Raw genomic sequence first — 57,525 nt, forward strand, 5'->3', positions numbered from 1 at the left:
TGCATGGGAAGGCGTGCCGCCGACGCCGCACGCAGCGGCGCGGCCGCCGGACGGCCCCCGTCGGGCGCGGCCGCCGCGCGCGGCGCACCCCCGGCCGGGGCGAACGCGAACAGCCGCAGCAGCGTCATCGTCAGCCCGGCGTACTCGTCGGGCGCCAGCGCGAGCTCGTTGCGGCCGTGGATCGCGAGGCTGTAGAGCAGCTGCGTCTCGTCGGGCGGCAGCACGGCGGCCAGCGTGCGCGCCGCGGCGGTGTCGGGGTCGCTCGCGTCGAGCGCGTCGGGCACCGCCTGCACGACGGCCATCTGCTGCAACAGCATCGCCATCTGCTCGAGCGTCGCCGACGCCGACAGGCCGTGCTCGCGCAGCGCGTCGACCTCGGCGAGCACCGCCGCGCCGTCGCGGCGCGCGAGCGCCTCGACGAGCCGCTCGGCGTGGCCGCGGTCGACGCTGCCGAGCATCGCGCGTACGTTCGCCTCGGTCACGGTGCCGCCGCCGTAGGCGATCGCCTGGTCGGTGAGCGACAGCGCATCGCGCATCGAACCACGCGCGGCGCGCGCGAGCAGGCGCAGCGCCGCCGGCTCGGCCGCGACGTGCTCGGCGTCGAGCACGCGCGCGAGGTGCTCTTGCACGACCTCGGGCGCGATCGGCCGCAGGTTGAACTGCAGGCAGCGCGACAGCACCGTCGGCAGCATCTTCTCGGGGTCGGTCGTCGCGAGCACGAACTTGAGGTACTCGGGCGGTTCCTCGAGCGTCTTCAGCAGCGCGTTGAACGACTCCTTCGTCAGCTGGTGCGCCTCGTCGATCATGAAGACCTTGAAGCGCCCGACGCTGGGCTTGTACGCCGCGCGCTCGAGCAGGTCGCGGATCTCGTCGATGCCGCGGTTGCTCGCCGCGTCGAGCTCGACGTAGTCCATGTAGCGGTCGGCGTCGATCTCGGTGCACGCCTGGCACACGCCGCACGGGTGCGCCGTGATGCCGCCGCTGCCGTCGGCGCCGGTGCAGTTCAGGCTCTTCGCGAGGATGCGCGACACCGTGGTCTTGCCGATGCCGCGCGTGCCGGTGAACAGGTAGGCGTGGTGCAGACGCTGGCGCTCGAGCGCGTTCGTCAGCGCGCGCACCACCGCCTCCTGCCCCACCATCTGCTCGAACGAGCGCGGCCGGTACTTGCGCGCGAGGACCACGTAGGACATGCGGGTCATTCTACGGGTCGCCCCCTGCCCGACCCGGCGCGGCCGCCGCTGCGGCGACGCCGATAATGCCCGCCATGTCCAGCGCCCCCGCCACCCCCCTGACCTACCACCAGGCCGGCGTCGACTACGACGTGATCGACCCGCTGAAGGTGGCCGCGCAGCGCGCCGCCGCCGCCACCGCGGCGAACCTCGCGCCGCACGGCATGGTCGAGGTCGCCGCGTCGCGCGGCGAGTCGGCCTACATCGTCGACGCCGGGCCGTTCTACCTCGCGAGCATCGTCGAGTGCCTGGGCAGCAAGGCGCTGGTGGCCGACGAGATGGCGCGGCTGACGGGCCGCTCGTACTACGACGGCATCGCGCAGGACACGATCGCGATGGCGGTCAACGACCTGATCACGGTCGGCGCGACGCCGCTCGTCGTGCAGGCCTACTGGGCCGCCGGCGGCAGCGAATGGTTCGGCGACGCGCAGCGCGCGCAGGCGCTCGTCGACGGCTGGAAGCGCGCGTGCGACACCTGCGGCGTCGCGTGGGGCGGCGGCGAGACGCCGGCGCTCGCGGGCATCGTCGAGTCGGGCCGCATCGACCTTGCCGCGTCGTGCACCGGCATCGTGCAGCCGAAGTCGCGGCTGAGCCTGGGCGAGCAACTCGCGCCGGGCGACGCCATCGTGCTGCTGGCCTCCAGCGGTATCCACGCCAACGGCCTGACGCTGGCGCGCAAGCTCGTCGAAAGGCTGCCGCAGGGCTACCTGACGCCGGTCACGTCGACGCTGAACTACGGCGAGGCGCTGCTCGCGCCGACGGTGCTGTATGCGCCGGTCACCGAGGCGCTCGCGAAGGCCGGCGTCGCGGTGCACTACGCGGCCAACGTCACCGGCCACGGCTGGCGCAAGCTGATGCGCCACCCCGCCGCGCTGACCTACCGCCTGCACACCGTGCCCGACGTGCCGCCGGTGCTGCGCTTCGTGCAGCAGCACGCGCAGCTCGACGACCGCGAGGCCTACGGCACGTTCAACATGGGTGCCGGCTTCGCGCTGTACGTCGCCGCCGGCGACGCGGCGCGCGTCGTCGAGGTGTCGCGCGCGCTGGGCATCGAGGCCTGGGTCGCCGGCAGCGTCGAGGCCGGCCCGAAGCAGGTGCTGATCGAACCGCTGGGCGTGCGCTTCGGCGCCGACGAGCTGCAGCTGCGCTGAACACGCCAGTGCGCCAGCGGTGGCGGCGTGCTCGCTGCCAGCATCGCCTCGATCGCACCGTGACAGCGCAGCGCGTTGCGCTCGACGACGCCGCGCAGCCGACCGGACATCGACCGGCGGACCGTCGCTGCGGCGGCCAACACCTCGCCGCACGCCGCGTGCCGGCGTCCTGCCCCTGCGCACCATGCCGCGGCGATGCGCATGAGCCAGCGTGACGGACCGGCGCCGACCCGTCACCTACAATCGCTGCTGACGGGCCTCCTCGCATGGAAGCGCGGCCAACCGGGTCAGGTGGGGAACCAAGCAGCCCTAACCGTTGCGACCAGTGCCGAGGGCAAGGCTCGTCACCCTCCCCCACCCTTCCCATTCGAGTGCCGGCGCGCGGCGTGCGCACGCGGGTTCAGCCGCCCGCCTGCCGGAACGCCATCACCGCCTGGTTGCGCAGCGTGCGCAGCAGGGTGAGTTCCTTCTCGCCGAGCGCGATCCCGCCGGCGGTGGCCTGATCGGCGTAGATCAGGCCGAACGGCGCGTTCTTCAGCGTCAGCGGCAGCAGCAGGAAGCTCGGCGCGCCGACGCGCTCGCGGAACCACGGCGGCAGCCGCGACGCGATGTTCGCGACGTTCGCGTCGGCGATCAGCGTGTCGACGCCCTTCAGGCACACCGCGGTGAACAGGTCCGCCGCCGCGCCGGGCGCGAGCTGCAGCGGCACGCGCAGCGCGGCGCTGACGGCGTCGGCACCGTCGCCGAGGCCGAAGCGGCCGACCAGCGTGTTCGTCTTCGCGTCGCGCAGCGCGAACACGACGCGGCGCACGCGCAGCGCGCGCAGCATCGTCTCGAGCACCATGCGCAGCACTTCGTTGAGGCGGAACTGGTCCGACACCATGTGGTTCGTGATGTCCTGGATGCCCGCGGCGAGCACGTCGGCCGCCGGTTCGCCGAGGTCCAGGTCGAGCGCGGCGGCCGCCGCCGCGGCGGTGGCCTGCAGCTGCAGCGGCGCGAGCGAGTCCTCGGCCGACGGCGCAGGTGGCGCGAGCAGGCGCTGCGCGCGGTCGGTGGGGCCGACGCGGATGGCCATCGCCTCGACCAGCGACGCCAGCCGCTGCTGCGCCTGCTCGGCCGCGCGCCGCAGCTCGCCCGCCTTGAAGCCGAGCACGCGCGCGTAGCGCTGGTCGATGTCGCCGATCTTCGCGTCGGCGTCGTCGCTGTACAGCAGCGCGTCGGCGACTTCGTTGGCGGCCTGGCCGAGCCAGCGCATGCGCTCGGGGCCGCGCTCGGCGGCACGCGCGGGCGTGTCGGCCCCGGCGCGGCGCATCGACTGGCGCAGCGTCTCGGGCAGGCCCCAGCTCTTGGCGACGCCCAGCCCCAGGTCCTCGAAGCTGATGCCCAGCACGCGCACCGCGGCGCTGTCCTGGTCGGGCGGCGCGGCGGCCTCGAGCGTGCCCGCGGGCGGTCGCATCAGCGCGCGGATCTGCTGCGCCTCCTCGCGCAGGTAGAACTCGGTCAGCAGCCGGCCGAGGTTCTGGAACATCGCACTGAGGAAGGCCTCTTCGCCGTCGCGCACCGCGGGCACGAGCTCGCCGGCCAGCGTGCCGGCCATCAGCGCGCGCAGGAACTCCTCCTTCAGCTGCTGCGCGTGCCCCTTGTCGTGCATGTGCTCGAGCAGCACCAGCGCCAGCGCCATGTTGCGCACGCCGGCGAAGCCCACCAGCGCCACCGCGCGCGACACCGTCGTCACCGGCCCGGCGGCGAAGAAGTGCGCCGAGTTGACCATGCGCAGCAGCTTGTTCGTCAGCGCGACGTCCTGCAGGATCTCGCTGGCGAGGTTGTTCAGGTTCTCGTTCTCGGAGCGCGTCAGCCGCTGGATGCGCGCGACCGCATCCGACAGCGCCGGGAAGTCGCTCTTCAGGCGCATGCGGCGCAGCAGGAACTCGAGCGTGCCGCTGGCCTCGGGGTCGACGACGGCCTCGACCTTGGGCTGCAGCCACTGCGCGAGCGCCTGGTGCATCTCGCCGACGTCGGCGAAGCGCTGCGCCGCATCGCGCGCGATCGCGCGGCGCACGATGGCGCGCAGCGCGTCGTCGGGCGGATCGCCCAGGTGCTCGGGCAGCTCGAGCTGTTCCAGCGCGACGCGCTCGATCGCGCGCATCGGGTCGCGCTCGCGCAGCAGCGGCGTGCCCGACAGCATCTCGGCGAGCACGACGCCGGCGCCGAACACGTCCATCGCCGGCGTCGGCGGCTTGCCGCGCGCGGCCTCGGGCGACATGTAGCCCGGTGTGCCGAAGATGCGGCGGTCGTGCGGGTCGGCGATGCGCGCGGCGATGCCGAAGTCCATCACGCGTGCGCGCCCGTCGGCATCGAGCAGGATGTTCGACGGTTTCAGGTCGCGGTGCACGATGCCGCGCGCGTGCGCCGCGCGCAGCGCGTCGAGCACGCCGAGCATCATCGTCACCGCCTCGCGCGGCGCGATCGCCCCGCCGCTGCGCAGCCGCTGCGACAGCGTCGGCCCGGCGACGTACTCGAACACGAGATAGCTCTGGCCGTCGTGCTCGTCGGCCTCGAACACCGGCACGATGTGCGGGTGCGTCAGCTGGCTGACCGCACGCGCCTCGTGCAGCCACTGGCTCACCGCGCCGGCGTCGGCGTCGGGGGCGAGCAGCTTGAGCGCGACCTCACGCTCGAGCCGCGTGTCGCGCCCGAGCCAGACCGACGCCTGCGCGCCCTCGCCGAGCTTGCGCTCGAGCACGAAGCGCCCGAGCACGGTGCGCCCGGGCGACCGTGCCGCCGGCAGCACGGCGCTCATGCCGAGGCCCCGGTGGCCGCCGACCAGGTGGCGGCGCCGTCGTCGTCGCTGCGGGCGTCGTCGTCGAGGTCGTCGTCGACGTCGCTGTCGTACTGCGACGCCTGCAGCGCGGCCTGCAGGTCGCGCAGGTTCAGGCCCAGCACGCGCGCGTAGCGCTGCGCGACGCGCTCGAGCGCGGCGTGCTGCTCGCGCGCCGGCAGCGCGAGCGCATCGATCGCCTCGTGCGCGGCGCTCGCGACGGCGCGCAGCACGTCGTCGTCGTGGTCGGGCTGGCGCACCGGCACCGTCGGCGGCAGGCGCCGCATCATGTGCAGCACCGCGTCGTCCATGCCCCAGTGGCGCGCGACGGCGGCCGCAAGCCCCTCGATGTCGCAGCCCAGCACCGCGTAGGCGGCCTGCTGTTCGTTCATGCCGGGCTCGCCGCGTTCTTCCGGCGACGCGGCCGGCAGCGGCTGCATCAGGCGGCGGATCTGCACGGCCTCGTCGGGGAAGTGGTACTGCACGACGAGCCGTCCGAGGTTCTGCAGCATCGTCACGAGGAACACGACCTCGGCGTCGTAGCCGGCCGGCCGCAGCGCCTGCGCGAGCCGCCCGGCGCGGCGCGTGCGCTCGATCAGTGCCGCGAGCTCGCGCGCGCCGGCCTCCGAAAGCGGCCCGGGCCACGCGCGCAGGCCGTTGGCCGCGCGGCGCACGCCCTCGAGGCCGACCATCGCGATCGCGCGGCGCACCGTCAGCACCGGGCCGTTGCCCGAGACCTGCGTGCCGCGCACCTGCGCCGTGTTGACGACGCGCAGCAGCTCGAACGACAGCGCGAGGTCGCGCAGCACGATCTGCGCGAGCTCGGCGGTGTGCTCGCGGTCGAGCAGCGCCAGACGCGCCGCGCGCGCGGCACCGCCGGGCGTGGCCGGCAGCGCGCCGATCTGGCGCACGCGCTCGACGAGCAGCGCGTGCGCGCCGCCGGCCTGCGCCGTCTCGACCTCGATCCAGCCGCGCAGCGCGCGCGCGAGCGTGCGCGCGTTGAGGTAGCGCTGGCGCGGCTGGCGGTCGGTCGCGCGGTTGACGATCGCGCGCAGCGGCTCGGGCACCGGGCGCGGGATCGAGAACGGCAGCCGCACGATGTCGCGCCCGTGCGGCGGCAGCCGCTCGATCACCGCAGCGACGTCGGGCTCGTCGAGTGCCGGGCGGCCGGCCAGCAGGTGGTGCAGCAGCACGCCGACGGCGAGCACGTCGCGCTGCGCGGCGTCGCGCCGTGCGCGCAGCTCGCCGGTGTCGACCGACAGCGCGCGCGCCGGTGCGCCGTCGGCCTGCGGCCCCGCGGGCGTCGCCGCAGGCGCCACTTCGAGACCGAGCACCCTGACCGTGCCCGACTCGCCGAGCACCAGCATGTGCAGCTGCAGGTCGCCGTGCGCGACGCCAGCCTCGTGCGCGAACGCGAGCCCGTCGAGCGCACCGGCGATCCAGCCCGCGATGTCGAGCGTCGCCTCGGGCTCGGCACCCAGGCGCTCGGCCAGCGTCTGGCCGGCGCGGCGGTCGTAGGCGACATAGGGCCACTGCTCGTGCTCGCCGACCTCGGTCGCCGGCACGAGGTGCGGGTGGTCCAGCCGCGCCGCACGGCGTGCGGCCTGCAGCCACGCGGCGAGGTCGGCGGGCAGCAGCGCCTGGCGCGGCAGCGCGAGCATCGTCTCGATGCCGTTGCGCGGGTCGAACGCGAGCCACAGCATCGAGCGCGCGCTGCGGCCGAGCAGGCGGCGGATTTCGAAGCGCCCGAAGCGGCGCAGCGGCGCCGACGCGGCGCGCGCGGCAGCAGGCGGGGCAGGGTCGGAAACGGCCATCGCAGGCGACAGGGTGACGCGCCCGATTGGACCCGCCGCGCCCGCCCGCCGAAGCGGCGAACAGCCGTGCGAACCCCACCCTGTTCGGTGCCGGCGCGCGGGCGGCCGCGGTTCAGATCTCGAGCACCTCGCCGCGGCCGGTGATGAACGCGGCGCGCACGCGCTCGCCGGGCTGCAGCGCCTGCACCGCGGCGCGGTAGCGCGCGAGCTGCGCGCGCAAGCCCTCGACCTCGGCCGGCGCGTGCGCGAGCTTGTAGTCGAGCACCCACCACTCGGGCGCACCGTCGCCCTCGAGGCACACCAGGCGGTCGATGCGCGCGACGCCTTCGGCGTCGGCCACGGTCACTTCGTTGCCGGCCCAGCGCAGCCCGGGGGCGAAGAAGCGCGCCGCCTGCGCGCTGCCGAGCACGGCCTGCGCGCGCTCGCGCACCTCGTGCGCCAAGGCCGGCGGCAACCCGAAGGCGCGCGCTGCCGCCTCGGCGGCAGCGCCGACGTCGAAGCCGGCTGCACCGGGCGCGGTGGCCCACTCGAGCAGCCGGTGCACCGCCTGGCCCAGCCGCGCCGCGACGTCGTCGGCGGCCGCGGGTGGCGGCTCCGGCGCCGGGGCGAGCACGGGCCGCGGCCGCAGCGAGACCTCGATGTCGCGCGCGGCCGCGGCCGCCGGCGCCGACGCCGCGGCCAGCTCCAGCGGCGCCGCGAGCCCCTGCAGGCGCTGCCACCAGCTGCGCGGCGTGCCGCGGTGCGGTTCGGTGGCGCTGACGACGAGGCGCTCCTGCGCGCGCGTCAGCGCGACGTACAGCATGTTGAGCTCCTCGCGCTCGCGCTGCGCCTGCTCGGCCGCGAGCAGCTCGCGCAGCGACGGCGGGCAGCGCGCCTCGCTGGCGACGAAGGCGACGCGCCGCGGCTGCGCGGCGTCGACGGGCCAGTCGACGAGCAGCGTCGCGGTGGGCGTGCGCTGCGCCTCGGGGTCGCCGTCGACGAGCACGACGACGCGCGCCTCGAGCCCCTTGGCGCCGTGCACCGTCAGCAGCTGCACCGCGTCGGGCTGCGCCTCGGCGGCGACCTTCAGCGCGCGCCGGCGCAGCGCGCGCACGAAGCGGTACGGCGTCGCGTAGCGGCCGCCGTCGAGCTCGAGCGCGAGCGCGAGCAGCGTGCGCACCGCCTGCCGCGCCGCCGGCCAGCGCTCGGCGCCGACGCGCGCGGCCAGCCGCGGCCACAGGTCGCCGTCGGTGACGATGCGCTCGAGCAGATCGTGCGGCGGCAGCACCGCGGCGGCGTCGGCCCACGCCGCGAGCAGCGCGCGCGCACGCGCGAGCGCCGGCGTCGGCGCGCTCAGCGCCATCAGCGCGTCCCACCACGTGCACGGCGCGGCGTCGCGCGCGGCGTGCGCGACGAGCGCGAGCTCGTCGTCGCCGGCATCGAACAGCGGGCTCTTGAGCGCATGCGCGAGCGACAGGTCGTGGCCCGGCGACGCGAGCACGTCCAGCACGGCGACCAAGTCTCGCGCCTCGGGCTGGTCCGCGAGCGCCGACTCCTCGGGCGCGGCGAACGGCACGTGCAGCGCCTGCAGCGCCGCCGCGGTGCGGCGCAGCGCGTCGCGCTTGCGCGCGAGCACCTGGATCTCGCCCGGCGCGACGCCGCCGGCGACGAGCGCCTGCACCGCCAGCGCGACCTGGCGCGCCTCGCGCTCGCGCCGGTGCTCCTCGGCGTCGCGCCGTGGCACGTGCAGCGACGGCCGCCACGCGGTGGCCTCGGCACGCGGCGCGGCGACGCGGCCGGCCGGCGCCGCATCGTCGCGCGCGATGCGCTCGAGACGGTGCAGCGCCACCGCCGCGGGGTCGCCGGCCACGTGCGTCGTGTGTTCGCGAAAGCCCACGTACTCGCCGTCGTCGCGCGCCCGCGTGAACACGGCGTTGACGACGGCGAGCACGGCCGGGTGGTTGCGCCGCGTGTGGTCGCAGGCGAGCACGTCGCCGCCGAGCGCGTCGACGACGAAGTCGCGCGCGGCGGCGAACACGCGCGGCTCGGCGCGACGGAAGCGGTAGATGCTCTGCTTCGGGTCGCCGACGATGAACACCGCGGGCGGTGCAGCACCGCCGCCAGCGCCGGCGTAGCCCTCGAGCCACGAACGCAGTGCGTGCCACTGCAGCGGCGAGGTGTCCTGGAACTCGTCGATCAGCAGGTGGCGTACGCGCGCGTCGAGCCGCTCCTGCACCCAGCCCGACAGCACCGGGTCGGCGAGCAGCTGCCGCGCGACCAGCTCGAGGTCGGCCATGTCGACCAGCCCCTGGCGGCGCTTGAGCGCGGCGTACTCGGCCAGCAGCACGCGCGCCAGGCGCGCCATCGCCTTGTGCTCGACGTGCGCGTCGTGCTGCGCGACGGCCTGCGCGAGCGCCTCGAGATCGTCGATCGCCGCGCGCAGCGCCGCGCCGTCGCCGAGCTGCTTGCGCGGCTCGCCCTTGTCGGTGAACAACGCCCGGCGCAGGCCGTCGTACGTGGCCAGCGCGTCGGGCTGCGCGAGCGCCCGTTCGATCGCCGCGGCGGCGTCGCGCGGCTTGGCCTTGCCCAGTGCTGCGAGCTCGCGTGCGAGCGCGAGCCAGCGCGCGCGCTCGGCCGGCGCTTGCAGCACCTGCGCCGGTTGGACGAGGCCGGCGAAGCGCGGCCACAGGTCGCCAGCCGGCGGCACCGCGTCGTCGAGCGTGCCGGCCTCGTCGGCGAGCTCGATTTCGATGCGCCGCTGCCATGCCGCTTCGAGCCAGTCGCGCACGGCGCCGCGGCCGCGGCGCGCGACGAGGTCGCGGTAGTCGTGGTGCAGCGCCGCGTCGGCGATCACACGCGCGTGGAAGCGCGCGAACAGCTCGCCGCGCAGGTCGTCGAGCTCCTCGACGAGCGCCATCTGCGGCGCGAAGCCGAGCTCGCGCAGCAGGTCCAGCGGTGCGGCGCGCAGCAGCTGCGCGAACCAGGCGTGGAAGGTGCGCACGTCGACGTCGCGCCCGCCGGCGAGCACGCGGTCGAGCAGTGTCGCGGCCTGCGGTGCCGCGGCGCGCGCCGCCGCGGGCGCCAAGCCGCGCTCGACGAGCATCTGCACGCGCGCGTCGTCGCCGGCGTCGGCCAGCTCGCGCAGCACGCCGTGCAGCCGCTCGCGCATCTCGCCGGCGGCCTTGCGCGTGAACGTGATCGCGAGGATCGCGTGCGGCGGTGTGCCGTCGAGCAGCGCGCGCACGATGCGCGCGACCAGCATCCAGGTCTTGCCGGCGCCGGCGCAGGCCTCGACGACGACGCTGCGCCGCGGGTCGCAGGCCACGGCGTAGAACGTCTCGCGCGTGGCCGGCGCGCCGTTGCAGTGGTACGACGGTGCAGTCATGCAGCGCCCGCCGCGTCGCCGTCGTCGGCGCTCCAGTGGTCGCGCCGGCACAGCCCGCGCGCCTCGCAATGCGTGCACACCGCGCCCTCGCCGAGCGCCGGCAAGCCGGCACCGGCGGCGATCTCGCGCAGGTCGGCGGCCAGGCCGTCGATGAACCCTTGCGCCGTGGCGGCGACGTCGGGGTGCACGATCTCGACGGGCGCCTCGCGGTCGTCGAGCGCGAGGTACATCGCGTGCACCGCGCGCCCGGGCGGGCGCTCACCGAGCAGCGCGGCATAGGTCGCGAGCTGCGTGTCCTCGAGCGGCTCGCGCACGGCGGCGCGCAGTGCGACGGGCGAGCCCGTCTTGTAGTCGATCAGCGCGACGGCGCCGCCGGGCCCGTCGTCGATGCGGTCGATGCGCCCGCCCAGGCGCAGCGGCAGCCGCTCGTCGGCCGCACGCTCGCGCTCGACCTCGCCGGCCTGCCAGCGCCAGCCGTCGGCGTCGCGCCGGTGCAACCACTGCACGTAGCGCGGCGCGATCGCGTCGAACGCGGCGCGGTACGGCAGCAGCCGCGCGGCGTCGAGGCCGAGCTCGCCGCCGGCGGCGTCGGCGGCCGACGCGAGCGCCGCGAGGTCGGCGGCGCTGTCGCGCGGTGCGCCGCGCTGCTGGTGGAACCGCAGCAAGACGGCGTGCAGCCAGGTGCCGTAGTCGCGCTTGTCGACTTCGGCGTCGAGCTCGTCGGCCTCGCGCAGGCCCAGCCCGACACGGGCGTGGAAGCGGTACGGGCAGTCGCGCAGCGCCTGCACCGCCGTCGCACTCAACCGCGACGGCAGCGGCCCCGGCCAGCGCGGCGCCGGGCGTGCCGGCGGCTGCGGCCGCACCGTCCTGTGCGCCAACCGCGCCGGCTGCTCCGGCGGCGCGGCGGTGCCGGCGTGCCGGCGCGCGCGCCACGCACGCTCGACGAGCGGGCTGGGCCCCAGCGGCTCGCCGGCGTCGCTGCGCCGGCGCAGCAGCACGACGCGCGGCGCGCGCAGCAGCTGCGCGAACGCGACGGCCTCGCGCTCGCGCAGCTGCGCGCCGGTCTCGAGGCCGAGTTCGGCCGCGACGGCATCGCTCCACAGCGCGTCGGGTGCGACCGCGGCGCCGAGCCGCGAGCCGTCGCAGCCGGGGCAGACGACGGCGCCGAACGGCCGCCACAGCGCGCGCGCCAGCGGCGTGATGACGACGTGCGGCTGCGCGGGCGCGGGCGGACGGAACGTCGCGGCGTCGAGCGCCGCGTCGACCCACGCGACGAAGCCGGCGCGGTCGAGCCGCGTCTCGCGGACCACCGCGCGCCACGCGGCATCGGCGTCGCCGTCGTCGAGCCGCAGCGTCGCGGCGACCTGCTGCGCCGCGGGGTCGGCCGCCGGCGCGCCGAGCACGGTCGCGAGCGCGCGCAGCCAGTCGCGAAGCGGCTGGCGCCCGGGCACCGACAGCGGCGCCAGCCGATCGCGCTGCGCGCCCCAGGCCGCGGCGAGGCCGGCGTCGAGTGCGCGGCCGCTGCGCCATGCCGACTCGATCGCCGTGACGGTGGACGCCGGCAACGCCGCGTCGGCCTTCAGCGCGTCGAGCCACGCGTCGGCATCGGCGCCGGGTGCGGCCGCGCGCAGCAGCGCCATCACGCGCGCGGCAGCGCGCGTCGTCGACAGCCGCCAGCCTGTCTCGTCGTGCACGCGCAGGCCCGGCACGCGCTCGAGCATCGCGTGCACGCGCCGCACGAGCGCGCGGTCGAGCGCGACGAGCAGCACCGGCGTGGCCGCGTCCTGCACCGCCTGCAGCACTTCGGCGGCGGCCGCCTCGGCCTCGTCTTCGAAGCCGTCGCACACCAGCCGCCGAGGCGGCGGCAGCGACGCCGCGCGCGCGAAGCCGCTGGCGGCGTCGGCGACCAGGCGCACGTCGACGACGGGGGCGCCGGCGTGTGCGGCCAGCGACGACACCAGCGCATCGCCGCCGACGCCGGCCACCGTGACCCACGCCGCAGGACGCGCGGCCCACAGGCGGTCGGTGGGCTGCACGTCGTCGAGCGCGGCCCACTCGACGGCCACGCGCGCGAGCAGGCGCTCGGTGCGCCCCGGCCCCTCGATCGGCGCGAGCAGCGCGCGTGCGCGCTGCCACCACGCATGGCGCTGGCCGGGCGGCTGCGCCGCCACGGCGTGCATCAGCGCGTGCGCGGCGTCGACGACGGCGTCGACGGCGTGGTCGAAGCCGCGCGGGTCGCGCCGCGCCCACGCGGCGCTGCCGTCGCGTGCGCGCAGCAGCGCCGCGGCGACGAGGCGGTCGACCACGCGGTCGCCACTGGGCGCCTCGGGGACCCGCGCCGGCGGCGGCCCGAGGGCGTCGGCCAGCGTGTGCGTCGTCTCGACGCGCGGCTGCCAGCCACCCAGCGCGGCGAATGCGCTGCGCGCGACGGGCAGCAGCTCGGCGAACGGCAGCAGCACGACGGCATCGGCGGGCGACACCGCCGCGTCGTCGAGCGCGCGGCGCATGCGCCGCGCCCACGCGCGCCAGGCTTCGGCGTCGACGGTGCCGTCGAGGAGATCGATCGCAGGCAAGGCAGGCGGGCCGCGGACACGCCGCACGGCGGCCACGGGGCACGGGGCTTTATGTCAGAATGATTGTGCCTTGGCGCACCTGAGCGGCTGCCCGTGGCGGCGCCTGTCAACCGGGCGCGCGCTGCGGCACCGATGTGCGAAGTGCCTGCGAGGACCGACGATGAGCAGTGACCTAATCACCCACGTATCCGACGCGTCGTTCGAAGCCGACGTGCTGAAGTCCGACCGCCCGGTGCTGGTCGACTATTGGGCCGAGTGGTGCGGCCCGTGCAAGATGATCGCGCCGATCCTCGACGAGGTCTCGAAGGACTACGACGGCCGGCTGCGCGTCGCGAAGATGAACGTCGACGAGAACCGCGAGGTGCCGGCCAAGTTCGGCATCCGCGGCATCCCGACGCTGATGCTGTTCAAGAACGGTCAGCTCGCGGCGACCAAGGTCGGTGCGATGTCGAAGGCGCAGTTGACGGCCTTCATCGACGGCCACCTATAATTCTCCAATCGTCGGCGGCCGCTGCCCGAGGCGGCGCGCGGCCGGCGACGCCACGCTTCGGATCCCACGCACCGGCATCAGCGGCCGGACGCTGCGGGACTCGACGAAGCACCTCACCCTCAACGCCTTGCCGATGGCCCTGCGGGCCGGCCGTGGTCCCGACGGGCCGCGGCGGGGTCGGCCTGCGAATGGCCCGCCCTCTTCCCCACGAAGGGAATGCCTCCATGCATCTGTCCGAACTGAAGACCATGCACGTGTCGAAGCTCATCGAGATGGGCGAGGCACTGGAGATCGAGAACGTCGCGCGCCTGCGCAAGCAGGAGCTGATGTTCGCGATCATGAAGAAGCGCGCGAAGGCGGGCGAGCAGGTCTTCGGCGACGGCGTGCTCGAGGTGCTGCCCGACGGCTTCGGCTTCCTGCGCTCGATCGACACCAGCTACATGGCGTCGACCGACGACATCTACCTGTCGCCCTCGCAGATCCGCCGCTTCAACCTGCACACCGGCGACATGATCGAAGGCGAGGTGCGGGTGCCGAAGGACGGCGAGCGCTACTTCGCGCTCGTCAAGGTCGACCGCGTCAACGGCCTGACCCCGGAGGAGAACAAGCACAAGATCATGTTCGAGAACTTGACGCCGCTGTTCCCGAAGGAACAGTTCAAGCTCGAACGCGACAACCTCAAGACCGACGAGAACATCACCAGCCGCATCATCGACCTGATCGCGCCGATCGGCAAAGGCCAGCGCGCGCTGCTCGTCGCGCAGCCCAAGACGGGCAAGACGATGATGATGCAGCACATCGCGCACGCGCTGATGGCGAACTACCCGCAGGTGCACCTGATCGTGCTGCTCGTCGACGAGCGGCCCGAGGAAGTCACCGAGATGCAGCGCACCGTGCGCGGCGAGGTCATCAGCTCGACCTTCGACGAGCCGGCGGCGCGTCACGTGCAGGTCGCCGAGATGGTGATCGAGCGCGCCAAGCGGCTCGTCGAGCTGAAGAAGGACGTCGTGATCCTGCTCGACTCGATCACGCGCCTGGCGCGCGCCTACAACAACGTGCTGCCGTCGTCGGGCAAGGTGCTCACCGGCGGCGTCGACGCCAACGCGCTGCAGCGCCCGAAGCGCTTCTTCGGTGCGGCTCGCAACGTCGAGGAAGGCGGCAGCCTGACGATCATCGGCACTGCGCTGATCGACACCGGCAGCCGCATGGACGAGGTGATCTACGAGGAGTTCAAGGGCACCGGCAACTGCGAGATCCACCTCGACCGCCGCATGGCCGAGAAGCGCGTCTACCCGTCGATCCTGATCAACAAGTCGGGCACGCGCCGCGAGGAGCTGCTGCTCAAGCCGGAGATCCTGCAGAAGACGTGGATCCTGCGCAAGCTCCTGTACAACATGGACGAGATCGAGGCGATGGAGTTCGTGCTCGACAAGATGAAGCAGAGCAAGAGCAACCTCGACTTCTTCGACATGATGCGAAGGGGCGGGTGAGGATCCTATAATTCGCGATTTTCCGCACGCGGCAAGTGCGTCGAATGGGTCGACGTGGCTGCCACACACGACGCGACGAGGCTCCCGATGAAAGAAGGCATCCACCCGAACTACCGCGAGGTCTGTTTCCTCGACCTGTCCAACGGCTTCAAGTTCGTCACGCGCTCGTGCGCGCCGACGAAGGAGACGATCACGATGGACGACGGGCGCGAGCTGCCGCTGATCAAGCTCGAGACGACGAGCGAGTCGCACCCCTTCTACACCGGCACGCAGAAGAGCGTCGACAACCTCGGCGGGCGGGTCGAGAAGTTCCGCAACAAGTTCGCGCACCTCAAGAAGTGAGACGCGCCCGGCGCGTTTCGCGCGGCGACGGGGCAGCCTCGGCTGCCCCTTGTTCTTTGGGCGCCGCGCCACCGAGACCGGCGCGCGGCGGCATCATCGCCCGGTGAACCGGAACCCGACCCCGGCACTCGTCACGCAGCGCGCCGCGCAGCGGCTGCCGCGCACGGCGCTGCTGCTGTTCTGCGCCGCGTATGTGCTGCCGGGCGTGTTCGGGCGCGACCCGTGGCGGGTGGCCGACATCACGGCGTTCGGCTACATGGCGGCGATGGCCGAAGGTCGCACGTCGTGGCTGGCGCCCATGGTCGGCCAGCTGCCGCTCGAGCAGGCGCTGCTGCCGCACTGGCTCGGCGCCGCGAGCATCGTGCTGCTGTCGCCACTGCTCGGCGCCGAGCTGGCCGCGCGCGTGCCGTTCGCGCTGCTGCTGGCGCTGACGCTGGCGCTGGTGTGGTATGCGACCTTCCACCTCGCGCGCACCGAGGCCGCACAGCCCGTCGCGTTCGCGTTTGGCGGCGAGGCCGACACCGTCGCGTATGCACGCGCGATGGCCGATGGCGCCGTGCTGGCGCTGATCGCCACCCTCGGGCTGCTGCAGCTCGGCCACGAGACGACGCCCGCGCTGGTGCAACTCGCCGGCGTCGCGCTGTTCCAGTGGGCGATGGCGTCGGCGCCGTTTCGGCGGCAGCGCGCGCGCGCGGCCGCGCTGGTCGCGCTGCCGCTGGTGGCCGCGAGCGGCGCGCCCGGCCTCGCGCTGCTGCTGGGTGCCATCGGCATCGTGCTGTCGCGACTGTCGGCGTACGAGCAGGTGCGCCGCCTCGTACCCTGGGTGTTCGCAGCCACCGTCGCCGCCGTCGCGACCGCCACGCTGGCGAAGATCTGGCAGTTCGGTTGGCGGCTGCGTGCCGACCCCGACCAGTGGCTCGGCATCGTGCGGCTGTGGCTGTGGTTTCTGTGGCCGGCGTCGCTGCTGGCGCTGTGGACGGTGTGGCGCTGGCGGCACCACCTGTTCAACCGCCACATCGCGGTGCCGCTGACCGTCACCACGGCGGCGCTGGCCGTCAGCACCGGACTCGGCGGCGCCGACGAGGTGCTGATGCTGGGGCTGCCCGGCCTCGCGGTGCTCGCGGCGTTCGCGCTGCCGACGCTCCAGCGCGGCGCGGCAGCCGCCATCGACTGGTTCTCGGTGTTCTTCTTCTCGGCGTGCGCGATCGCGGTGTGGGGCATCTACACGTCGCTGCACCTGGGCGTGCCCGGCGCACCGGCACGCAACGTCGCGCGGCTGGCCACCGGCTACGAACCGAGCTTCTCGGCGGTCGCGCTCGCCGTCGCGTTGGCCGGCACCGCGGCGTGGGTGTGGCTGGTGCGCTGGCGCACCGCGCGGCACCGGGCGGCGCTGTGGAAGAGCCTCGTGCTGCCCGCCGGCGGCGTGGCGCTGACCTGGCTGCTCGTGATGACGCTGCTGCTGCCGGTGCTCGACTACGTGCGCAGCGACCGCGAATGGGTCGCACGCATCGCGCCGCACGTGCCGCCGGGTTCGTGCATCGCCGCGCCCGACGTCGGCCGCGCAGCGATCGCGGCGCTCGAGCATCACGGCCGCTGGCGCGTGGACGGCCGCCCCGATGCGGCCGAGGCCAGCGGCTGCGACGTGCTGCTGCGCCGCGAGCGCCAGCGCACGCACGTGCGTGCCGGCCCCGGCTGGACCGAGGTCGCGCGCGTGCAGCGTCCCGACGAGCGGCGCGACGCGACGCGCATCTACCGCCGCGACACCGCGCCGGCCGGCGGCGGCTGAGCACGGTCAGCGCGGCGCGTCGGCGACGGCGGCCGCGTTGTGCCGCACGCGCACCCGGGCGGTCGGCACGACGATGCGAAAACGCGAGCCCTTGCCCCGCTCGCTTTCGATGTCGAGTTCGCCGCCGTGGCGCTGCACGACGTGCTTGACGATCGACAGGCCGAGCCCGGTGCCGCCGGTGTCGCGCGAGCGGCTGCCGTCGACGCGGTAGAAGCGCTCGGTCAGCCTCGGGATGTGCTCGCGGTCGATGCCCACGCCGTTGTCGACCACATCGATCTCCCCCGCACCGTCGGCGCGCACGCGCCAGTGCACGTCGATCTGGCCGCCGTCGGGCGTGTAGCGCACCGCGTTGGTCACCAGGTTGCCGACCGCGCTGAGCAGCTCGGTGGCGCTGCCGGCGATCTCGCCGCCCGGCGGCACGTGGAACACGAGCCGGTGGCGACCGGCCGACAGCGCCTCGCCGTCGGCGCGCACCTGCGCCATCAGCGCGTCGACGCTCACCCACTGGTCGGCCGGCGGCCGCGGACTGCCTTCGAGCTGCGCCAGCGTCAGCAGGTCGGTCAGCAGCGTCTGCATGCGCGTGGTCTGCTGCTCCATCAGCCTGAGCACGCGCTGGCGCTCGACCTCGGTCAGCGGCAGCGTGGCCATCGTCTCGACGAAGCCGGCGAGCACCGTCAGCGGCGTGCGCATCTCGTGCGACACGTTGGCGACGAAGTCACGCCGCATCGCGTCGCTGCGCTCGCGCTCGGTGATGTCCTGCGACAGCACGAGCTTGAGCCCATCGCCATAGGGGCGGACTGTCACCGACAGGGTGTGGCGACCCAACGGTCCCGGCACCGTCACAGGGTGATCGAACTGCCCCTGCTGCATATGCGCGACGAAGGCAGGCGCGCGCAACAGATTCGTGACGCGTTGGCCACGGTCGCGCACTGGGTCGAGGCCGAAATGGTCAGCGGCCACCGCGTTGCACCAGTCGATCTGGCCTTCGGCATCGAGCAGCAGCACGCCGTTGGGTGAAGCCTCGATGGCTTGCAGGAATTGCGATAGCCGCTGACGCTCGTCGGACAACGCGCGGTCACGGGCGCGCAAAAGGCGCTCGAAGCGATACGTCAGCTCGCTCCACACTCCGCCTTCTGCAGGGGCACTGCCCTGCCCTGCGCCACGCAGCCAGTCGAGTACACGCCGTGCGCGCAGCGCATCCAGGGTGGTGATTGCTGCCAAGCCCAGCGCCGCACCGATGCCCATACATAGCGCAGGCCAACCCAGCCAATCACCGACTTCGGCACCCACCACCATGCCCGCCCACGTCGCCAGCACCGAGCCGGCCAGCCGCGGCAGCAGCCAAGGCACCGCTCAGGCCCTCAGGCGGCGACGCTGCCCACCTGCTGCGTGAACCGGTAGCCAGCGCCGCGCACCGTCTCGATCAACCCGGCGCACTGCACCGGCTGCAGCGCCTCGCGCAGACGCTTGACGTGCACGTCGACGGTGCGCTCCTCGATGAACACGTGATCGCCCCACACCCGGTCGAGCAGCTGCGCGCGGCTGTGCACGCGTTCGGGGTGCGTCATGAAGAAGTGCAGCAGACGGAACTCGGTCGGCCCGACCTTGACCTCGCGCACGCCGTCAGCCGTCGTGCGCGTCACGCGCCGCGTCGACGGGTCGAGCCTGAGGCCCGCGATCTCGACCGCGGCGTCGAGCGCCTCGGGTGCCTTGCGCCGCAGCACGGCGCGGATGCGCGCGAGCAGTTCCTTGGTCGAGAACGGCTTCGTCAGGTAGTCGTCGGCGCCGGCGTCGAGGCCGCTGATCTTGTCGCCCTCCTCGCTGCGCGCCGTGAGCATGATGATGGGCAGGTCGCGCGTGCGCGGCTGCGACCGCCACTGCTTGGCGAGCGCGAGCCCGGACTGCCCCGGCAGCATCCAGTCGAGCAGCACGAGGTCGGGCAGCACGGCGTCCACCGCCGCCTGCGCCTGGTCGGCCGTCGCGGCGATCGTCACCTCGTAGCCGGCGTGGCGCAGGTTGATCGAGATCAGTTCCGCGATCGCCGACTCGTCCTCGACCACCAGCACCCGGCTCATCGCCCGTTCTCCTTGCCCGCCCGCATCACCGCACGGCCTTCTCGACCTCGGGCACCGTCACGTGGCGCACGTCGGTGCCCTTGACGACGTAGATCACGGCCTCGGCGAGGTTCTTCGCGTGGTCGCCGACGCGCTCGATCGCCTTGGCGACGAAGACGAGGTCGATGCTCGACGAGATCATGCGCGGGTCTTCCATCATGTACGTGATCAGCTTGCGCAGCAGGCCGTCGAACTCCTGGTCGAGCTGGTCGTCGCGCTTGAGCACCTCGAGCGCCTCCGCGGCGTCGAGGCGGGCGAAGGCGTCGAGCGCCCGGCGCAGCTGGGAGCACGCGAGGTCGGCGGTGAACTGGAGGTCGGCCAGCGGCAGGCGCAGGCGGCTCGACACCCCGGTGTTGATCAGGCGCTGCACCGTGCGCGCGATGCGCGCCGCCTCGTCGCCGACGCGCTCGAGGTTGGCCGAGGCCTTCGAGATCGCGAACAGCAGACGCAGATCGATCGCCGCCGGCTGGCGCATCGCGACGATCTGCTGCATCTCGGTGTCGATCTCGACTTCCATCTGGTTGAGCCGGTCCTCCTGGGCCAGGACCTGCGTCGCCGTCTCGCCGCTGAAGTTCGCGAGCGCGTAGACCGCCTGCGCGACCTGCGCCTCGGCGAGACCGCCCATCTGCAGCACACGGCTGTTGACGTCGCGCAGTTCGGCGTCGAACTGCTTCATCGTGTGGGTGTCGATCATGATGCTCGTCGCCTCCAGGTCAGCCGAAGCGGCCGGTGATGTAGTCCTCGGTTTCCTTCTTCGCCGGCTTCATGAACAGGTCGCGCGTCGGGCTGTACTCGACGAGCTTGCCGAGATACATGTACGCCGTGTAGTCCGACACGCGAGCCGCCTGCTGCATGTTGTGGGTCACGATCACGATCGTGAACTTGCTCTTCAGCTCTAACAGCAGTTCCTCGATCTTCGCCGTCGAGATCGGGTCGAGTGCCGAGCACGGCTCGTCGAGCAGCAGCACGTCGGGCTCGAGTGCGACGGCGCGCGCGATCACCAGGCGCTGCTGCTGACCGCCCGACAGGCTCAGGCCGCTGGCGTCGAGGCGGTCCTTGACCTCGTCCCACAGCGCCGCCTGCTTGAGCGAGCGCTCGACCGCCTCGTCGAGCTGCGCGCGGTTCTTCACGCCGAGCAGGCGCAGGCCGTAGGCGACGTTCTCGTAGATCGACTTCGGGAACGGATTGGGCTTCTGGAACACCATCCCCACCCGGCGGCGCAGCTGTGCGACGTTGACGCTGCGGTCGTAGATGTTCTGCTTGTCGAGCAGGATCTGGCCCTCGACGCGGCAGCCGTCGACGAGGTCGTTCATGCGGTTGAAACAGCGCAGCAGCGTCGACTTGCCGCAGCCGCTCGGGCCGATGAAGGCCACGACCTGCCCGCGCGGGATGTCCATCGTGACGTCGAAAAGCGCCTGCTTCGCACCGTAGAACAGGTTGACGTTCTGCACCGCGATCGACACCGGGTGGTCGCTGAGCGGCCGCGCGGCGCCGATCGCGTCGGACACGGCGGTCTCGATCTTCATGCGCGGCATCGCCGCTTCGGACATCGCGTTCATCGGGTTCCCTCCGGAAGGCGGAAGACGGGGATCGGGGTCGGCATCAGACGGTTTCGAGGCCACGGTATTTCTCGCGCAGGCGGTTGCGCAGGCTGATGGCGGCGAGGTTCAGCACCATGATGACGATCACCAGCAGCAGCGCCGTCGCGTAGACGAGCGGCCGAGCCGCCTCGACGTTCGGGCTCTGGAAGCCGACGTCGTAGATGTGGAAGCCCAGGTGCATGAACTTGCGCTCGAGGTGCAGGTACGGGAAGTATCCGTCCAGCGGCAGTGCCGGCGCGAGCTTGACGACACCGACGAGCATCAGCGGCGCCACCTCGCCGGCCGCGCGCGCGACGGCGAGGATCAGCCCCGTCATCATCGCCGGGCTGGCCATCGGCAGCACGGTGCGCCACAGCGTCTCGGCCTTCGTCGCGCCGAGCGCGAGGCTGCCCTCGCGCACCGAGCGCGGCACGCGCGCCAGCCCCTCCTCGGTCGAGACGATGACCACGGGCAGCGTCAGGATCGCCAGCGTCAGCGACGCCCACAGGATGCCGGGGCTGCCGAAGGTCGGTGCCGGCAGCGCCTCGGGGAAGAACAGCTGGTCGATGTTGCCGCCGAGGAAGTAGACGAAGAAGCCGAGGCCGAACACGCCGTAGACGATCGACGGCACCCCGGCGAGGTTGTTGACCGAGATGCGGATGACGCGGATCAGCGGCCCCTGCTTCGCGTACTCGCGCATGTAGATCGCGGCCATGATGCCGAACGGCGTCACGATCACCGACATGATCAGCACCATCAGCACGGTGCCGAAGATCGCGGGGAAGATGCCGCCCTCGGTGTTCGCCTCGCGCGGGTCGTCGACGATGAACTCGACGAGCTTGCGCACGTAGTGGCCGGCCTTCTGCGCCACGTTCATCGCGTTCGCCTGGTAGACGTCGGCCACGAGGGCGAGCTTGACCTCGACCTCCCTGCCATCCATCACCTCGGCCACCAGCGAATCGCGCGCGATGTCGGCGCGCAGCGTCTGAAGCTGCGTCTGCAACGCGGCGAACTGCTCGTCGAGCTTGGCGCGGCGGGCGGCCAGGTCGGCCTTCAGCTCGTCGGTGAGGCGGCCGCGCAGCTCGGCGCGACGCTGCTCGAGACGCAACTGCTCGATGCGGTAGTTGACGTCGCCGATGTCGGACTTCTCGATGCGGTAGATCTCGCGGAACAGCCGCTGCGCGCGTTCGACGCGGTCGACGAGCGCCGGCCAGGCGTCGGCGCCGCTGGCGACGACGTTGCCGTTCTCCTTCACTGCCTTCAGGTGCCCGTAGAAGTTGCCCCACTCGTGGCGCTCGACGGTGATGAGGTCGCGCGGATAGGTGAGCTCGCCGAGCAGCGGCACCGGGAACCAGCGGAAGTCGACCCCCGTGAGGTCACGATTGCCGAGCTTGATCAGGATGCGCTCGGCGAAGGCGTCGGTCGTGTCGAGCTTGAAGCCGGCGTCGGCCAGACGCTTGACCGACACCTCCTCGCGGTCGCGCACCTCGCCGATCAGGCGGATGCGCGTGCCGTCGCGCTCGGTGAACGTCGTCTCGGCGACGGCCTTCGGCCAGAAGTGCGTCAGCCCGCGCGCCGCCGTCATCCACAGCACGCCGAGCACCATCACGATGCACAGCGCGACCGCACCCGCGGTCATCCAGATCCACGGCGTGCCCGACTTGATCCATTCACGCATGTCCGTCCTCCCCTGCCGTCAGATCGTCTGGTATTTCTCGCGCAGGCGCTGCCGCACGAGTTCGGCGATCGTGTTCACGGCGAACGTGAACGCGAACAGGACGAGCGCCGACAGGAACAGCAGCCGGTAGTGCGTCTCGCCGACGCCCGCCTCGGGCATCTCGACGCCGATGTTGGCCGACAGCGTGCGGAAGCCCGTGAACAGGCTGAAGTCCATCACCGCCGTGTTGCCGGTGGCCATCAGCACGATCATCGTCTCGCCGACGGCGCGCCCGAGGCCGATCATCACCGCCGAGAAGATGCCCGGGCTCGCGGTCAGCAGCACGACGCGCGTGAGCGTCTGCCACGGTGTCGCGCCGAGCGCGAGCGAGCCGCCGGTCAGGTGCTTCGGCACGCTGAACACGGCGTCCTCGGCGATCGAGAAGATCGTCGGCGTCACCGCGAAGCCCATCGCGATGCCGACGACGAGCGAGTTGCGCTGTTCGTACTTGATGCCGAGTTCGTTGCTGACCCAGTTCGGCATGTCGCCGCCGAAGAACGCGGCCTCGATCGGGTGGCCGAGCTGCATGATCAGCCAGATGAAGGCGACGATGACGGGGATCAGCAGCGCGGCCTCCCAGCCGGGCGGCACGCGCATGCGCAGCGACTGCGGCGTCAGGTGCCAGGCGTAGGCCGCCGCGATGAACACCGCCGGCAGCAGCAGGATCGCCAGCAGCACACCCGCCATGTTGTTCTCGACGAACGGTGCGAGCCACAGGCCGGCGAGGAAGCCGAGGATGACGGTGGGCAGCGCCTCCATGATCTCGATCGTCGGCTTCACCACCTGGCGCATCGCCGGCGACATGAAGTAGGCCGTGAAGATCGCCCCGAGCAGCGCCAGCGGCACCGCCACCAGCATCGCGTAGGTCGCGGCCTTCACGGTGCCGAAGGTCAGCGGCGCGAGGCTGAACTTGGGCTCGAAATCCGAGTTCGCCGCCGACGACTGCCAGACGTAGTCGGGCGCGTCGTAGGCCTCGTACCAGACCTTCTCCCACATCGCGTGCCACGACACCTCGGGGTAGTGGTTCTCGACCGCAGCGGCGTGCACGCGCCCGCCCGCATCCTGGGCGAGGAAGCCGTTGCCGCGAGGCGGCACACCGAGCACGGTCAACGGCTGCTCGGAGAGCTTGCGCAGGAACAGCAGCCGGTTCGAGGTCGCGAAGTAGCTGCCGAGGTTGCCGGCACTGTCGCCGACGATGAAGCCCTTGCGGAAGAACTCGGGCGCGATCGTCGTGACGGCGGCGGGCATCGGCTTGAACTCGCGGATGCGCTGCAGGGCGAAGCGCGTGCCCTCGACGCGCACCGGGAACCACTGCGCGAGGTGGCCCTGGTCGGTGCCGACGATCAGCGAGTAGCCGCCACTGAGCATCGCGAGCGCCGTCACGCGATGCCCTTCGGGGGCAAGCTGCACCGTCTCGAGAAGGCGCGGCTGCGTCTTGTCGCGGATGTCGAAACGCGCGAGGCCGCGGTCGCCGTGCAGCACGAAGAGTTCGCGCTGCTTCGACTCGACGACCAGCTGCCGGACGTTCGGCGGCACCGACGCCACTTCGCCCTGCTGGATCTCGCTCCTGCTCTCGCCGGTGATCGGGTTGGTCGTCACGTTGACGGCCGAGACGAGCAGGCGACCGTCGTCGGTCAGGCCGACGAGCGTCGAGCCCGAGTCCGATGCCTGGACGGCGAGCTGGACGATGGGATGGCCCCGGGTGTCGATCTGCAGCGGTGCCTCGCCGAGCGGTAACTCGAGCGACGGGGTGATCTGACGCTTGCCGTCGGGGAACGTGACCTCGTAGCCCTGGCGGATGACGATCGCGCGACCGTCGCTCAGGCCGTAACCGAACACGAAGGTGCTGAGGTCGCCCTTGGCGAAGCTCGTCACCGAGGCCCCCGCCGGAATCTCGACCGGCGCCTCCGCGAGCACCCGGCCGGTGGCGAACTCGAAGAACGTGATGCCGCCGTCGGCCGCAATGCGCGCCCCGATCTCGCGCTGCTCCTCGCCCGAGAACGCTCCCGTGGTGCGCTCGGCCGGCCCGGGCACGGCGTACGTCACCGGCGCTTCGACGGTAGGCGGCAGGAACAGCGGGACGACGACGCTCGCCAGGTAGAAGAAGATCGCCGAGATCGCGACGATGACGCCGATGCCGCCGGCGCTCATCAAGTTCTTGAACAGGCGGTCGCGCAACAGCCGGCCACCCATCGCCTGGCTGACCGAGACGGCGGTGGTGCTCTGATTGACGGTGGTCATGCGCTGTTCTCCCTCCCCCTGACGCGACACGAGGGTGACGGCCCGCCGCCGTCACCCTCGCAGGACCCGTGAGGCCCCTTGGTCGCCGCCCTACTTCGCCGCGACGCGCAGCGCCTTGAAGCGCTCGGCGCGCTCCGTCGGCCTGCCCTTCGGATAGCTGTCCTTGTTCATCACGTACACGATCGTCTCGCCCTTCGGACCGGCGCCGACGTCGGTGTAGCTGTACGGCACCTCGCCGAAGGCGACGAAGTCCACCATGTCCTTGCGCTGGCCGAACAGGAAGAAACGACCGTCGCGGAAGACTTCGCCGTAGAACGTGGCGGGCTCGGGCGCGGACGACGCCAGGATCTGCTCGGCGCGGCTAGGCTGGTTGTTCTTCACGTCGTCGGCCGTGATGCCGTAGACGATCGTCTTGCCGCCGGGGCCTGCACCGATGGCGGTGCGGGTCAGCGCCACTTCGCCGTGCTCGAGAAAGTCCGCGTAGTTCTTCAGGTCGCCGAACGCGTGCACCCGTCCCGTCGGCGGCAGCACGACGTAGAGCTCGACGGTGCCGGGCGCCGGCGCGGGAGCGTTGGGCGACGGCGGCGTGCCGGGCTTCGGCGCGGGCGCCGCAGCGACGGCCGCCGCCGCCTCGGGCGCCGGCGACGTGGCGCAACCGGCAACCACCACAGCGGCCACGGCAACGGCCAGGGTGCGGGCGGCGACGTTCATGCTGCTGGTGCTGAGGGTCTTCATGCCCGTGGCCTCAGTTCAGCAGCGCCAGGTAGCGCTGGGCCAGCGAGTTGGGCACCGGCACGAACCCGTCCTTGATGACGACTTCCTGGCCCTGCTTCGACAGCACCATGCGGAAGAACTCCTTCTCCAGCGGCGCCAGCGGCTGGTTCGGCTTCTTGTTCACGTACACGTAGAGCACGCGCGCCAGCGGGTAGGTGCCGTCGATCGCGTGCGTCGCATCCGGCTCGACGAACGGCTCGCCCTTTTTCTTCGACAGCGGCAGCGCGCGCACGCCCGAGGTCTTGTAGCCGATGCCCGAGTAGCCGATCGCGTTGAGCTGCGTGGCCACGCTCTGCACGACCGAGGCCGAACCCGGCTGCTCGGCGACGTTGCGCTTGAAGTCGCCCTTGCACAGCGCGACGTCCTTGAAGAAGCCGTACGTGCCCGACACCGAGTTGCGGCTGTACATCGCGATGTCGCGGTTGGCCCATTCACCGCCCAGACCGAGCTGACCCCACTTGGTGATGTCGGCCGCGCCGCCGCACTTGCGCGTGCTCGACATGATGGCGTCGACTTCCTCGAGGCTCAGCCCCTTGATCGGGTTGTCCTTGTTCACGTAGACGGCCAGCGCGTCGATCGCGACGCCGATCGCGGTCGGCTTGTAGCCGTGCTTCTTCTCGAACGCCTCGACTTCGCGCGCCGTCATCAGGCGGCTCATCGGCCCGAAGTTCGACGCGCCCTCCGTCAGCGCCGGCGGCGCGGTCGACGACCCGGCGCCCTGGATCTGGATGTTGACGTTGGGGTACAGGCGCTTGAATTCCTCGGCCCACAGCGTCATCAGGTTGTTCAGCGTGTCGGAGCCGATGCTGGTGAAGTTGCCCGAAACGCCGGCCGCCTTCTGATACGTCGGCAGCGCGGGATCGACCTGCACGGGCTGCGCCTGCACCGTGGCGGTGAAGAAACCGACGCCGGCCAGCCCGAGCGCGGAAATGAGCTTCTTGAGGGTCATTGCATCCACTCCGTGAGGAAAGTGCGGAAAACGCTCGCTTGACGAGACGGGCGGATGCTAGGCAGAGCTTGTGACGACATTGTGACAACGCGAGCACCCGTTGTCATGGGCGCTGGGGGGTCTCAAAGTCACCACGCGGCGCCGAGCCGGCCCAGGGGCCGGTTTCGTGAATCTTTTATGACAGCTCGATGACTGGCGGAAACGTCCTTTGGCGTGCGCCCCTGCTGCCCGGCTCGTGCGCATCGTTGGTCGCGCGCACACCCTCCCCCGCCGGGGATGACGCCTGCCCTTCGGGGGCACGCTCCGCGCCGCCACGTCGGCGTCGCAGGCGTCCGCGATCGCGTGGGCGCACGGTCCGAACGGGCCAGCGTTCGACTTGCCTGCGGCCGTCGTGTCTCCAGACTGTCATATCTCGGACCTATATTTCTACGCTGATAGAAATATCATCCAGGATGGCGGCGATGCGTGGTCGCCGAAAGGGGGGTCACGACACCATGAGAGTCGGCATCAACGGCATGGGCCGCATCGGCCGCCTGGCGCTGCGCGCCGCCTTCGGCGCCGCCGAGCGCCCCGCCGACGACCCGCGGGCGGGCAACCGCCTCGAGGTCGTCCACCTCAACGAGATCAAGGGCGGCGCCGCCGCGACCGCACACCTGCTCGCGTTCGACAGCGTGCAAGGCCGCTGGCGCGAAGACATTGCCGCCGAGGGCGACGACGCGCTGCGCGTCGGCGCCCGGCGCCTGCGCTTCAGCGCCCACCCGACGCCGGCAGAGATCCCCTGGGGCGACCTCGGCGTCGACCTCGTGCTCGAGTGCACCGGCAAGTTCCTGACGCCCGAGACGCTGCAGGGTCACCTGGACCGCGGCGCGAGGCGCGTCATCGTGGCCGCGCCGGTCAAGGTGGGCGATGTGCTCAACGTCGTCGTCGGCGTCAACGAACACCTCTACGAGCCCTCGCGCCACCGCATCGTGACCGCGGCAAGCTGCACCACCAACTGCCTCGCGCCGGTGGTCAAGGTCGTGCACGAGGCGCTGGGCATCCGCCACGGCCAGATCACGACGATCCACGACCCCACCAACACCAACCTCGTCGTCGACGCGCCGCACAAGGACCTGCGCCGCGCGCGCAGCGCGATGCTGAGCCTGGCACCCACGACCACCGGCAGCGCAACCGCGATCGCGCTGATCTACCCCGAGTTGAAGGGCAAGCTCAACGGCCACGCGGTGCGCGCGCCGGTGCTCAACGCGTCGCTGACCGACTGCGTGTTCGAGCTGCAGCGCACCACCACGGCCGACGAGGTCAACGCTTTGTTCAAAGCGGCTGCCGCAGGCCCGCTGGCCGGCATCCTCGGCTACGAGGAACGGCCGCTCGTCAGCGCCGATTACGCGCGCGACACGCGCAGCAGCATCGTCGACGCGCCGTCGACGATGGTCACCGACGGCACGCTGCTCAAGGTCTACGCTTGGTACGACAACGAGATGGGCTACGCCTGCCGCATGGTCGACCTGGCCTGTCACCTGCGGCAGTACGGAATCTGAGCGGTGACGCAGATCCGTGCAAGGCGGGCCGAGCGCCGGGCCGCCCCAAGCCGGCCCGCATCCCCTTGGGGGATCGGCCGACGTACCCGTCGGACGAGGGGCTGACATGTCGGCCGGCACCCGCAACTACGCCATCGTCACCGCCGCGTACTGGGGCTTCACCCTCAGCGACGGCGCGCTGCGCATGCTGGTGCTGCTGCACTTCTACCAGCTCGGCTACTCGCCGTTCACGCTCGCCTTCCTGTTCCTGCTCTACGAGGCGATGGGCGTGGTCGCCAACCTGATCGGCGGCTGGCTCGCGACGCGCTTCGGCATCGCGCGCATGCTCGCCGTGGGGCTGGCGACGCAGATCACCGGCTTCCTGCTGCTGTCGGCGCTGTCGCCGTCGTGGACCGTGGCGCTGTCGGTGGCCTGGGTCGTGGTCGCGCAGGGCATCTGCGGCGTCGCGAAGGACCTGACGAAGACGGCGAGCAAGTCGGCGATCAAGCTGACGGCGGGCGAAGCCTCCGGACGGCTTTTCAAGTGGGTCGCGTTCTTCACCGGCAGCAAGAACGCGATGAAGGGTGTGGGCTTCTTCCTCGGCGGCGTGCTGCTGCAGACGCTCGGCTTCCAGGCGTCGCTGTGGACGATGGCGGCGCTGCTCGCGCTCGTCCTCGCCGGCGTCGTCGCCTTCGTGCCGCCGCTGATGGGCAAGAGCAAGGCGTCGAAGTCGGCGCGCGAGCTGTTCGCGAAGAACCGCGGCATCAACGCGCTGGCCGCGGCGCGCGTGCTGCTGTTCGGCGCGCGCGACGTGTGGTTCGTCGTCGGCGTGCCGGTGTTCCTGTACGCGGCCGGGTGGACCTTCACGATGGTCGGCGGCTTTCTCGCGCTGTGGACGATCGGCTACGGTGCGGTGCAGGCACTGGCACCGGCGATCGTGCGCCGCAGCCGCGACGGCCTGAGCGCCGAGGTGCCGGCAGCGCGCCGGTGGTCGGCGCTGCTGGCGCTGGTGCCGCTGGTGCTGGCGGGCCTGACGGCCGCCGGCGTCGCGCACCTCGAGTGGGTCGTCGTCGCCGGTCTCGGCGTGTTCGGCTTCGCGTTCGCCGTCAACTCGTCGGTGCACTCGTACCTGGTGCTGGCCTACGCCGGTTCGGAGAAGGCCGCCGAGGACGTCGGCTTCTACTACGCCGCCAACGCGCTCGGGCGCTTCGTCGGCACGCTGCTGTCGGGGCTGCTGTACCAGTGGGGCGGGCTGACGGCGTCGCTGGCCGGCTCGGCAGCGATGCTCGTCGCGTGCTGGCTCGCGACGTTGACGTTGCCGACGCGGCCCGAAGCGCTCGCCGCCCCGCCGTCGGCAGGCGGGAGCGAGGGCGGCGCCGCGTCGCACGAGCAGCCCACATCGCGATGAGGGACGCCGTCATGGACGAGACCGCCGCCGTCGCCGCGCTGGCGGCGCTGGCGCAGGCGGCACGCCTGCGCATCTTCCGCGCGCTGGTCGGCGCCGGGCCGGCAGCGCTGACGCCGGCGATGCTGGCGGCCACGCTCGGCCCGGCCGCCGTTGACGGCCGCGAGGCGCCCAAAGCCTGCGGGAACGTCGCGACGGTGCTCGAGCGGCTGCTGATCGGGCACGGGATCCGCCACCTCGGCGCACGCTGAGCACGATGGGGGCGTTCGAGCGCTGGCTGTCGCTGTGGGTCGCGCTGGCGATCGTCACCGGCGTCGCACTCGGGCTGGCGGCGCCGGCGGTGTTCCGCGCCGTGGCCGCGCTCGAGGTCGCGCACGTCAACCTGGCGGTGGCGGTGCTGATCTGGATCATGATCTACCCGATGATGATCCAGGTCGACTTCGCGTCGGTGCGCGACGTCGGCCGCCGCCCGAAAGGCCTGCTGCTGACGCTGGTGGTGAACTGGCTCGTCAAGCCGTTCACGATGGCAGCGCTCGGCGCGCTGTTCTTCCGCGTCGTGTTCGCACCGTGGGTCGACCCGCAGTCGGCCACCGAGTACATCGCCGGCATGATCCTGCTCGGCGTCGCGCCCTGCACCGCGATGGTGTTCGTCTGGAGCCAGCTGACCAGGGGCGACCCGAACTACACGCTGGTGCAGGTCTCGGTCAACGACCTGATCATGGTGTTCGCGTTCGCGCCGATCGCCGCGCTGCTGCTCGGCGTGACCGACGTCGCCGTGCCGTGGGAGACGCTGCTGCTGTCGACGGTGCTGTACGTCGTGCTGCCGCTGGTGGCAGGCGTGATCACGCGGCGCACGCTGGCGGCGCGCGGGCGCGGCGCCATCGAGCGCTACGTCGCGCGGCTCAAGCCGTGGTCGGTGCTCGGGCTGCTGGCGACGGTGGTCCTGCTGTTCGGCTTGCAGGCGCAGACGATCGTCGCGCAGCCGCTCGTCATCGGGATGATCGCAGTGCCGCTGCTGGTGCAGACCTACGGCATCTTCGCGCTGGCGTTCGCCGCCGCGTACGCGCTGCGGCTGCCGCACGCGATCGCGGCGCCGGCGTGCCTGATCGGCACGTCGAACTTCTTCGAGCTCGCGGTGGCGGTGGCGATCTCGCTGTTCGGGCTGCACTCGGGCGCGGCGCTGGCCACCGTCGTCGGCGTGCTCGTCGAGGTGCCGGTGATGCTGTCGCTGGTCGCGTTCGCGAACCGCACACGGCACTGGTTCGACGCGCGGCAGCCCGCCTGAGGGCACCCGGCCGGCGGCGGTCGCCGCCGTACCCCGCCGCGTCAGGCCGCGGCGGCCAGCGTCGGCTTGTCGGCAGCGGCATCGGCCAGGCGCTGCGCGCAGCGCGTGGCCAGCGCGCCGTCGCGCGCCTCGACCATCACGCGCAGCACGGGCTCGGTGCCCGAGGCGCGGATCAGCACGCGGCCGCGGTCGCCGAGCTCGCGTTCGACGGCCTGCTGCTCGGCGGCCAGGCGCTCGTTGCGCCGCCAGTCGCTGCCTTCGGCCAGCCGCACGTTGATGAGCGTCTGCGGGAACAGCTCGACCCCCTCGAGCAGCCCCGCGAGGTCGTGGCCGTTGCGGCGCACCGCCTGCAGCACCTGCAGCGCGCTGACGATGCCGTCGCCGGTCGTGTGGCGGTCGAGCGCGATCAGGTGGCCCGAGCCCTCGCCGCCGAGCTGCCAGCCGCGCGCGACGAGTTCCTCAAGCACGTAGCGGTCGCCGACCTTCGCCCGCACGAGCGGGATGCCGCGGCGGCGCAGCGCGAGTTCGACGCCGAGGTTCGTCATCAGCGTGCCGACGACGCCGGGCACGCTCACGCCCTTGGCGAGGCGGTCGGTCGCCATCACGTAGAGCAGTTCGTCGCCGTTGAACAGGCGGCCGCTGCGGTCGACGATCTGCAGCCGGTCGGCGTCGCCGTCGAGCGCGATGCCGTAGTCGGCGCCGTGCTGCGCCACGGCGCGCACCAGCGCCTGCGGGGCGGTCGCGCCGACGCCGTCGTTGATGTTCATGCCGTCGGGGCTGCAGCCGATCGTCTCGACCTGCGCGCCGAGCTCGTGGAACACGTCGGGCGCGACGTGGTACGCGGCGCCGTGCGCGGCGTCGACGACGAGCTTCATCCCGCGCAGCGACAGCGTGTGCGGCACCGTGCTCTTGCAGAACTCGATGTAGCGCCCGCGCGCGTCGTCGAGCCGCCGCACGCGGCCGAGGCCGGCCGAGTCGACCCACTGCGGCGGCTCGGCGAGCGCCGCCTCGACGGCCTGTTCCCACTCGTCGGGCAGCTTCTCGCCGCGCGCGGAGAAGAACTTGACGCCGTTGTCGGGGTACGCGTTGTGGCTCGCGCTGATGACGACGCCCAGGTCCAGCCGCAGCGCGCGCGTCAGGTAGGCGACGCCCGGCGTCGGCAGCGGGCCCGACATCAGCACGTCGACCCCGGCGGCGGCGAAGCCGGCCTCGAGCGCCGACTCGATCATGTAGCCCGAGATGCGCGTGTCCTTGCCGATCAGCACCGTCGGCCGCTCGACGCCGCGGCGCAGCACGCGGCCCACGGCGTGGCCGAGCGCGAGCATGAAGTCGGGCGTGATTGGCGCACGGCCGACGGTGCCGCGGATGCCGTCGGTGCCGAAGTAGGTTCTGCTCATGATCGTCGGGGCGTCGTGCCGGCGGGCCGCCGCACCAGCAAGGCGCGCGGGCGACGCCGGCGACCCGGCAAGTAGGAAGGTCAGGTGATTGTGCCGCCGCCGGCGGCGGGCGTCGCACCGGCGGCGGTCGCGGCGTGCCAGAGCTTCAACGCATCGACGGTCGGCGCGACATCGTGCACACGCACGATCGCGGCGCCGCGCTCGACCGCGAGCACGGCCGCGGCAAGACTCGCCGCCAGCCGCTCGCCGACCGGCCGTCCGGTGATCGCGCCGAGCGTCGACTTGCGCGACCAGCCGACGAGCAGCGGGTAGCCAGCACCGAGGAGCTCGCGCTGGCGGCGCAGCAGCTCGAGGTTGTGCGCCGCCGACTTCGCGAAACCGATGCCGGGGTCGACGACGATGCGCCGGGCGTCGATGCCGCGGGCGCGCAGCGCCCGCGCGCGCTCGTCGACGAAGGCGACGACCTCGGCGACGACGTCGTCGTACGCAGCCTGCTGCTGCATCGTGCCCGGCTCGCCGCGCATGTGCATCAGGCACACACCCGCGCGCGGGTGCGCGGCCACCGCGGCCAGCGCCCCCGGGCGCGTGAGCGCGCGCACGTCGTTGACGACGTCGGCACCGGCGTCGAGCACCGCGCGCATCACCTCGGGCGCGCTGGTGTCGACCGACACCGGCACGCCCAGCGTCACGGCGTGCCGCACGACGGGCAGCACGCGCGCGAGTTCCTCGTCGACGCTGGGCGTGACCGCACCGGGGCGCGTCGACTCGCCGCCGATGTCGAGCAGGTCGGCCCCCTCGGCGACGAGGCGCTCACAGTGCGCGCACGCGGCTGCCGCGTCGGCGTGACGGCCGCCGTCGGAAAACGAATCGGGCGTCACGTTGACGATGCCCATCACGCGCGGGCGCGACAGGTCGACGTCGAAGCGCGCGGTCTGCCAGAGGGCCATGTCAGCGAGGAAACTCGAGAAGCAAACGGCGACGGGGCCGCAGCCCCGTCGCAACGTCGTCAGCCGGTCACGTTCACGCCGCTGCCGGCGCGCCATCAGCACTGACCGGCGGCGTGCCGCCGCCGCTGCCACGCGGCGCCGAAGGCGTCCAGTCCTTCGGCGGGCGCGGCGGCTTGCCGTTCATGATGTCCTCGATCTGGTCGCCGTCGATCGTCTCCCATTCGAGCAGCGCCTGCGCCATCGCGTGCATCTTGTCCTTGTTGTCCTCGATCAGCTTGCGCGCGACGGCATACTGCTCGTCGATGATGCGCCGCACCTCGCGGTCGACCTTCTGCATCGTCGCCTCGGACATGTGGACCTGCTTCGTGATGCTGCGGCCGAGGAAGACCTCGCCTTCGTTCTCGGCGTAGACCATCGGGCCGAGCTCGTCGCTCATGCCGTAGCGCATCACCATGTCGCGCGCGAGCTGCGTCGCGCGCTCGAAGTCGTTGCTGGCGCCGGTGGTCATCTGGTTCATGAACACCTCTTCGGCGATGCGTCCGCCGAACAGCACCGAGATCGTCGACAGGATGCGCTCCTTGTCCATGCTGTAGCGGTCGCCCTCGGGCAGCTGCATCGTGACGCCGAGCGCGCGACCGCGCGGGATGATCGTGACCTTGTGCACCGGGTCGGTCTTTGGCAGCAGGCGCGCCACCAGCGCGTGGCCGGCCTCGTGGTAGGCGGTGTTGCGCCGCTCCTCCTCGGGCATGACCATGCTCTTGCGCTCGGGGCCCATCAGGATCTTGTCCTTGGCCTTCTCGAAGTCGACCATCTCGACGACGCGCGCGTTGCGGCGCGCGGCGAACAGCGCCGCCTCGTTGACGAGATTGGCCAGGTCCGCGCCCGAAAAGCCCGGCGTGCCGCGCGCGAGGATGTCGGGCTTGACATCCTGCCCCACCGGCACCTTGCGCATGTGCACGTTGAGGATCTGCTCGCGCCCGCGCACATCGGGCAGCGTCACGTAGACCTGGCGGTCGAAGCGGCCCGGGCGCAGCAGCGCCGGATCGAGGATGTCGGGCCGGTTGGTGGCCGCCATCACGATGACGCCGAGGTTGGTCTCGAAGCCGTCCATCTCGACGAGCATCTGGTTGAGCGTCTGCTCGCGCTCGTCGTTGCCGCCGCCCAGACCCGCGCCACGATGGCGGCCCACCGCGTCGATCTCGTCGATGAAGATGATGCACGGCGCGCTCTTCTTCGCCTGCTCGAACATGTCGCGCACGCGCGCCGCGCCGACGCCGACGAACATCTCGACGAAGTCGGAGCCGGAGATGCTGAAGAACGGCACCTTGGCCTCGCCGGCGATCGCCTTGGCCAGCAGCGTCTTGCCGGTGCCCGGCGGGCCGACCAGCAGCACGCCGCGCGGGATGCGGCCGCCGAGCTTCTGGAACTTCTGCGGGTCCTTCAGGAAGTCGACGAGTTCCTTGACTTCTTCCTTCGCCTCGTCGCAGCCGGCGACGTCCTGGAACGTGGTCGTGTTGTTGGCCTCGTCGAGCATGCGCGCCTTGCTCTTGCCGAAGCTGAACGCGCCGCCCTTGCCGCCGCCCTGCATCTGGCGCATGAAGTAGATCCACACGCCGATCAGCAGCAGCATCGGCCCCCAGCTGAGCAGGATGCTCATCAGCAGCGACGGCTCCTCGCGCGGGCGCACGTCGAAACGCACGTTGGCGGCGATCAGGTCGCCGACCAGCCCGCGGTCGAGGTACGTCGCCGTGCTGCGGATGCGCCGGTCGTCGCTGGTGGTGGCGATGATCTCGGTGCCGCTGGTGCTCTCCTGCAGCGTCACGTGCTTGATCCGCCCCGCGCGCACCTCCTCGAGGAAGTCCGAGTAACCGATCGTCGCGCCCGGCGCGACGCCGCGGTCGAACTGCTTGAAGACGGTGAACAGCACGAGCGCGATCACCATCCACACCGCGACCTTCGACAGCCATTGATTGTTCACCGCGACTCCTCGAAAACCTCCGCCGCCAAAACGGCAGAAAACCGTGCCAGAACTGAACCGTAATTGCGGTCGATTCTATGGGACTCAATATGCCCGCGCCGCCTGGCGGCACATGCCGGCAATCGACAGCCAAAGGGACCCGAATTCAACCGTTCGGGGCCACGCCGCCCGCCGTCATCCTCAGACCCCGGCCGACCAGAAAGGTTTCCGCCGAGCGGTCGCGCGACGCCTTCGGCTTGACCGGCTTGACGACGCGGAACGTCTTCTTGAACTGCTCGACGAGCTGGCTGTAGCCGCTGCCGTGGAACACCTTGCACACCAGCGCGCCGTCGGGCTTGAGGTGGCGGCGGGCGAAGTCGAGCGCGAGCTCGACGAGGTGCGCGATGCGCGCGGCATCGGCGCTCTCGATGCCCGACAGGTTCGGCGCCATGTCGGAGACGACGAGGTCCACCGCGCGGCCGGCCAGCGCCTCGTCGAGCGCCGCCACGACGGCCTCGTCGCGGAAGTCGCCCTGCAGGAAGGTCACGCCCTCGATCGGCTCCATCGGCAGCACGTCGAGCGCGACGATCGTGCCCTGCAGCGCGCCCGGCGCCGCGCCGCCGGCGCCGGCGGCCTTCGGCGCGAAGCGCCGGCGCAGGTACTGGCTCCAGGCCCCCGGCGCACTGCCCAGATCGACCACCACCTGCCCGGGGCGCACCAGCCCCAGCGCCTCGTCGATCTCCTTGAGCTTGTACGCCGCGCGCGAGCGGTAGCCTTCCTGCTGCGCCCGCTTCACATAGGGGTCGTTGATGTGATCGGCGAGCCACGCCTTGTTGACCTTCTTGCTCTTGGTCTTGATCTTCATTGCGCGTCGATAATAGGCCGATGCCCGCCCTGACCCTGACGCCCGCCGAGCGCAAGCAGCACCGCAGCGCCGCCCATCACCTCGACCCCGTCGTGACCGTCGGCGCCGACGGGCTGACCGAGGCCGTGCTGAAGGAGGCCGACGCAGCGCTCGCCGCGCACGGCCTGATCAAGGTGCGCGTCTTCAGCGACGAGCGCGAGACGCGCGAGGCGGTGCTCGCGACGCTGGCCGACCGGCTGAGTGCGGCGCCGGTGCAGCACATCGGCAAGCTGCTGGTGCTGTGGCGCCCGCCGGCGCCCAAGCCCAAGGCCGAGCGCGACGACCGTGCACCGGCGCCGAAAGTGGTCAAGATCGTCAAGTTCAGCAAGAGCGGCAACCACCGGCCGGTCGTCAAGAAGGTGCGCGTGCTCGGCAACCAGCGCGTGACGGCGGGCGGCCTCGTCAAGAAGGCGCGCAAGCGCGCCACCAGCATCAAGAAGACCGGCGCGGTCTGACGCGCCCGCGCGCGGCCGCCCGTCGGCCAACGGTGCGTCGCCACGCGAGCCGCACCACGCGCGGCGCCAGCGGCCTCAGCGCGGCGCGATGCCGGCGGCGGTGCACCGCCACGCGAGCACGAGCACGAGCAGCGCCTTGACGCCGAAGAACACGGTCGAGACGGCGTGCAGCGTGCCGAACGACCACGGCCCCTGCCCGGCGCGCGCCGCCGCCATCATCGGCTGCAGCGCGAAGTAGCCGGCCACGGTGCACAACAGCGCGCCCAGCACCAGCATCACCTCGGCCGTCATCGCCGGCGCGCCGTCGCGCGCGCGCCGGCGCTCGAGCAAAAAGAGCACCACGGCCGCCGCGAGGCTCAGGTAGGCCTCGCTGGCGAGCACACGGGCCACGACGCGGCCGGCGTCGGCGGTGGCCAGCGTCGCGAACGGCGCCGGCGTCGCGATGCCGGCCACCGCGAGCAGCACGCCGGCCCACAGCCCGGCGAGCAGCGCGCGCGCGCGCTCCACGCGGTTCATCGCGCCACCGCCGTCAGACGTAGCGCACGCCGACGATTTCGTACGTCTTGACGCCGCCCGGGGCGCGCACCTCGGCGACGTCACCGGCCGACTTGCCGATCAGCGCGCGCGCGATCGGCGAGCTGATCGAGATCAGCCCGAGCTTGAGGTCGGCCTCGTCGTCGCCGACGATCTGGTACGTCACTCGCGCGCCGCTGTCCTCGTCCTCGAGGTCGACGGTGGCGCCGAAGACGACGCGCCCGCCGGCGTCGAGCGTCGCCGGATCGATCACCTGCGCGGCGGCGAGCTTGCCCTCGAGCTCCTTGATGCGGCCCTCGATGAAGCCCTGCTTGTCCTTGGCGGCGTCGTACTCGGCGTTCTCCGACAGGTCACCCTGTGCGCGCGCCTCGGCGATGGCCTGGATCACGGCGTGGCGCTCGACCGTCTTGAGCCGCTGCAGCTCGTCCTTGAGCTTCTCGGCCCCGCGCTTGGTGAGGGGAATCATCGTCATGGCGTGCATCGCAAGCAGAAGAAAGGGCGAAACGGGACGGTGGAAAAGCAATCGCCGCCAGCGTCCGCGAGAACGCCGGCGGCGGTGTGTTCGAGACCCGGAGTTTAGTGCAGTTCCGCGTGCAGCTCCTGCACCGAGCGCACGACGAGGTCGGCGTCGTGCTTCAGCGCCTCGGTGGCGGCCTCGCAGCCGGCCATCGTCGTGTAGTAGGTGACGCGGTGGGCCAGCGCCGCGGTGCGGATGTAGCGCGAGTCGGCGATCGCCGTGCGTGTCTCGTCGACCGTCGTGAACACGAGCTGGATCTCGCCGGCCTTGACCATGTCGGCGATGTGCGGGCGGCCGTCCTTGACCTTGTTGACGACCTTCACCGGCACGCCGGCGGCCGCGATCGCGGCCGCCGTCCCCTTGGTCGCGACGAGCTTGAAGCCCAGTGCGTGCAGGTCGCGCGCCACGGCCACCGCGCGCGCCTTGTCGGCGTCCTTGACGGTGATCACGACGGTGCCGGCCTCGGGCAGCCGCGAGCCCGCACCGAGCTGGCTCTTGAGCATCGCCTCGGCGAACGTGGCGCCCACGCCCATCACCTCGCCGGTCGAGCGCATCTCGGGGCCGAGCACCGGATCGACGCCGGGGAACTTGTTGAACGGGAACACCGCCTCCTTGACGCTGAAGTAGTGCGGCACGACCTCGCCGCGCACCCCCTGCTGCGCCAGCGTGCGCCCGACCATGCAGCGCGCGGCGATCTTGGCCAGCGGCAAGCCGGTGGCCTTCGAGACGAACGGCACCGTGCGCGACGCGCGCGGGTTGACCTCGAGGACGTAGACGACGGCCGCGTCGCCCTCGCCCTGGATCGCGAACTGCACGTTCATCAGCCCGACGACGTTCAGCGCCCGCGCCATCAGCGCGGTCTGCCGGCGCAGTTCGTCCTGCAGCGACTTCGGCAGCGTGTACGGCGGCAGCGAGCAGGCCGAGTCGCCGGAGTGGATGCCCGCGGCCTCGACGTGTTCCATGATGCCGCCGATCAGCACCGCACCGCTGGCGTCGGCGATGCAGTCGACGTCGACCTCGACGGCGTCCTCGAGGAAGCGGTCGAGCAGCACCGGGCTCTTCTCGCTGACGCGCACCGCCTCGCGCATGTAGCGCTCGAGGTCCCTGTCGCCGTGCACGATCTCCATCGCACGGCCGCCGAGCACGTAGCTCGGACGCACGACGAGCGGGTAGCCGATCTCGTGCGCCATCGCCAGCGCCGCCTCCTCGGTGCGCGCGGTGCGGTTCGGCGGCTGCTTCAGCCCCAGCCGGTGCAGCAGCTGCTGGAAGCGCTCGCGGTCCTCGGCGACGTCGATGCTGTCGGGGCTGGTGCCCACGATCGGCACGCCGGCGCGCTCGAGGTCGAGCGCGAGCTTCAGCGGCGTCTGCCCGCCGTACTGCACGATCACGCCCTCGGGCTTTTCCTTGTCGACGATCTCGAGCACGTCCTCGAGCGTGACCGGCTCGAAGTACAGGCGGTCGGAGGTGTCGTAGTCGGTCGAGACCGTCTCCGGGTTGCAGTTGACCATGATGGTCTCGAACCCGTCTTCGCGCATCGCGAACGCGGCGTGCACGCAGCAGTAGTCGAACTCGATGCCCTGGCCGATGCGGTTCGGCCCGCCGCCGAGCACCATGATCTTCTTGCGCGACGTCGGGTCGGCCTCGCACTCGCCGCCTTCGGACTCGTAGGTCGAGTACAGGTAGGCCGTGGGCGTCGCGAACTCGGCCGCGCAGGTGTCGACGCGCTTGTAGACCGGGCGCACGCCCAGCGCGTGGCGCAGCGCGCGCACTGCGTGCTGGTCGGTGCCCAGGAGCTTCGCCAGCCGCCTGTCGGAGAAACCCTTGGCCTTGAGCCAGCGCAGCTCGGCGGCGCTGAGGCTGTCGAGCGTGCGCGCCGCGACCAGACGCTCGGTGGCCACGAGGTCCTCGATCTGCGCGAGGAACCACGGGTCGATCGCCGTCTCGTCGTGGATTTCGGCCAGCGTCATGCCGGCGCGGAATGCGTCGGCGACGTAGAGGATGCGCTCGGGCCCCGGCTCGCCGATCTCCTCGACGATCTCCTCGCGGTCGGTGCTGCGCTCGTCGAGCCCGCTGATGCCGGTCTCGAGTCCGCGCAGCGCCTTCTGGAAGCTCTCCTGGAACGTGCGGCCGATCGCCATCACCTCGCCGACCGACTTCATCTGCGTCGTCAGGTGCGCGTCGGCCTCGCGGAACTTCTCGAACGCGAAGCGCGGGATCTTGGTGACGACGTAGTCGATGGTCGGCTCGAAGCTCGCCGGCGTCGCGCCACCCGTGATGTCGTTCTTCAGCTCGTCGAGCGTGTAGCCCACCGCGAGCTTGGCGGCGATCTTCGCGATCGGAAAGCCGGTGGCCTTCGACGCCAGCGCCGAGCTGCGGCTCACGCGCGGGTTCATCTCGATGACGATCATGCGGCCGGTCTTCGGGTCGATCGCGAACTGCACGTTCGAGCCGCCGGTGTCGACGCCGATCTCGCGCAGGATCGCGATGCTGGCGTCGCGCATCAGCTGGTATTCCTTGTCGGTCAGCGTCTGCGCCGGCGCCACCGTGATCGAATCGCCGGTGTGGATGCCCATCGGGTCGAGGTTCTCGATCGAGCAGACGATGATGCAGTTGTCCGCGCGGTCGCGGACGACTTCCATCTCGTACTCCTTCCACCCGATCAGCGACTCCTCGATCAGCAGCTCGTTGGTGGGCGAGAGGTCGAGCCCGCGCTTGCAGATCTCCTCGAACTCCTGCGGGTTGTAGGCGATGCCGCCGCCGGTGCCGCCGAGCGTGAAGCTCGGGCGGATCACGACCGGGAAGCCCGTGCCGCCGGTCTCGGCGGCGATGCGCTCGCGCACCGCCTGCGCCTGCTCCCAGCTGTGCGCGATGCCGCTCTTGGCCGAGCCGAGCCCGATCGACGTCATCGCGTCCTTGAACTTGAGCCGGTCCTCGGCCTTCTCGATCGCGTGCTCGCTGGCGCCGATCATCTCGACGCCGTGCTTCGCGAGCACGCCGTGGCGGTGCAGGTCCAGCGCGCAGTTCAGCGCCGTCTGCCCGCCCATCGTCGGCAGCAGCGCCATCTTCTCGTGCGGGTGTTCGCGGCGCTCCTTCTCGATGATCTTCTCGACCACCTGCCACGTGATCGGCTCGATGTACGTCGCGTCGGCCATGCCCGGGTCCGTCATGATCGTCGCCGGGTTGCTGTTGACGAGGACGACGCGGTAGCCCTCCTCGCGCAGCGCCTTGCACGCCTGCGCGCCGGAGTAGTCGAACTCGCACGCCTGGCCGATGACGATCGGGCCGGCGCCGATGATCAGGATGCTGTGGATGTCCTGGCGCTTCGGCATCTCAGTGCGCCTCCATGAGCTTGACGAAGCGGTCGAACAGGTAGCCGATGTCGTGCGGCCCGGGGCTCGCCTCCGGGTGGCCCTGGAAGCAGAACGCCGGACGGTCGGTGCGCGCCAGCCCCTGCAGCGTGCCGTCGAACAGGCTCACGTGCGTGGCGCGCAGGTGCGACGGCAGCGTCTTGTCGTCGACGGCGAAGCCGTGGTTCTGGCTCGTGATGCTGACGCGGCCGCTGTCGAGGTCCTTGACCGGGTGGTTCGCGCCGTGGTGGCCGAACTTCATCTTGAACGTCTTCGCGCCCGAGGCGAGCGCCATGATCTGGTGGCCCAGGCAGATGCCGAAGGTCGGCAGCCCGGCGTCGATCAGCGTGCGCGCCGCGGCGATCGCGTAGTCGCACGGCTCGGGATCGCCCGGGCCGTTGCTGAGGAACACGCCGTCGGGCTTCATCGCGAGCACGTCGGCCGCCGGCGTCTGCGCCGGCACCACGGTGATGCGGCAGCCGCGGCTGGCGAGCATGCGCAGGATGTTGCGCTTGACGCCGAAGTCGTAGGCCACGACGTGCCACCGCGGCGCGTCGACGCGGCCGTAGCCGGCGCCGAGCGTCCACTCGGTCTCGGTCCACACGTACGGCTCGTGCACCGAGACGACCCGCGCGAGGTCCTGCCCGGCCATGCTCGGCGCGCCGCGCGCCGCCGCGATGGCCTGCTCGGCGTGCGCCGGCGTCACCGCGGTGCCGGCCGGCAGCGCGAGGATGCAGCCGTTTTGCGCGCCGCCGGTGCGCAGGATGCGCGTCAGCCGTCGCGTGTCGATGCCGGCGATCGCCACCGTACCTTCGCGACGCAGGTACGCGTCGAGCGTGGCCGTCTGGCGGAAGTTCGACGCACGCAGCGCCAGGTCTTTGACGATCAGGCCGGCGGCATGGACCTTCGACGCCTCGACGTCCTCTTCATTGACGCCGGTGTTGCCGATGTGCGGATACGTCAGCGTGACGATCTGCCGGCAGTAGCTCGGGTCGGTGAGGATTTCCTGGTAGCCGGTGAGCGCGGTGTTGAACACCACCTCGCCGACCGTGGCGCCTTCGGCGCCGATCGAGGTGCCCTGGAAGACCGTGCCGTCTGCAAGTGCGAGGAGAGCGGGAGGCAGGACGGGCAGCAAGACAGGACTCCGACGTGGAACGCCTCCGCCGCGCGCGTCGCACCCGCGCAGCAGCCCGCGCGGAGACCCCGCACGGGTCGGGAATTCAGGCCGGGAGGGGGTGCTGCGGACGCGGCGCGCGTCGGATGGCGCAAAGTGCGCGCATTGTAGCCGCGCCGCCCGCCGCAGGCGCGCTCAGCCCAGCGCCGCGATGCCGGCGCGCGCGATCTGCGCGTCCTCGCTCGACTTGACGCCGCTGACGCCGACCGCGCCGACGCAATGCCCGTCGACGACGATCGGCACGCCGCCCTCGAGCAGACCGTCGAGCCCCGGCGCGCTCAGGAACGAGGTGCGGCCCTGGTTGATCATGTCTTCGTAGACCTTGCTCTCGCGCCGGCCGAGCGCCGCGGTGCGCGCCTTGGCCGGGGCGATCTGCGCCGAGATCGGCGCCGCACCGTCGAGGCGCTGCAACCACAGCAGGTGGCCGCCGTCGTCGACGACCGCGATCGTCACCGCCCAGCCGTGGCGCTGCGCCTCGGCCTCGGCGGCAGCGGCGATCGAGCGGACGTCGTCGAGGGTCAGGCAGGGTCTGGTCTTCATCGTGGGGCGAACGGGTGCTGGGTGGGGGGTGCCGGTGGCGACGGGCCGGCCATCGCGGCCCGCACTGTAGTGCAAGTCGCGCCTCGCAGGCGCCGGCCGGCGCACGGCCATTCCGCCGCCGGGCAAACCCCGGCACGGGAGTCGGGAACTTAGAATGCGCCGCGCAGTCACACGGGCTGTCGTCCAACCCCCTGCGTCACGGAGGTCCCATGAACGAAAAGATCCAACCCATCTACACCGGCTACGGCGGCGGCGCCAGCAGTGCCTTGGCCGTCGAGCGCAACCGCGTGCTGCGCAACACGTACTGGCTGCTGGCGCTGTCGATGGTGCCGACGGTGCTGGGCGCCTGGATCGGCGTGAGCACCGGCATCGTCTCGCGCATGGGCGTCGGGATGAGCGCGATCGTGTTCCTGGCGGGCGCGTTCGGCTTCATGTTCGCGATCGAGAAGTTCAAGAACTCGTCGACCGGCGTGCTGCTGCTGCTCGGCTTCACGTTCTTCATGGGGCTGATGCTGTCGCGCATCGTCGGCGTCGTGCTCGGCATGAGCAACGGCGCGTCGCTGATCATGTACGCGTTCGGCGGCACCGCGGCGATCTTCCTCGGCATGGGCGCGCTCGCGACGACGATCAAGCGCGACCTGACGAACCTGGGCAAGTTCCTGTTCGTCGGCGCGATCATGCTGCTGGTGGCCGGCATCGCGAACCTCTTCTTCCAGTCCAGCGCGCTGATGATCACGCTGGCGGTGCTCGCGATCGGCATCTTCTCGGCCTTCATGCTCTACGACATGAAGCGCATCGTCGACGGCGGCGAGACGAACTACATCAGCGCGACGCTGGGCCTGTACCTGAGCCTGTACAACGTGTTCCAGAGCCTGCTGATGCTGCTCGGCGTGTTCGGCGGCGATCGGGAATAACGGCGCTTCCACGCCACCGGCGGGGCCTGCGGGCCCCGCTGTCGTTTGCGCCGCGCTTTTGCCGACGGTGTCCGCCACTTGGCAATGGCCGCCCGTGCACTCCACGCCGGGCCGCGCGGCGTCTCACGGCGCCGTCCCGAAGGCCGGGCGGCGGCTGGCGCCCAGGCGCGGCGAAGCGCCGCCGAGCATCAGGCCCACCGACACCATGCGCAGCGCGTCCTCGGCGGCGTGGCGCAGCAGCTTGCCGGCCTGCGCGATCGCCTCGTCGAGCGTGCAGGGCCGGCTGAGGATGCTGGCGAAGGCGTCGATGCCGTGCTGCAGGTTGACCTCGACACCGCGGCCGATGGTGCCGGCCAGCGCGATCACCGGCAGCCCGCGCTTCTTCGCGCGCATCGCCACTTCGGCGGGCACCTTGCCGAAGGGGGTCTGGTCGTCGAGGCTGCCTTCGGCCGTGATCACCAGGTCCGCACGGTCGATCAGCCGGTCGAGCTCGAGGTACTGCATCACGATGTCGTAGCGCGGGTGCAGCGTGCCGCCGAGCAGCGCGGCAAAACCAGTGCCGAGCCCGCCCGAAGCGCCGCTGCCGGGCTGCGTGCCCCAGTCGCGGCCAGTGGCCTCGCGGATGCGCAGCGACCAGTTCTGCAGCGCCTGCTCGAGCTGCACCACCTGCGCGGGCGTGGCGCCCTTCTGCGGGCCGAACACGCGCGCGACGCCACGTTCGCCCAGCAGCACGTTGTGCCAGTTCACCGCCGCGTCGAGCTGCACCCGCGCGAGCCGCGGGTCCAGACCGCCCAGGTCGATGCGCTGCAGGCGCAGCAGCTCGCCGCCACCGGCGCCGATCTCGTGTCCCTGCGCATCGAGCAGCCGCACACCGAGCGCCTGCACCATGCCCGCGCCGCCGTCGTTGATGCCCGAATCGCCGCAGCCGAGCAGCACGCGCTGCGCGCCGGCGTCGAGTGCGGCGCGGATCAGCTCGCCGACGCCGAAGCTGGTCGTGCGCATCGGGTCGCGCCGGTCGCGCGGCACCAGGCGCAGGCCCGCGGCGGCCGCCATCTCGATCACGGCGGTGCGGCACGCGCGGCCGCCGAGCAGGCCGAAGAAGGCGTCCACCGGTTCGCCCAGCGGGCCGGTCACGCGCACCGGATGCAGGCTGCCGCCGGTGGCGTTGACCAGCGCGGCCGTGAAGCCCTCACCACCGTCGGCCATCGGCGCCTTGATCACGCGGGCGCCGGGCATCACGTGGGCCACGCCCTCGGCGATGCGCTCGGCCGCTTCCTCGGCACTGAGGCTCTCCTTGAAACCCGAAGGGGCGATCAGTACGGTCATTGCGCGACGGCGCGGGTGCAGGCGGTGCAGGGTCATGGCGTTCTCCGAATCGGGTTGGTGTGTGCGCACCGAGCGCTGCGACGACGGCGTGATACGCCGGCCGATCACGGATCTGTCACCAATCGTGACCGGCGCCGCGCCCGCTTCAGCCCAGACCCTGCAGGGGCCACAGCACGGCTGCGCACAGCATCAGCAGCAGCCACAGCCCGGGCAGCAGCGCCAGCGCGAGGCCGGCGAGATCGCGCGGCGCGCAATGCGCACGCTCGCCGCTGGCGAACATCGCCACCGGCTTGGCGCTGATGCTCAGCGTCTGGCAGAAGCCGCTGCCGATGGCCATCACGAAGATCATCAGTGCCGGGTCGGCACCCGCCGCGGCCAGCGGGAGGGCGACGGTGGGAATCAGCACCGTCGCGCGCGCGGTGCGCGAGGTGATCACCAGATGCGACAGCAAGGCCACGAGGCACGCCAGCCCCAGCAGCGCCGCCGGGGCAAGCCGCTCGAGGGCCAGCGGCTGCAGCAGCGCCTGCGCCAGCCCGCGCGCCGCGCCGCTGGCGAGCAGCGCCTCGCCCATGACCAGCGTGGCGGCCATGAAGACCACGAGGTTCCACTCCACCTGCCGCAGCGTGCCCTTGAGGTCGGCACCCGTGAGCGGACGCACCGTCGCGAGCAAGGCGCCGCCCACGGCCACGATCGGCGCCGGCACGCCGTGCCAGCTGCCGGTGGCCCAGCCCAGCAGCGTGGCGGCCGTGACGGCAACCACCCCCCACTGCGCACGCGTCAGCGGCGCGCGTTCGGGTCGCGGCAGCGCCAGTGGCGTCCTGCGCTCGTCGCGCGTGAGGAACAGCCGCAGGATCAGCACGCAGGCCAGCGCGCTGGACGCCACGCCGAACGGCGCCGCGAGCGCGATCCACTCGACGAAGCCGGGCACCCGCGCACCGAGCCGCCCCATGAAATCCAGCGCGACCAGGTGCGCCCCGGCGCCGAGCATCGACACGCAAGCCGACAGCAGGATCACGCTCGGAAACAGCAGCGCCAGCGCGCGCACCAGGCGCGGCGCCTGCACGGCGCGGGCCAGTGCGAGGAACACCGGCAGCAGCAGTGCCGCGCGCCCCGAGGTGGACGGCACGACGAACGCCGTGGCGATGATGAACCCGGTGAGCCGCACCATCAGCGCCGCCGGCGTCGCCGCCGACGCCACCAGCTGCAGCGCCCAGCGCTCGGCCAGCCCGCTCGACTGCAGCACCGCCGCCAGCACGAAGGCGCCGACGAGCAGCCAGATGAACTCGTCGCCCAGACCGGCATAGAAGTGCCCGGCCGACGTCGAGCCGCCCGCCAGCAGCGCCAGCGCCGCGGCGAGCGCCACCGGCGTCTCGTCGAGCTCGAGCACCGTCCAGCCCACGACGGCCGCGGCGAACACGAACAGCGCCCACCGCGCTGCCGGTGCCAGCGCGGGCAGGCCCCAGTGCACCGCGGCGCCCGCAACGGCCAGCAGGGCGGCGGCAAGCCACACGCGCGGCGTCATCGCCAGCCGAGCACGTCGTGGCCGCGCGCGGCGAGGCAGCGCTCGACGTAGCCCTGGTAGACCTCGTCACCCTGGTTCCAGTCGAGCAGCAGCTTGGTCGCGACGCCGGTGGCACCACCGGCCGCGGCACCGCGCGCACGCTCCCAGACTTCGCGCGCGCCGCCGACGAGCGAGCCGACCGCGGTGGCCACGAAGCCCACGGTGCCGGCCGCCGCAGCCTGGCGGGCGACGGCCTCACCCTGCAGGCCGTTGCGCCCGACGCGGGCATCGGCGAGGCGGCTGCACTCGGCGATGTCGCGCCGCGCGCGCTCGTCGAGCACCACGGAGTCGGACTTCTTCGAATAGAGAACGGGCGCCGTGCTGGCACAGGCGCTCAACGCGAGCGCGAGCAACGCGATGGCCAGCCGGCCGATTCGGGGTGGACGGTTCATGGCAGTCTCCGCAGGATCGGTCACGGCCCACAGAGGCGCTCGCCGCGCCGGTGATACAGGCTGCTGCGCGGCGCATCGGGCGGTGACGCGACGGCCGCGGCATGCGGAGCAGCGGCGGTGCGCACCGTGCGGCGACGGCGATGCCGATCGGCTCGAAGGCGCCTCTGCCGCGCCCGGCGTCACCCGCGGTCGAAGACCGCCACGCTCTCGACGTGCGCCGTGTGCGGGAACATGTTGACCGCGCCCGCCGCGCTGCAGCGCCAGCCGCCCTGGTGCACGAGCAGTCCGGCGTCGCGCGCGAGCGTCGCCGGGTTGCAGCTGACGTAGACGATGCGCCGCGGCGGCGCCCAGCCCGCCGGCGCGCGCTGCTGCAGGTCGACGAGCGCCTTGGCGAGCGCGAACGCGCCTTCGCGCGGCGGGTCGACGAGCCAGCGCTCGGCGCGCCCAAGGGCGAGCAGCGCGTCGGCGTCGAGCTCGAACAGGTTGCGCGCTTCGAAGCGTGTGCGCTCCGCGAGGCCGTTGCGCACTGCGTTGTCGCGCGCGCGCTGCACCAGCGTCTCGCTGCCTTCGACGCCGAGCACCTCGCCCGCGCGCCTGGCCAGCGGCAGCGTGAAGTTGCCGAGCCCGCAGAACCAGTCGATCACGCGCTCGTCCGGCTGCGCATCGAGCAGGCGCACCGCGCGGTGCACCAGCACGCGGTTGATCGCGTGGTTGACCTGCGTGAAGTCGGTCGGCCGAAACGGCATCACGAGGCCGAACTCGGGCAGCGTGTAGGCGAGCTCGGCGCCGCCCTCGTCGAGCCGGCGCACCGAGTCGGGGCCTTTGGGCTGCAGCCACCACTGCACGCCGTGCGCGCGCGCGAAGTCGCGCAGGCGCGCGAGGTCGCTCGCCGACAGCGGCTCGAGGTGGCGCAGCACGAGTGCCACGACCGTGCCGCCGGGGGCCTCGCCGACCGCGAGCTCGATCTGCGGCAGGCGGTCGCGCGCGTCCATCGACGCCACCAGCGCGCGCAGCGGCACGAGCAGCGCGCCGACCGCCGGCGGCAGCACCGGGCACTGCGTCATGTCGGCGACATAGCTCGACTTGCGCTCGTGGAAGCCGACGAGCACACCGCCCTTCTTCGGCACGTGGCGCACCGACAGCCGCGCGCGGTAGCGGTAGCCCCAGGCCGGGCCCTCGATGGGGCGCAGCACGCGCCCGGGCCGCACCCTGCCGAGGTGCCACAGCTGGTCCTCGAGCACGCGCTGCTTGACCGCGACCTGCGCCGACGGGTGCAGGTGCTGCATCTTGCAGCCGCCGCAGGCGCCGGCGTGCAGCCCGAAGTGCGCGCACGCCGGCCGCACGCGCTGCGCGCTCTCGTCGCGCACCGCGGTCACCACCGCCTGCTCCCACTGCGCCTTGCGGCGCGTCACGTGCACCTGCACACACTCGCCGGGCAGCGCCCCCTCGATGAAGACCACTTTGCCCTGCGCATCGTGCGCCACCCCCTGCGCGTCGAGGTCGAGCGACTCGACGCGCAGCCACTCGTCCTCGGCTGTCATGCGACGCGATTATCCCGGCCGCCCCGCGCCAGCCGCACCGGGCCGCGCCACGGTGCCTGCGGGTCGAGCACCCGACCGCGCTGCGTGACGGTGACGCGGCCCTGCGCCGCGAGCGCACGCGCGACGGCGCGCACGTCGCTCATGTGCTCGCGCCAGGCAGCCGGCCACAGCAGGCGCGCCACCTCCGACGGGCACACGCTCGCGCCGGGGTTGCGGCGCGCGAACAGGTCGAGCAGCGCGCGCTCGATCGCACACGCCACATCGTCCGCCGGTGGCGGCGCCGGGGTCACGTCGCGTTCAGCGCGGCGGCAGCAGCCGCGCCGGATCGACCGGGCGACCCTGGCGCCGGATCTCGAAGTGCAGCTGCACGCGGTCGGCGTCGGTCGACCCCATCTCGGCGATCTTCTGGCCGCGCCGCACCGCCTGGTCTTCCTTGACCAGCAGGGTCTGGTTGTGCGCGTAGGCGCTGAGGTAGGTGTTGTTGTGCTTGACGATCACGAGGTTGCCGTAGCCGCGCAGGCCCGCGCCGGCGTAGACGACGCGGCCGTCGGCCGCCGCGAGCACCGGGTCACCGGCGCGGCCGGTGATCGCGATGCCCTTGTTGCGCGTCTCGTCGAACGCCGTGACGACCGGGCCCGCGGCCGGCCAGCCCCATGCAATGTCCTCGTCGGGGTCGCGCGCGGCTGCCGGTGCCGGCGCGGGTGCGGCGGCGGTGGGCGCCACCGGCGCGGCATTGTTGGGCGCCGGCACTGCGGCCACCGCCGTGGCTGGCGCCGCAGCCGGCGACGGGCCGACCGGCTGCGTGACGGCCGTGGCTGCCGCCGGCGACGACGCCGGCGCGGCCGCGCGCGGCTCGATCGGGCGCACCTCGGCGACGCCGGCAGCCGGACGCACCGGCGCCACCGTCGCCTCGCCGGGAGGCGGAACGACGCGCAGCACCTGCCCGACCTCGATCACGTTCGGGTTCTCGAGATTGTTCCAGCGCACGATGTCGCGCCAGTTCTGGCCCGTCTCGAGCCCGATGCGGATCAGCGTGTCGCCCGGCTTGACGACGTACTCGCCGGGCTTGGCCTGCGGCGCGGCAACCGTCGGCGTTTGCGTCGAAGGTGCGGCGGGCAGCTCGGGCCGCAGCACCGGCGAGCGCGATTCCACCGGCGCCGGCCGCGGTGCGGCACAGGCCGTCAGCAGCGCCGCGACGATCGTGACGGCGGTCAGTCGCCCACCGCTGCGCGAGAGATCCATCATCCGAGTGCGTTGACCAGCGCGTCGAGCATTCAGGCGACGCCGGATTTTAGGGGGACGAACTGCACCGCCTCGTGAAGGCGGCGTTGCAGACCCGTGGCATGGCGCTCGACGACGACGAGCGTCTGCCCGCGCCCGTCGGCGGCACGCACCGGCGCGACGAGCCGCCCGCCGACGGCAAGCTGATCGAGCCACGCGCTCGGCAGGTCGTCACCGCCCGCGGCGGCGATGATGCTGTCGTACGGCGCGTTCGGCGCGTGGCCGAGCATGCCGTCGCCCCAGACGAGGCGCAGGTTCGCGCGCGGCCACGCCGCCAGACGCTCGCGCGCGAGTTCGTGCAGCGGCCGCAGCCGCTCGACCGACACGACGTGGCGCGCCAGCCGCGAGAGCAGCGCGGCCTGGTAGCCGCAGCCGGTGCCGATCTCGAGCGTGCGCCCGAGCGGCGCCGTCGCGCCGGCCGGCCGGCCCTCGAGCAGCAGTTCGAGCATGCGCGCGATCACCGACGGCTTCGAGATCGTCTGGCCGTGGCCGATCGGCAGCGCGGTGTCTTCGTACGCCTGCGGCACCAGCGCACTGTCGACGAAGTGGTGGCGCGGCACGTCGGCAAAGGCCTGCAGCACCGCCACGTGACGCACGCCGCCGGCCTGCAGCCGCTGCACCATGCGAGAGCGCACGCCGGCCGAGTCGAGCCCGACACCGCTCGGCGAGCGCTGGCGGCGGGCGTCCTTGCTCGCCTCGGCCAACAGACGTTGGGGCCGGTGCGCGACCGGCGCCGCCGACGCGGGGGCCACGCGCTCGAGCGACAGCGGGAAACGCGGCGGGCGGCCGCTCACCGCGCCGCCTCGAGCAGCGTGCGCCAGCTGGGCAGCGCCGCGTGGTCGGTCAGATCGACCTGCAGCGGTGTGACCGACACGCGCCCGCTCGCGACGGCGAAGAAGTCGGTGCCCTCGCCGCCTTCGCGTGCGTCGCCGGCCGGGCCGATCCAGTAGATCGTCTCGCCGCGCGGGTTCACCTGCCGGATCACCGGCTCGCTCGCGTGCCGGCGGCCCAGCCGCGTGATCTGGCGCGGCAGGCGATCGGCGTCGGCGCGCGCCGGGATGTTGACGTTGAGCAGCCACGGCCCCGACGGCGGTGCCGCGAGCACCTGCTCGACGACCTGGCGCGCGACGCGCGCGGCCGCGTCCAGATGCTTCCAGCCCTTCTCGACGAGCGAGAAGGCGATCGCCGGGATGCCGAAGAGATACCCTTCCATCGCGGCGGCGACGGTGCCCGAGTACAGCGTGTCGTCGCCCATGTTGGCGCCGTTGTTGATGCCCGACAGCACGAGGTCCGGGCGGTGCGGCAGTAGCCCCGTCAGCGCGACGTGCACGCAGTCCGACGGCGTGCCGTTGACGACCTGTGCGCCGCTGGCGGCGTGGAACACGCTCAGCGGGCGGTTGAGCGTCAGCGCATTCGACGTGCCGCTGGCGTTCTGCTCGGGAGCGACGACGTCGATCTCGCCGAGTCCGCGCACCGCCTCGACGAGGGCGGCCAGACCGGGCGCGAGGTAGCCGTCGTCGTTGGCAATGAGGATGCGCATCGCCGCGCATTGTAGGAGGCGTCGCGCAGGCGACGGCGCACGGGCACGGGCTGCCTATCATCCGCGCACCCGAGAACACCGAGGAGATCGACGATGAAGGCCTGGCTGTGCGAATCGCTCGACGGCGTCGGCGCGCTGAAGTGGCGCGAGCTGCCGACGCCGCAACCGCAGCCCGGCCAAGTCCGCATCGCGATCCGCGCGGCGAGCCTGAACTTCCCCGACCTGCTCGTCGTCGAGGGCAAGTACCAGTTCAAGCCGCCGCTGCCGTTCGTGCCCGGCAGCGAGTTCGCCGGCCACGTCGAGGCCGTCGGCGACGGCGTCACGAACGTCGCGCCCGGCACCGCCGTCGCAGTGATCGGCAACAGCGGCGGCTTCGCCACGCACGCCTGCGTCGACGCGTCGCAGCTGATCCCGCTGCCAACGGGCTTCGAGGTCGAGCACGGCGCTGCGTTTGCGTTCACCTACGGCACCTCGCACCACGCGCTGCTCGACCGCGCACGGCTGCAGCCCGGCGAGACGGTGCTCGTGCTCGGTGCGGCCGGCGGCGTCGGTACCGCGGCGCTGCAGATCGCCAAGGCGGTGGGCGCACGCGTGATCGCGGCCGCGTCGAGCGACGACAAGTGTGCGCGCTGCCGCGCGCTCGGCGCCGACGAAACGATCGCCTACGGCCGCGAGAACCTGCGCGAGCGCGTCAAGGAGATCACTGGCGGGAAGGGCGTCGACGTCGTCTATGACCCGGTCGGCGGCGAGCTGGCCGACCCGGCGTTCCGCTCGCTCGCCTGGCGCGGGCGCTACCTCGTCGTCGGCTTCGCGGCCGGTACGATCCCGGCGCTGCCGTGGAACCTCGCGCTGCTCAAGGGCGCGTCGCTGGTCGGTGTGTTCTGGGGCGACTTCGTGCGCCGCGAGCCGCAGGCCTTCGCGCAGGAACTGCGCGAGCTCGCGCAGTGGTACGCGCAAGGCCGCATCCGGCCCGTCATCGACAGCCGCCTGCCGATGTCGGCGCTGCCGCAGGCTTACGCACGCATGGCGGCACGCGACGTGCGCGGCAAGCTGCTGCTCGTCAACGACTGACCGCAGCGGCCGCCAGCGCCGTCGGTCGCGCGCCGCGCACGCTCCGAAGGGGGATGCGTGCGCTAAAGTGCGTCGCGCAGACTGAGCGCCCGTCCGTTGGGGCCGCACGACGCGGCGAGACGGGGCTCCGGAGGGGACGCCGCATGGCCGTCAAGGTCCTGATCGTCGAAGACAACCCGGTCGCGCGCGGCTTCCTCGCGCGCGTCGTGCGCGAGAGTTTCAGCGACACGATGACGATCACCGAGGCCGGCGACCTCGAGGCCGCGCGGCACCACGTGCAGCTCGCCGGCGGCGGCGACGGGCTGCACGGCGCCGATCCGTTCAAGCTGATCTTCGTCGACCTCGAGTTGCCCGACGGCAACGGTCTCGACCTGCTGTCGGCGCTGCGCCACTACCCGGCGACCAAGATCGTCACGACGCTGTACTCCGACGACGATCACCTGTTCCCCGCGCTGCAGTGCGGCGCCGACGGTTACCTGCTGAAAGAAGACCGCTTCGAGGTGCTCGTCGAGGAACTGCAGAAGATCGTGCGCGGCCAGCCCCCGCTGTCGCCGGCGATCGCGCGCCGGCTGCTGCTGCACTTCCGCGCCGGCGCAGCCGACGGCGCGAGCGCCGCCGCCGCGGGCCTGACGGCGGCATCGGGCCCCGTCAGCCGCCCGGTGCCGCTCGAGGCACTGCCCGAGCACGAGCGGCTAACGCCGCGCGAGACCGAGGTGCTGACCTACTTGAGCAAGGGCTTCACGATCAAGGAGATCGCGAGCCTGATGGGCATCAAGTGGTTCACCGTGAACGACCACATCAAGTCGATCTACCGCAAGCTCGACGTCTCCAGCCGCGCCGAAGCCGCCGTGCTCGCGACCAAGCACGGCCTCGTCTGATCCGCCGCGGCGATGGCCGCCCGCCTGCCCCCCCTCTCCGCTGCGCCCGAAGCCGTCGCGCCGACGGCTGCCGACGCGCCGCCACGCCGCATCTCGCGCTGGGACGGCTGGCGGTGGCGCCTGCTGGCGCTGATCGCGCTGGCGCTGGCGCTCGCGCTGCTGCTGCTCGCCCGAGCGCTCGGCGACGATGCCTGGGTGGCCGCCGACTGGCGCGCCGGTGAGGATGGCGCGCTCGTGCTGCACGCCGCGGCCGACCCGGCGCTGGCGGTGCGCGCCGGCCAGGCGGTGGTCGGGATCGTCGGCCGCGACGGCCGCGTGGTGGCAGTCGATGCGCTGCTGCTGCAGCACGACGTGCGCTGGGTCCCCGACGGCGCGACGCGACAGCGACTGCTCGAGCAGCATCGGCGCTGGCGCGACGCCGTCGCCACCGCAACGGTGACGCTGCAGTTCGCCGATGGCGCTGCGATCGCGACCACGGTCACCGCGCGCGGTGCCGCCGGGCTGGGGCTGGCGTTCTGGACACTGGGCTCGCTGGCGGTGCTGCTGGCGCTGGCCGGCTCAGCGGCCGCGCTGCGGCGCCCGCTGGCCCGCGGCGTCGCGCTGCGGCTGGCGCCGTACGTCGTGCTCGCGGGGGCGCAGGCGATGCACCTCGCCGGTCTGGCGGTCGCGAGCGTGCCGGGCCCCGCGACGGCCCTGGGCCTCGGCGCAACGCTCGGCGCCTGGCACACGGCGCTGGACCTGCTCACCGCGGCGGCTGCCGTGCATGCCGCCGCCGTGCATCCCCATCCGCACCGGCACGCCGGCCTCCTCGTCGTCGGCGCATGGTTGGTCGCTGGCGTGCTGTCGGCGCTGGCGGCGGCCGGCGCGCTGCACGGCCTGGGCGCCGGCGCGCTCGGTCTGTCGAACGCGGCGGCGCTGGGCACCGCGGTGGTGCTGTCGGTCGGCGCGCTGGCACTCGTGCGACCGTGGGTGAAGGCACCGCTGGCCGGGTTGCGCGCGCCCGATGCCGAGCGCCTGCTCGACCACCTGCTCAGCGCCACGCACGACACGCAGCACGACCCGCGTCACGGCGCGGCCGCACTGCGCGACCTGCTCGCCGAGGTCTTCGAGCCGCGCGAGATCGCCGCCGCACGGCACGCGCCGCGGCGCGCGCGTGTGTTCGGCGCCGGCTCGACGCTGGTCGTGCCGCTGCCGGCGCACGACGGCGACGCTGCGGCACCGGGCGCCCTTGTGCTGCGTTACGCGCGGCAGGGCCGGCGGTTGTTCACGCGCGACGACGCGCGTCTGGCCGACCGGGCCGTCGAGCAGTTGCGGCGCGCCACGCGCTTCGGCGACGCCGTCGAGCAGGGACGCACCGAAGAGCGCAGCCGGCTCGCGCAGGACCTGCACGACGACATCGGCGCGCGACTGCTGACGCTGATGTACCAGGCGCCGACGCCGCAGATGGAGGACTACCTGCGCCACACGCTGCAGGACCTGAAAACGCTCACGCGCGGGCTCGCCGCGACGAGCCGGCGCCTGGGCGAGGCGGCCGCCGAATGGAAGAGCGACCTCGGCCAGAGGCTCGAGATGGCGCACTGCCAGCTCGCGTGGTCGGTCTCGTACGACAGCGAGCCCGAACTCGGCGTCGCGCAGTGGTCGGCACTGACGCGGCTGCTGCGCGAGCTGGTCACCAACGTGATCGCGCACGCGCACGCCACGCGCGTCGAGATCGAGCTCAGCGTCGAGCGCGGGCGGCTGACGCTGCTCGTCAGCGACGACGGCGACGGCGGCGACCCGGCCGCCTGGTCACCCGGCCTCGGGCTGGCCAGCGTGCGCAAGCGGGTGCGGCAGCTCGGCGGGCAGGTCCAGTGGCGCCAGCTCGCGCCCAGCGGCATCTGCTGCCGCGTCGACGTGCCGCTGCAGACGCTGCAGGCCCTTGGCTGACGGCCCGCACGCGGCCGCGCCGCGCTCAGGCCGCGACGGGCACGAGGAAGTCGCGGCTGATGCCGGCGCCCAGATCGTTGACGCGATCGAGGAACTGCGTCAGGAAGGCGTGCAGGCCGGTCGCGAGGATCTCGTCGATGCGGCCGTAACGCAGGTCGGCCTGCAGGCGGCCGGCACGGCGCACCGTCTCGTGGCTCTGCGCGTTGGCCACCAGCCGCAGGTTGGTCACGACCTCGTTCATGCACGCGGCGAGCGAGCGCGGCATGTCGGCGCGCAGGATCAGCAGTTCGGCGACCTTCTCGGGCCGGATCACGTTGCGGTAGACCTTGCGGTAGACCTCGAAGCCGGAGACCGAACGCAGGATCGCGCTCCAGTGGTAGAAGTCGACCTCCGGGCCCTCCTTGCCGTTGGCGCTGCCGAAGAACTCGCTGTCGCGCGCCTGGAACTTGACGTCGAGCAGGCGCGCGGTGTTGTCGGCGCGCTCGAGGAAGGTGCCGATGCGCACGAAGTGCAGCGACTCGTCCATCAGCATCGTGCCGACCTGCGTGCCGCGCGTCAGGTGCGAGCGGAACTTGACCCACTCGAAGATCGCGCCAGGTTCGCGCTCGAGGCTGGTCGTGCGCAGCAGCCGGTTGAACTCGAGCCACGTCTGGTTCATCGTCTCCCAGACCTCGGTCGTCAGCGTGCCGCGCACCGCGCGCGCGTTCTCGCGCGCCGCGCGCAGGCACGAGACGATGCTCGACGGGTTGGCCTCGTCGCTGACCATGAACGTCATCACCGACAGCGGCGTGACCTCGCCGTAGCGCTCGCGGAAGCCGCCGGTGAGCTCGGAGATGCTCAGCAGCCCGCGCCAGCCCTGCTCGGCCTTGTCGGCCGACTGCGGCAGCAGCGACATCTGGTAGTTGACGTCGAGCATGCGGGCGGTGTTCTCCGCCCGTTCCATGTAACGCGCCATCCAGAACAGGTGGTCCGCGGTGCGCGACAGCATCTCAGCCCTCCAAGACCCAGGTGTCCTTCGTGCCGCCGCCCTGCGACGAGTTGACGACGAGCGACCCCTCCTTCAGCGCGACGCGCGTCAGGCCGCCGGGCACCATCTGCACGCTCTTGCCCGACAGCACGAACGGGCGCAGGTCGATGTGGCGCGGCGCGATGCCCGACTCGACGAAGGTCGGGCAGGTCGACAGGCTCAGCGTCGGCTGCGCGATGTAGTTGGACGGGTTCGCCTCGAGCGCCCGGCGGAACTCGGCGATCTCGGCTGCGGTGGCCGCCGGACCGACGAGCATGCCGTAGCCGCCGGCGCCGTGCACCTCCTTGACGACGAGTTCGCCCAAGTGGCCGAGCACGTACTGCAGGTCCTGCGGCTCGCGGCACAGCCAAGTCGGCACGTTCTGCAGGACCGGCTTCTCGCCGAGATAGAACTCGATCATCTTCGGCACGTAGGGATAGATCGACTTGTCGTCGGCCACGCCGGTGCCGATCGCGTTGGCCAGCGTGATCTTGCCGCGGCGGTAGACGTCGAGCAGCCCGGCGCAGCCGAGGGCGCTGTCGGGGCGGAACGCCGCGGGGTCGAGGAAGTCGTCGTCGACGCGGCGGTAGATCACGTCGACGCGCTTCGGGCCCTGCGTCGTGCGCATGTAGACGAAGCCGTCGCGCACGAACAGGTCCTGCCCCTCGACGAGCTCGACGCCCATCTGCTGCGCGAGGAACGCGTGCTCGAAGTACGCGCTGTTGTACATGCCCGGGGTCAGCACGACGACGGTGGGCTCGTTGACACCGGCCGGCGCCACCGCGCGCAGCGTCTCGAGCAGCAGGTCCGGGTAGTGCGCGACCGGCGCGACGCGGTGGCACGCGAACAGCTCGGGGAACAGGCGCATCATCATCTTGCGGTCCTCGAGCATGTAGCTCACGCCGCTGGGCACGCGCAGGTTGTCCTCGAGCACGTAGTACGTGCCGCTGCCGTCGGCGTTGGCCGCGCGCACGATGTCGATGCCGGCGATGTGCGAATACACGCCGCCCGGCACGTCGACACCCATCATCTCGCGGCGGAACTGCGCGTTGTGGAGCACCTGCTCGGCCGGCACGACGCCGGCCTTGAGGATCTCCTGGCTGTGGTAGACGTCGTGGACGAAGCGGTTGAGCGCCGTCACGCGCTGGCGCAGCCCGCGCTCGAGCTCGCGCCACTCGGCCGCGGGGATGATGCGCGGGATCAGGTCGAACGGGATCAGCCGCTCGGTCCCGGCGCCGTCCTCGTCCTTGGCGCCGTAGACCGCGAACGTGATGCCGACGCGGCGGAAGATCATCTCGGCCTCGGCGCGGCGCGCCATCATCGCGTCGTGCGGCTGGTCGCGCAGCCAGCGCTCGTAGGCGCGGTAGTGGTCGCGCACCGCGCCGTCGGCGGTGTACATCTCTTCGAAACCGGGTCTCATCGCCTGGGGCTCCCCAATTGCCACACCTTAAGCAACTTGCATGCCCTACCTCGGGGCGACGGGCGGCGCGGCGTCGTCGGCGACGCGCCGCGTCGTCACGCGTACCTCGAGCTGGTGGGTGCCGCCGCCGCGGATCACGCCACGCAGCGGCGTGACGTCGCCGTAGTCGCGGCCGATCGCGACGCGCATGTGATCGCTTGCCGGTAGGCAGGCATTGGTCGGGTCCAGCTCGAGCCAGTCGCCATCGCCGTCACCGGT

The 57,525-nt window shown here is 72.2% G+C and carries 46 protein-coding genes, 1 other RNA gene and 1 pseudogene (1 of these 48 only partly in view); 15 read left to right on the plus strand and 33 right to left on the minus strand.

Annotation, left to right across the window (positions count from 1 at the left end; all coding sequences use genetic code 11):
- The coding region (gene dnaX, locus MOJ79_RS12965) for a DNA polymerase III subunit gamma/tau (RefSeq protein ID WP_241924537.1) at nt 1-1,190 on the minus strand (1,190 nt) is incomplete at its 3' end.
- 74 nt (nt 1,191-1,264) lie between these two features.
- On the opposite strand from dnaX, the gene MOJ79_RS12970 reads away from it, so the two are divergent.
- Both MOJ79_RS12970 and ffs read left to right on the plus strand, forming a co-directional pair.
- Nucleotides 1,265-2,380 carry an AIR synthase-related protein gene (locus MOJ79_RS12970; protein ID WP_241924538.1) on the plus strand — a complete coding sequence of 372 codons (1,116 nt, stop codon included), beginning with the start codon at nt 1,265-1,267 and terminating at the stop codon, nt 2,378-2,380.
- Nucleotides 2,381-2,631: 251 nt separating this feature from the next.
- An RNA gene (ffs, locus tag MOJ79_RS12975) (signal recognition particle sRNA small type) lies at nt 2,632-2,729 on the plus strand.
- A 51-nt stretch (nt 2,730-2,780) separates the two neighbouring features.
- Here ffs and MOJ79_RS12980 read toward each other — a convergent pair.
- The 4 genes from MOJ79_RS12980 to MOJ79_RS12995 all read right to left on the minus strand — a co-directional run bounded on the left by MOJ79_RS12980 (nt 2,781) and on the right by MOJ79_RS12995 (nt 12,949).
- Nucleotides 2,781-5,180: a serine/threonine protein kinase gene (locus MOJ79_RS12980; protein WP_241924539.1), complete on the minus strand. Its 2,400-nt coding sequence runs from the start codon at nt 5,178-5,180 to the stop codon at nt 2,781-2,783.
- Nucleotides 5,177-7,012: a serine/threonine protein kinase gene (locus tag MOJ79_RS12985; protein WP_241924540.1), complete on the minus strand. Its 1,836-nt coding sequence runs from the start codon at nt 7,010-7,012 to the stop codon at nt 5,177-5,179. Before MOJ79_RS12985 ends, MOJ79_RS12980 begins: the two co-directional genes overlap by 4 nt.
- Before the next feature lie 112 nt (nt 7,013-7,124).
- Nucleotides 7,125-10,376, minus strand: coding sequence for a UvrD-helicase domain-containing protein (locus MOJ79_RS12990; RefSeq protein WP_241924541.1), 3,252 nt, complete (start codon nt 10,374-10,376; stop codon nt 7,125-7,127).
- On the minus strand, nt 10,373-12,949 hold the full coding sequence (locus MOJ79_RS12995; protein ID WP_241924542.1) for a PD-(D/E)XK nuclease family protein: 2,577 nt from the start codon (nt 12,947-12,949) through the stop codon (nt 10,373-10,375). Before MOJ79_RS12995 ends, MOJ79_RS12990 begins: the two co-directional genes overlap by 4 nt.
- Nucleotides 12,950-13,109: 160 nt before the next feature.
- On the opposite strand from MOJ79_RS12995, the gene trxA reads away from it, so the two are divergent.
- The 4 genes from trxA (at nt 13,110) to MOJ79_RS13015 (ending at nt 17,057) form a co-directional block, all read left to right on the plus strand.
- The gene (gene trxA / locus MOJ79_RS13000) at nt 13,110-13,439 is read left to right on the plus strand and encodes a thioredoxin TrxA (RefSeq protein ID WP_119288899.1); all 330 of its coding nucleotides are present in this window, start codon (nt 13,110-13,112) and stop codon (nt 13,437-13,439) included.
- A gap of 224 nt (nt 13,440-13,663) precedes the next feature.
- The gene (gene rho / locus MOJ79_RS13005) at nt 13,664-14,929 is read left to right on the plus strand and encodes a transcription termination factor Rho (protein ID WP_119288902.1); all 1,266 of its coding nucleotides are present in this window, start codon (nt 13,664-13,666) and stop codon (nt 14,927-14,929) included.
- Between the two features lie 87 nt (nt 14,930-15,016).
- On the plus strand, nt 15,017-15,271 hold the full coding sequence (locus MOJ79_RS13010; RefSeq protein ID WP_119288904.1) for a type B 50S ribosomal protein L31: 255 nt from the start codon (nt 15,017-15,019) through the stop codon (nt 15,269-15,271).
- Nucleotides 15,272-15,374: 103 nt separating this feature from the next.
- The gene (locus MOJ79_RS13015; protein WP_241924543.1) at nt 15,375-17,057 is read left to right on the plus strand and encodes a hypothetical protein; all 1,683 of its coding nucleotides are present in this window, start codon (nt 15,375-15,377) and stop codon (nt 17,055-17,057) included.
- A gap of 6 nt (nt 17,058-17,063) precedes the next feature.
- Here MOJ79_RS13015 and phoR read toward each other — a convergent pair whose 3' ends face one another.
- From phoR to MOJ79_RS13055, 8 genes are all read right to left on the minus strand, one after another.
- On the minus strand, nt 17,064-18,407 hold the full coding sequence (gene phoR / locus MOJ79_RS13020) for a phosphate regulon sensor histidine kinase PhoR (protein ID WP_241924544.1): 1,344 nt from the start codon (nt 18,405-18,407) through the stop codon (nt 17,064-17,066).
- Nucleotides 18,408-18,418: 11 nt separating this feature from the next.
- Complete coding sequence (gene phoB, locus MOJ79_RS13025) at nt 18,419-19,132, minus strand: phosphate regulon transcriptional regulator PhoB (RefSeq protein ID WP_241924545.1); 714 nt, start codon at nt 19,130-19,132, stop codon at nt 18,419-18,421.
- Between the two features lie 25 nt (nt 19,133-19,157).
- Complete coding sequence (gene phoU, locus MOJ79_RS13030; RefSeq protein WP_241924546.1) at nt 19,158-19,865, minus strand: phosphate signaling complex protein PhoU; 708 nt, start codon at nt 19,863-19,865, stop codon at nt 19,158-19,160.
- Nucleotides 19,866-19,884: 19 nt separating this feature from the next.
- Entirely contained in the window at nt 19,885-20,721 is an 837-nt protein-coding gene (gene pstB, locus MOJ79_RS13035; RefSeq protein ID WP_241924584.1) for a phosphate ABC transporter ATP-binding protein PstB, read from the minus strand.
- Nucleotides 20,722-20,773: 52 nt separating this feature from the next.
- Nucleotides 20,774-22,429 (minus strand): phosphate ABC transporter permease PstA, encoded by a 1,656-nt coding sequence (gene pstA / locus MOJ79_RS13040; protein WP_241924547.1) that lies wholly within the window; start codon nt 22,427-22,429, stop codon nt 20,774-20,776.
- Between the two features lie 18 nt (nt 22,430-22,447).
- Nucleotides 22,448-24,709, minus strand: a complete 2,262-nt coding sequence (locus tag MOJ79_RS13045; protein WP_241924548.1) for an ABC transporter permease subunit — start codon at nt 24,707-24,709, stop codon at nt 22,448-22,450.
- Nucleotides 24,710-24,799: 90 nt separating this feature from the next.
- Entirely contained in the window at nt 24,800-25,444 is a 645-nt protein-coding gene (locus MOJ79_RS13050) for a hypothetical protein (RefSeq protein WP_241924549.1), read from the minus strand.
- Between the two features lie 10 nt (nt 25,445-25,454).
- Nucleotides 25,455-26,432: a PstS family phosphate ABC transporter substrate-binding protein gene (locus tag MOJ79_RS13055; protein WP_241924550.1), complete on the minus strand. Its 978-nt coding sequence runs from the start codon at nt 26,430-26,432 to the stop codon at nt 25,455-25,457.
- Nucleotides 26,433-26,926: 494 nt separating this feature from the next.
- Between MOJ79_RS13055 and MOJ79_RS13060 the strand changes: the two genes are divergently transcribed.
- From MOJ79_RS13060 to arsB, 4 genes and pseudogenes are all read left to right on the plus strand, one after another.
- The gene (locus tag MOJ79_RS13060) at nt 26,927-27,970 is read left to right on the plus strand and encodes an ArsJ-associated glyceraldehyde-3-phosphate dehydrogenase (protein ID WP_241924551.1); all 1,044 of its coding nucleotides are present in this window, start codon (nt 26,927-26,929) and stop codon (nt 27,968-27,970) included.
- A gap of 106 nt (nt 27,971-28,076) precedes the next feature.
- Nucleotides 28,077-29,357, plus strand: coding sequence for an organoarsenical effux MFS transporter ArsJ (arsJ, locus tag MOJ79_RS13065; protein WP_241924552.1), 1,281 nt, complete (start codon nt 28,077-28,079; stop codon nt 29,355-29,357).
- Nucleotides 29,358-29,368: 11 nt separating this feature from the next.
- Nucleotides 29,369-29,494 (plus strand): annotated as a pseudogene (locus MOJ79_RS13070) (transcriptional regulator); the annotation flags it as partial.
- A gap of 116 nt (nt 29,495-29,610) precedes the next feature.
- Nucleotides 29,611-30,639: an ACR3 family arsenite efflux transporter gene (gene arsB, locus MOJ79_RS13075; RefSeq protein ID WP_241924553.1), complete on the plus strand. Its 1,029-nt coding sequence runs from the start codon at nt 29,611-29,613 to the stop codon at nt 30,637-30,639.
- A 41-nt stretch (nt 30,640-30,680) separates the two neighbouring features.
- Here arsB and glmM read toward each other — a convergent pair whose 3' ends face one another.
- The 4 genes from glmM to MOJ79_RS13095 form a co-directional block, all read right to left on the minus strand.
- On the minus strand, nt 30,681-32,036 hold the full coding sequence (glmM, locus tag MOJ79_RS13080; protein WP_241924554.1) for a phosphoglucosamine mutase: 1,356 nt from the start codon (nt 32,034-32,036) through the stop codon (nt 30,681-30,683).
- Between the two features lie 80 nt (nt 32,037-32,116).
- Entirely contained in the window at nt 32,117-32,983 is an 867-nt protein-coding gene (folP, locus tag MOJ79_RS13085) for a dihydropteroate synthase (protein WP_241924555.1), read from the minus strand.
- A 73-nt stretch (nt 32,984-33,056) separates the two neighbouring features.
- A complete protein-coding gene (ftsH, locus tag MOJ79_RS13090) occupies nt 33,057-34,961 on the minus strand; it encodes an ATP-dependent zinc metalloprotease FtsH (RefSeq protein ID WP_336606326.1) in 1,905 nt (634 codons plus the stop codon).
- Nucleotides 34,962-35,106: 145 nt separating this feature from the next.
- Nucleotides 35,107-35,805: an RlmE family RNA methyltransferase gene (locus tag MOJ79_RS13095; RefSeq protein ID WP_241924556.1), complete on the minus strand. Its 699-nt coding sequence runs from the start codon at nt 35,803-35,805 to the stop codon at nt 35,107-35,109.
- A gap of 20 nt (nt 35,806-35,825) precedes the next feature.
- Here MOJ79_RS13095 and MOJ79_RS13100 point away from each other — a divergent pair, with 20 nt between their 5' ends.
- Nucleotides 35,826-36,299: a YhbY family RNA-binding protein gene (locus MOJ79_RS13100; RefSeq protein WP_241924557.1), complete on the plus strand. Its 474-nt coding sequence runs from the start codon at nt 35,826-35,828 to the stop codon at nt 36,297-36,299.
- Nucleotides 36,300-36,374: 75 nt separating this feature from the next.
- Here the strand turns inward: MOJ79_RS13100 and MOJ79_RS13105 are convergent, their stop codons facing one another.
- From MOJ79_RS13105 to MOJ79_RS13125, 5 genes are all read right to left on the minus strand, one after another.
- Nucleotides 36,375-36,815 (minus strand): DUF4149 domain-containing protein, encoded by a 441-nt coding sequence (locus MOJ79_RS13105; protein WP_241924558.1) that lies wholly within the window; start codon nt 36,813-36,815, stop codon nt 36,375-36,377.
- A 13-nt stretch (nt 36,816-36,828) separates the two neighbouring features.
- Nucleotides 36,829-37,305, minus strand: a complete 477-nt coding sequence (gene greA, locus MOJ79_RS13110; protein ID WP_241924559.1) for a transcription elongation factor GreA — start codon at nt 37,303-37,305, stop codon at nt 36,829-36,831.
- Nucleotides 37,306-37,409: 104 nt separating this feature from the next.
- Nucleotides 37,410-40,679, minus strand: a complete 3,270-nt coding sequence (gene carB, locus MOJ79_RS13115; RefSeq protein WP_241924560.1) for a carbamoyl-phosphate synthase large subunit — start codon at nt 40,677-40,679, stop codon at nt 37,410-37,412.
- 1 nt (nt 40,680) lies between these two features.
- Nucleotides 40,681-41,832, minus strand: coding sequence for a glutamine-hydrolyzing carbamoyl-phosphate synthase small subunit (carA, locus tag MOJ79_RS13120; RefSeq protein WP_241924561.1), 1,152 nt, complete (start codon nt 41,830-41,832; stop codon nt 40,681-40,683).
- 174 nt (nt 41,833-42,006) lie between these two features.
- On the minus strand, nt 42,007-42,411 hold the full coding sequence (locus tag MOJ79_RS13125) for a GlcG/HbpS family heme-binding protein (RefSeq protein WP_241924562.1): 405 nt from the start codon (nt 42,409-42,411) through the stop codon (nt 42,007-42,009).
- 209 nt (nt 42,412-42,620) lie between these two features.
- Between MOJ79_RS13125 and MOJ79_RS13130 the strand changes: the two genes are divergently transcribed.
- Entirely contained in the window at nt 42,621-43,325 is a 705-nt protein-coding gene (locus MOJ79_RS13130; protein WP_241924563.1) for a Bax inhibitor-1/YccA family protein, read from the plus strand.
- Between the two features lie 123 nt (nt 43,326-43,448).
- Here MOJ79_RS13130 and MOJ79_RS13135 read toward each other — a convergent pair whose 3' ends face one another.
- From MOJ79_RS13135 to surE, 8 genes are all read right to left on the minus strand, one after another.
- Nucleotides 43,449-44,687: a glycerate kinase gene (locus MOJ79_RS13135; protein WP_241924564.1), complete on the minus strand. Its 1,239-nt coding sequence runs from the start codon at nt 44,685-44,687 to the stop codon at nt 43,449-43,451.
- Nucleotides 44,688-44,796: 109 nt separating this feature from the next.
- On the minus strand, nt 44,797-46,173 hold the full coding sequence (locus MOJ79_RS13140; RefSeq protein ID WP_241924565.1) for an SLC13 family permease: 1,377 nt from the start codon (nt 46,171-46,173) through the stop codon (nt 44,797-44,799).
- Nucleotides 46,170-46,604: a hypothetical protein gene (locus MOJ79_RS13145; RefSeq protein ID WP_241924566.1), complete on the minus strand. Its 435-nt coding sequence runs from the start codon at nt 46,602-46,604 to the stop codon at nt 46,170-46,172. The genes MOJ79_RS13140 and MOJ79_RS13145 overlap by 4 nt, the downstream gene beginning before the upstream one ends.
- A gap of 179 nt (nt 46,605-46,783) precedes the next feature.
- Nucleotides 46,784-48,145 (minus strand): 23S rRNA (uracil(1939)-C(5))-methyltransferase RlmD, encoded by a 1,362-nt coding sequence (rlmD, locus tag MOJ79_RS13150; protein WP_241924567.1) that lies wholly within the window; start codon nt 48,143-48,145, stop codon nt 46,784-46,786.
- Nucleotides 48,142-48,405 (minus strand): DUF3253 domain-containing protein, encoded by a 264-nt coding sequence (locus tag MOJ79_RS13155; protein ID WP_119292072.1) that lies wholly within the window; start codon nt 48,403-48,405, stop codon nt 48,142-48,144. The genes rlmD and MOJ79_RS13155 overlap by 4 nt, the downstream gene beginning before the upstream one ends.
- Nucleotides 48,406-48,442: 37 nt before the next feature.
- A complete protein-coding gene (locus tag MOJ79_RS13160; protein ID WP_241924568.1) occupies nt 48,443-49,387 on the minus strand; it encodes a peptidoglycan DD-metalloendopeptidase family protein in 945 nt (314 codons plus the stop codon).
- 32 nt (nt 49,388-49,419) lie between these two features.
- Entirely contained in the window at nt 49,420-50,220 is an 801-nt protein-coding gene (locus MOJ79_RS13165) for a protein-L-isoaspartate(D-aspartate) O-methyltransferase (RefSeq protein ID WP_241924569.1), read from the minus strand.
- Nucleotides 50,217-50,966, minus strand: a complete 750-nt coding sequence (gene surE / locus MOJ79_RS13170; protein WP_241924570.1) for a 5'/3'-nucleotidase SurE — start codon at nt 50,964-50,966, stop codon at nt 50,217-50,219. The genes MOJ79_RS13165 and surE overlap by 4 nt, the downstream gene beginning before the upstream one ends.
- A 93-nt stretch (nt 50,967-51,059) precedes the next feature.
- Between surE and MOJ79_RS13175 the strand changes: the two genes are divergently transcribed.
- The 3 genes from MOJ79_RS13175 to MOJ79_RS13185 all read left to right on the plus strand — a co-directional run bounded on the left by MOJ79_RS13175 (nt 51,060) and on the right by MOJ79_RS13185 (nt 54,841).
- Nucleotides 51,060-52,037 carry an NADPH:quinone oxidoreductase family protein gene (locus MOJ79_RS13175; RefSeq protein ID WP_241924571.1) on the plus strand — a complete coding sequence of 326 codons (978 nt, stop codon included), beginning with the start codon at nt 51,060-51,062 and terminating at the stop codon, nt 52,035-52,037.
- Nucleotides 52,038-52,180: 143 nt separating this feature from the next.
- A complete protein-coding gene (locus MOJ79_RS13180) occupies nt 52,181-52,915 on the plus strand; it encodes a LuxR C-terminal-related transcriptional regulator (protein WP_241924572.1) in 735 nt (244 codons plus the stop codon).
- Between the two features lie 12 nt (nt 52,916-52,927).
- The gene (locus MOJ79_RS13185; RefSeq protein ID WP_241924573.1) at nt 52,928-54,841 is read left to right on the plus strand and encodes an ATP-binding protein; all 1,914 of its coding nucleotides are present in this window, start codon (nt 52,928-52,930) and stop codon (nt 54,839-54,841) included.
- A 25-nt stretch (nt 54,842-54,866) separates the two neighbouring features.
- Here the strand turns inward: MOJ79_RS13185 and MOJ79_RS13190 are convergent, their stop codons facing one another.
- The 3 genes in view from MOJ79_RS13190 to MOJ79_RS13200 are tightly spaced (at most 45 nt apart) and all read right to left on the minus strand, a layout consistent with a single transcriptional unit that may run on beyond the window.
- Nucleotides 54,867-55,829 (minus strand): alpha-E domain-containing protein, encoded by a 963-nt coding sequence (locus MOJ79_RS13190; RefSeq protein ID WP_241924574.1) that lies wholly within the window; start codon nt 55,827-55,829, stop codon nt 54,867-54,869.
- 1 nt (nt 55,830) lies between these two features.
- Nucleotides 55,831-57,267 carry a circularly permuted type 2 ATP-grasp protein gene (locus MOJ79_RS13195; protein ID WP_241924575.1) on the minus strand — a complete coding sequence of 479 codons (1,437 nt, stop codon included), beginning with the start codon at nt 57,265-57,267 and terminating at the stop codon, nt 55,831-55,833.
- 45 nt (nt 57,268-57,312) lie between these two features.
- Nucleotides 57,313-57,525, minus strand: the final stretch of a protein-coding gene (locus MOJ79_RS13200) for a transglutaminase family protein (protein WP_241924576.1). 741 nt of this gene lie beyond the right edge of the window; the window shows 213 of its 954 coding nt (coding positions 742-954); its start codon lies beyond the right edge, outside the window; the stop codon is at nt 57,313-57,315.

Source organism: Calidifontimicrobium sp. SYSU G02091, assembly GCF_022631395.1.
GTDB classification, from domain to species: Bacteria; Pseudomonadota; Gammaproteobacteria; order Burkholderiales; family Burkholderiaceae_C; genus Calidifontimicrobium; species Calidifontimicrobium sediminis.

Coding starts and splice junctions, on each gene's coding strand:
- MOJ79_RS13185 (WP_241924573.1), top strand. CDS start 52,928: ATGGCCGCCCGCCTGCCCCCCCTCTCCGCTGCGCCCGAAGCCGTCGCG.
- pstA (WP_241924547.1), bottom strand. CDS start 22,429: ATGCGTGAATGGATCAAGTCGGGCACGCCGTGGATCTGGATGACCGCG.
- MOJ79_RS13100 (WP_241924557.1), top strand. CDS start 35,826: ATGCCCGCCCTGACCCTGACGCCCGCCGAGCGCAAGCAGCACCGCAGC.
- MOJ79_RS13055 (WP_241924550.1), bottom strand. CDS start 26,432: ATGACCCTCAAGAAGCTCATTTCCGCGCTCGGGCTGGCCGGCGTCGGT.
- phoB (WP_241924545.1), bottom strand. CDS start 19,132: ATGAGCCGGGTGCTGGTGGTCGAGGACGAGTCGGCGATCGCGGAACTG.
- MOJ79_RS13010 (WP_119288904.1), top strand. CDS start 15,017: ATGAAAGAAGGCATCCACCCGAACTACCGCGAGGTCTGTTTCCTCGAC.
- MOJ79_RS12985 (WP_241924540.1), bottom strand. CDS start 7,012: ATGGCCGTTTCCGACCCTGCCCCGCCTGCTGCCGCGCGCGCCGCGTCG.
- MOJ79_RS13125 (WP_241924562.1), bottom strand. CDS start 42,411: ATGAAGACCAGACCCTGCCTGACCCTCGACGACGTCCGCTCGATCGCC.
- rho (WP_119288902.1), top strand. CDS start 13,664: ATGCATCTGTCCGAACTGAAGACCATGCACGTGTCGAAGCTCATCGAG.
- MOJ79_RS12980 (WP_241924539.1), bottom strand. CDS start 5,180: ATGAGCGCCGTGCTGCCGGCGGCACGGTCGCCCGGGCGCACCGTGCTC.
- MOJ79_RS13060 (WP_241924551.1), top strand. CDS start 26,927: ATGAGAGTCGGCATCAACGGCATGGGCCGCATCGGCCGCCTGGCGCTG.
- MOJ79_RS13145 (WP_241924566.1), bottom strand. CDS start 46,604: ATGAACCGTCCACCCCGAATCGGCCGGCTGGCCATCGCGTTGCTCGCG.
- MOJ79_RS13135 (WP_241924564.1), bottom strand. CDS start 44,687: ATGACCCTGCACCGCCTGCACCCGCGCCGTCGCGCAATGACCGTACTG.
- rlmD (WP_241924567.1), bottom strand. CDS start 48,145: ATGACAGCCGAGGACGAGTGGCTGCGCGTCGAGTCGCTCGACCTCGAC.
- MOJ79_RS13095 (WP_241924556.1), bottom strand. CDS start 35,805: ATGAAGATCAAGACCAAGAGCAAGAAGGTCAACAAGGCGTGGCTCGCC.
- arsB (WP_241924553.1), top strand. CDS start 29,611: ATGGGGGCGTTCGAGCGCTGGCTGTCGCTGTGGGTCGCGCTGGCGATC.
- carB (WP_241924560.1), bottom strand. CDS start 40,679: ATGCCGAAGCGCCAGGACATCCACAGCATCCTGATCATCGGCGCCGGC.
- MOJ79_RS13195 (WP_241924575.1), bottom strand. CDS start 57,267: ATGAGACCCGGTTTCGAAGAGATGTACACCGCCGACGGCGCGGTGCGC.
- phoU (WP_241924546.1), bottom strand. CDS start 19,865: ATGATCGACACCCACACGATGAAGCAGTTCGACGCCGAACTGCGCGAC.
- folP (WP_241924555.1), bottom strand. CDS start 32,983: ATGGCCCTCTGGCAGACCGCGCGCTTCGACGTCGACCTGTCGCGCCCG.
- MOJ79_RS13105 (WP_241924558.1), bottom strand. CDS start 36,815: ATGAACCGCGTGGAGCGCGCGCGCGCGCTGCTCGCCGGGCTGTGGGCC.
- glmM (WP_241924554.1), bottom strand. CDS start 32,036: ATGAGCAGAACCTACTTCGGCACCGACGGCATCCGCGGCACCGTCGGC.
- surE (WP_241924570.1), bottom strand. CDS start 50,966: ATGCGCATCCTCATTGCCAACGACGACGGCTACCTCGCGCCCGGTCTG.
- MOJ79_RS12990 (WP_241924541.1), bottom strand. CDS start 10,376: ATGACTGCACCGTCGTACCACTGCAACGGCGCGCCGGCCACGCGCGAG.
- MOJ79_RS13160 (WP_241924568.1), bottom strand. CDS start 49,387: ATGGATCTCTCGCGCAGCGGTGGGCGACTGACCGCCGTCACGATCGTC.
- MOJ79_RS12970 (WP_241924538.1), top strand. CDS start 1,265: ATGTCCAGCGCCCCCGCCACCCCCCTGACCTACCACCAGGCCGGCGTC.
- MOJ79_RS13175 (WP_241924571.1), top strand. CDS start 51,060: ATGAAGGCCTGGCTGTGCGAATCGCTCGACGGCGTCGGCGCGCTGAAG.
- MOJ79_RS13180 (WP_241924572.1), top strand. CDS start 52,181: ATGGCCGTCAAGGTCCTGATCGTCGAAGACAACCCGGTCGCGCGCGGC.
- MOJ79_RS13130 (WP_241924563.1), top strand. CDS start 42,621: ATGAACGAAAAGATCCAACCCATCTACACCGGCTACGGCGGCGGCGCC.
- trxA (WP_119288899.1), top strand. CDS start 13,110: ATGAGCAGTGACCTAATCACCCACGTATCCGACGCGTCGTTCGAAGCC.
- MOJ79_RS13140 (WP_241924565.1), bottom strand. CDS start 46,173: ATGACGCCGCGCGTGTGGCTTGCCGCCGCCCTGCTGGCCGTTGCGGGC.
- MOJ79_RS13190 (WP_241924574.1), bottom strand. CDS start 55,829: ATGCTGTCGCGCACCGCGGACCACCTGTTCTGGATGGCGCGTTACATG.
- MOJ79_RS13050 (WP_241924549.1), bottom strand. CDS start 25,444: ATGAAGACCCTCAGCACCAGCAGCATGAACGTCGCCGCCCGCACCCTG.
- pstB (WP_241924584.1), bottom strand. CDS start 20,721: ATGTCCGAAGCGGCGATGCCGCGCATGAAGATCGAGACCGCCGTGTCC.
- MOJ79_RS13045 (WP_241924548.1), bottom strand. CDS start 24,709: ATGACCACCGTCAATCAGAGCACCACCGCCGTCTCGGTCAGCCAGGCG.
- arsJ (WP_241924552.1), top strand. CDS start 28,077: ATGTCGGCCGGCACCCGCAACTACGCCATCGTCACCGCCGCGTACTGG.
- greA (WP_241924559.1), bottom strand. CDS start 37,305: ATGACGATGATTCCCCTCACCAAGCGCGGGGCCGAGAAGCTCAAGGAC.